This is a genomic window from Bradyrhizobium denitrificans, assembly GCF_013179005.1.
In the GTDB taxonomy this organism is placed as follows: domain Bacteria; phylum Pseudomonadota; class Alphaproteobacteria; order Rhizobiales; family Xanthobacteraceae; genus Bradyrhizobium; species Bradyrhizobium denitrificans.
This window is the reverse complement of the sequence record NZ_JABFDP010000039.1, coordinates 1-57671: the sequence shown is the minus strand read 5'-3', so window position 1 is coordinate 57671 and position 57671 is coordinate 1. Positions and strand designations below refer to the sequence as shown.

Sequence of the window (57671 nt, the reverse complement as noted above, 5' to 3'; positions counted from 1 at the left end):
CCGTCGTGTGGCTAAGATCGTCTGACACCGTGCTCCGGCCGACGGGTCACGCGGTATGGGTCCCGGGTCGGCGCCCGACGCCGCTGGCGCGGCGTCAGGCTGGCCCGGGACGACACTGTTTGTTTGGCGACGCACGGCCTCCCACGCAGGCCGTCATTGCGAGCGAAGCGGCGAAGCGAAGCAATCCAGGGGCGCTGCGACGAGAATCTGGATTGCTTCGTCGCTGCGCTCCTCGCAATGACGGATAGACCTACTCCGCCGCCTCCACCTTCAGCACACCGCGACGGATCTGGTCCTCCTCGATCGACTCGAACAGCGCCTTGAAGTTGCCTTCGCCAAAGCCGTCGTCGCCCTTGCGCTGGATGAACTCGAAGAAGATCGGCCCGATCGCGTTGGCCGAGAAGATCTGCAAGAGCACCTTGGTGTGGCCACCATCGACGACGCCTTCGCCGTCGATCAGGATGCCGTTCGTCTTCAGCCGCGCGATGTCTTCGCCATGGCCGGGCAGTCGCGCATCGATCCGCTCGAAATAGGTGTCGGGCGGCGACGGCATGAACGGCAGGCCTGACGCGCGCAGGCCTTCGACCGTGGCGTAGATGTCGCGGGCGCCGCAGGCGATGTGCTGGATGCCCTCGCCGCGATAGACCTTTAGATATTCCTCGATCTGGCCGGAGTCGCCCGCGTCCTCGTTGATCGGGATGCGGATCTTGCCGTCAGGGCTGGTCAACGCACGCGAGAACAGGCCGGAGGCGCGGCCCTCGATGTCGAAGAAGCGGATCTGCCGGAAGTTGAACAGTCTCTCATAGAAGCCGGTCCACACATTCATGCGGCCGCGATGCACGTTGTGAGTCAGATGGTCGATGTAATAGAGGCCCGAGCCCGCCGGCCGCGGATCGCGGGCCCCGAGCCAGTCGAATTCGAGATCATAGGCCGAGCCCTTGGCGCCGTAGCGGTCGACCAGATACAGCACGCTGCCGCCGATCCCCTTGATCGCGGGAACGTCGAGCGCCTTCTGCGAAGGCTGCAGATCCGCCGGCTCAGCCCCGAGCGCGACCGCCCGCGCATAGGCTTTCTTCGCATCGACCACGCGGAACGCCATCGACGGTGCGCATGGACCGTGCGCGGCGACGAAGTCGTGGCCGTGGCTGCCGGGCTCCTCGTTGAGGAGATAGTTGATGTCGCCCTGGCGGTAGACCGTGATCGCCTTGGTCTTGTGGCGGGCGACCGGAGCGAAACCCATCAGCTTGAACAGCGCGTGCAGCTGAGCCGCATCGGGATGGGCGTATTCGACAAACTCGAAGCCGTCGGTGCCCATCGGATTGTCGGCAGAGATGGTGGCAGGCGGCGCATCGTGCGGAAACGGACCCATCGGCGGAGCTCCTTGACTGACCTGCGTTATGATCCCTCGGATTGGGCGCATGGAGCATGCAAACCATTGTCATTTCCGCCAGGATATGCACGATCCGTGCATAATCTGAGGAAAATACGCATGATCTCCGTCGACAACTTCGATCTCCGCCTCCTCGCCGCGCTGCAGGATGACGGCCGGCTGACCAACCAGGAGCTGGCGGAGATCGCCGGCCTCTCCGCCTCGCAATGCTCGCGACGCCGGATGCGGCTGGAGGAGGACGGGGTCATCGCAGGCTATCGCGCGCAACTCGCCAGCCAGGCGCTCGGCTTCGAGCTGATCGCCTTCATCCAGATCACCTTGGCGACGCATTCGCCCGACAACGCGCAAAAGTTTCGCGCACTGGTGAACCGCGTCGACGAGATCCAGGAGGCCTATGCGCTGACCGGGGATTCCGATTATCTGCTCAAGGTGGTGCTGCGCGACCTCAAGAGCCTGTCCGACATCGTCAACAACGTGCTGATGCCGCATCAGAGCGTGGCGCATGTGCGCTCCTCGATCGTGCTCGACCGCATCAAGGAGAGCGCGAAGCTGCCGCTGGCCGCGCTGCCGCGCAGCTGAGCGCGTGGCGCAAATCGAGGGAATTGCGGCCTCCACATCGCGGCACGGCTTTGCGACACTGCGCGGGCCAGACCATCAGCGAGACGACCATGGCGCTGCAGCTTCGCCCCAACTGTGAGTCCTGCGACAAGGACCTGCCGCCCGCCGCGACGGACGCGCGCATCTGCTCCTACGAGTGCACCTTCTGCGCCGATTGCGTGGAAACAAGGCTGTTCAACGTCTGCCCGAACTGCGGCGGCGGCTTTGCCCCGCGGCCGATCCGTCCAGCCCACGAATGGCGACCGGGCGCCTGCGTGACGAAACAGCTGCCGTCGGACAAGCGGGTGCATCTGAAGTATGCGGCGGAGGACGTTGCCGCTTTCGTGGCTCGCGTGAAGGACGTTGCTCCAGATAGCCGCTAGACCGCCGTCATTGCGAGCGTGAGCGAAGCAATGAGAGCTAACCCGCTGGAACGATCGTGCCCTCGACCTCGCCGAAGCCGACGCGATAGCCCTGTCCCTGGCACCAGCCGCGCATCACGAGCGAATCGCCGTCCTCGAGGAACGTGCGCGTCACACCGCCCGGCAGTTCGACTGGCTCGCTGCCGTTCCAGCTGATCTCCAGCAGGCTGCCGCGCTGGTGCTTCTCGGGACCAGAGATGGTGCCTGATCCCAGGAGATCACCGACGCTCATGGCGCAGCCGGACGACGCATGGTGCATCAGCTGCTGCACGCTCGACCAGTACATGTATTTGAAATTGGTCTGCGAGATGCGCTGTGGTGCGTTGCTGCCGGAGGCGCGCAGGGCAACCTCGAGCGCGAGATCGTAGTTCTGCGCATGCGCCTGCTGCAAATAAGGCAGCGGCATCGGGTCCTGGACCGGCCCCTGTACGCGGAACGGCTCCAGCGCCTCGCGCGTGACCACCCAGGGGCTGATCGAGGTCGCGAACACCTTGGCCTGGAACGGGCCGAGCGGCACATATTCCCATTGCTGGATGTCGCGCGCGCTCCAGTCATTGAGCAGCACGAAGCCGAAGATCATCGCCTCCGCCTGCGCCTCGGTCAGCATCTCGCCGAGCGCAGACGATTGGCCGATGACGACCCCCATCTCCAGCTCGAAATCGAGCCGCTTGCACGGGCCGAAACTCGGCACTTCAGCGCTCGGCGGCTTCAGCTGCCCGCGCGGCCGGCGCACCGGGGTGCCCGACACGACCACGGTCGAGGCGCGGCCATTATAGCCGATCGGCATGTGCAGCCAGTTCGGCTGCAACGCATTGTCCTTGCCGCGGAACATCACGCCGACATTGGTGGCGTGTTCCTTCGAGGAGTAGAAATCGGTGTAGCCGGCGACATCAAATGGCAGATGCAGCCTGACATCCTTCTGCAGCAGCAGTGCACGGCTGCGCAGCGGCTTGTCGTCGCGCAGCCGCGGATTGTCGTGACGCAAGAGAGCACTGATCGCGGCGCGGGTCTTCGTCCACACCGCTGGGCCGAGCGCCATGAAGGCGTTGAGCGAAGGCTGCGCGAAAACCTCATAGGCCGGCGACAGATCGAGCAGGCCTTCATCCTCGAGCACGGCAAGATCGAGCACGACATCGCCAATGGCGACACCGACGCGTGGCTTGGGCGAGTCGGCGGCGGAGAACACGCCATAGGGTAGGTTCTGGATCGGGAAGTCCGACGCCGGATCGACCGGGATGAAGGAGCGGAGCGAGGGATCGTTGGGGTGGGTCAAAATGCTTCTCCAAACCAAGTCGTCATGCCCGGGCTTGACCCGGGCATCCATGTCTCACCGGACGGGACGGAAGTGTCATGGATGGCCGGGTCAAGCCCGGCCATGACGGCGTTGACATCGTTGTCTCTAAGGCCGGTTCGGATCAAAACGCTTTTCCAGTCCGTTCCAGCAGTCCGCGTAATCCGGCTGCAGTGTGCTGGACTCCGCCGCATGCTTGGTGATCCGCTGCGGGAAGCGGGTCTCGAACATGAAGGCCATGGTGCCCGTGAGCTTCACCGGCTTCAACTCGCCATTGCTGGCGTGATCGAACGCCTCGCGATCCGGTCCGTGCGGCAGCATGCAATTGTGCAGCGACATGCCGCCGGGAACGAAGCCCTGCGGCTTGGCGTCGTAGACGCCGTAGATCAGGCCCATGAATTCGGACATGATGTTCATGTGATACCATGGCGGACGGAAGGTGTTGTCGGCCACCATCCAGCGCTCGGGGAAGATCACGAAGTCGATATTGGCCGTGCCGGCGGTTTCCGACGGCGAGGTCAGCACCGTGAAGATCGATGGATCGGGATGATCGAAACCGATGGCGCCGACCGGCGAGAAGGTTCGCAGATCATATTTGTAAGGCGCGTAGTTGCCATGCCAGGCGACGACGTCGATCGGCGAGTGCTTCAGCTCGGTCTTGAACAGCGCACCGCCCCACTTCACGTAGAGCTCGGTCGGCGTGTCCTTGTCCTCATACGAAGCGACCGGCGTCAAGAAGTCGCGGGCGTTGGCGAGGCAGTTAGCGCCGATCGGGCCACGCTCCGGCAGGGTGAAAGCCCCGCCATAATTCTCACACAGATAGCCCCGCGCCGGCCCTGCCGGAATCTCGACCCGGAACTTGACGCCGCGCGGGATCACGACGATCTCGCCGGGCGCGGCATCGATGCGGCCGAACTCGGTGACGAACAACAGGCGTCCCTGCTGCAGCACGAACATCAGTTCGCCGTCAGCATTGTAGAAATGCTCATCGACCATCGACTTGGTGATGACATAGACATGCGCGGCCATGCCGGACTGCGTAGCGGCGTCGCCCGCCGTCGTCATCGTCTGCACGCCCTGCAGGAAGGTGACCTCACCGGACGGCACCGGTGTCGGATCCCAGCGCAGCTGCTGCACCGTGATCTCCTGCTCGTGGCACGGCGCCGTGCGCCACAGCCCGGCGTCGACCTTCGCGAAGCGGCCGGAGTGCTTCACCGAAGGACGGATGCGATACAGCCAGGAGCGTTCGTTGGAGCCGCGCGGCGCGGTGAAGGGCGAGCCGGAAAGCTGCTCGGCATAGAGGCCATAGGCGCAGCGCTGCGGCGAGTTACGGCCGATCGGCAGCGCGCCGGGCAGCGCCTCGGTCTCGAACGAATTGCCAAAGCCGGACATGTAGCCCGGCGTAACCTGCGCCGAGGCGCGGCTGAGCTGGTCAGGCGATGTATTGATGTTCATCATCCTTCTCCTTGCAGGCGGGCCCACATCTCGCGGTCGCGCTCGGCGGTCCAGATCACGGGATCGTCGATGCCGCTGGCCTCGTCATAGGCGCGCGACACGTTGAACGGCAGACAATGCTCATAGATGGCGAAGCTCGCGAATTTCGGATCCATGACCTCGCGCGTCGCCGCCATCGATTCCTTCAGGCTGCGCCCTTTGGCGACCGACATCTCGGCGGCGCCATAGAGCGAGGTGACGAAGTCACGCGTCATCACGATCGCCTCGCGCACGGTGGCTTCGCCCTTCAGCGCGTCGCCGCGCCCCGGCGCGATCGCCTTGGGATTGAAGTCGCGGATCTCGTTCAGCGTCGACGGCCATTCGCGCAGATAGGCGTCGCCGCAATAGCAGGCCGAGTGATATTCGATGAGATCGCCGGAGAACATGACCTCGGCGTCCGGCACCCAGGCGACGATGTCGCCCGACGTATGGCCCGCGCCCAGCTGAATCAGTTGCACCTCGCGCTTGCCGAGATGGATCGTCATCTCGCCTTCGAAGGTCAGTGTCGGCCAGGTCAGGCCGGGAATGCTCTGCGCATCCTGGAACAGCCGCGGGAAGCGGCCATACTCCGAATCCCAGTCCTGCTGTCCGCGCTCGACGATCAGCCGGTGCGTCTCCTGCGAGGCGACGATGCCTTGCGCGTGATAGGCCGAGGCGCCGAGCACGCGCACCGCGTGATAATGCGACAGCACGACATATTTGATCGGCTTGTCCGTGACCGTCTTGACGCGTTCGATGACCTTGTTGGCCATCGCGGGCGTTGCCTGCGCGTCGAACACGATGCAGCCATCGTCGCCGACGATCACGGCCGAGTTCGGATCGCCCTCGGCCGTGAAGGCATAGAGATCCGGGCCGATCTCGGAGAAGGTGACCTTCTTCTCCGCGAGATCCGTGGTGGATGCGAAACCCTTCGCCATCAGTTCATTCCCTATGTCTGTCGTTATTGCTGCTGCTGTTGTTGCTGCTGAACGCTGTCGATCATGCGGCCTTTCGCCAGCGTGATCGCCTCGCGCAACACGGTGATGTCGCCGATGTGATTGGCGAGGATCAGGACCAGCGCCGCATCGAGATCGGCGCTGTCCTTCTCCGAGAGCCCGCGATGCGCCTCGACGACGGCGCGGAAGGCGTCGTCGGGCTTGGCGAAATTCGAGGCGGTCGAGAGTGCCATCATCTGCTCCCTCAGTTCATGCCGGACGCGCGCGCCACGGCGGCCGCGATCGCTGCCCGCGTCGGATGCCGGAAGCGGGCCGCGACGTAGCCGTCGGGACGGAGCAGATAGGCGGTGCCGGGCTTGGCATCGTAGCGTTTCCCAGCGAAGCCTTCGGCGTCCGCGAATCCGTCATCTCCACCAATCCGAACGACGCCCACCTCGTCGGGCGCATCGACGTCCCCGCCATTGGCGAAAGCCAGCAACGTGAAGCGCCGGCCCAAGACATTGAACGCATCGGTGAGATGAAGGTGCCGTCCATCGGTCGTTTTGAGCGGCGCATCCAGCATCGAAGTTCCCGGACAAGGCCCGCCCTGCCATTCCTCGGCATCAGCCGTCGACAGCGGCGTCTCATAGACCGAGGGCACCGAGAGCCGGCCGCCATTGACCATGCGCTTGCCGAACTCGGTCTCCTTAGCCAGGGACAGCACCGCCTTGCGCAGCCGCGCCTCCTGCGCGCTGACCGGCGCCATGAAATCGGTGGCACGGGTCGATTCGCGGATGTTCTCATCGGCCGCGGCGCTGCGCTCGATGTGGTAGGTCTCAAGTAGCTGCGATGGCGAGGTTCCGCGCAGCACGCGATCGAGCTTCCAGGACAGGTTCTCCGCATCCTCGAGACCCGAATTGGCGCCGCGGGCGCCGAACGGCGAGACCTGATGCGCGGAATCGCCAGCGAAGATCACGCTGCTATGGATGAACCGCTGCATGCGCCGGCACTGGAATTTGTAGATCGAGATCCATTCGAATTCGAACTCGTCATGGCCGAGCATGCGCGCGATGCGCGGCCGCACGTTCTCGGGCTTCTTCTCGACCTGAGGATCGCAGTCCGGGGTCAGCTGCAGATCGATGCGCCAGACGTCGTCGGGCTGGCGATGCAGCAGCGCCGAGCGACCGGCATGAAACGGCGGATCGAACCAGAACCAGCGCTCGGTCGGAAACTCCGCGGTCATCTTGACGTCGGCGATCAGGAACTGATCCTCGAACACTTTGCCGGAAAAGCCTGCGCCGACCATCTGGCGCAGCGACGAGCGGGCGCCGTCGCAGGCGATGACGTACTGCGCCGACAGGCGATAGGGGCCGTCGGGAGTCTCGATCGTCAAGACGGCGCGATCATTGCGCTGTTCGAGCGCGGTCACCTTGTTGCGCCAGCGCAGCGAGATCTCCGGCAGCTCGTTGACGCGATCAACGAGATACGCCTCGGCGTAGAATTGCTGCAGATTGATAAAGGCCGGCCGCTTGTGTCCCGGCTCCGGCAGCAAATTGAACTGATAGAGCTCGGACGGCCCGTGGAAGATGCGACCGACGTTCCATACCACGCCCTTGTCGACCATGCGGTCGCCGACACCGAGCCGGTCCCAATAATCCAGCGAACGCTTGGAGAAACAGATCGCGCGCGAGCCTTCGCCGATCCGATCGGCATCGTCCAGCACAACGACCGCGTGACCACGCTGCGCGAGATCAATCGCGAAGGACAGGCCCACCGGGCCCGCGCCCACGACGACGACCGGATGTTCGGCCGGCGCGGCCCGATCCTGATCGCCGTGCCGGTGATAGCCGAACTGAACCTTCGCGTGGCTTGCGCCCTGCCCCGGATTGACCTGCACCATGGCTTGCTCGCCTTGTGGTTTCTTGAGCTGTCGAAGCGACGAATTTCGAAGCGCTGGCATTTCGTCGGGTGAAGCGCGACTGGGATCTTGCCAGATAGTCTCACCTGCAACTATTCTAAAGCCGACGGCCTCGGCCGCGTCAACACAAAAATCGGAGCGCGAGCGTGGCAAATCCCGCCGACACGGCGTCCAGGCGCCAGCCCAAGCCGGTTGAAGCCAGCCGAAATGCCGCAGCGCCACATGCGGAGGAGCGGCTCGATCTGTTCAAGTTCGCGCCATTTCGGCTGAACCGCCTGGCGGCGGAGGTCAGCGCCGCGCTCGCCAGCGAATATCGCGAGCGCTACGGCCTCGACATTCCCGAATGGCGCGTGCTGGCGACGCTCGGGTTTCGCCGCGAAGCCTGCAGCGCGCAATATGTCGCAGAGTGCACGCGCACGCATAAGTCAACGATCAGCCGCGCCGTGACCGCGCTGTTGGAGCGGCGCCTGATCGAACGCGTCGAGAATGCCGAGGATCGGCGCGAATTCCGCCTGCGCCTCACCCGCAAGGGCAAGACGCTGTACGAGGAACTGATTCCCCGGCTGCAGCAGCGCGAGCGCGAGATCATGGCGTGCCTGTCAGCCGACGAGCGCAGGGCATTCGACCGCCTCATCGGCAAGATCGAGGCGAGCCTCGACCTGATCCAGACCAGCGAGGAGGCGGACGCGAAGCAGGCCTATTAGGGGCATGATCCGCCACCGCGAAAACCGGTCGTCCGAAACGATCACGCTCAACAAAGAAAACGCAGCCGCAGGCGGCGCCCAGGTGATCACGAGGATGATCGCCGGCGCTCCGCAGGCACATCGACAGGCGCGGTGCTCTCCCCGCGCCAGCGCAGGATCTCCATCGCCAGCACCGGGTGATTGAAGCCCTTCAGATGCAGATCGTCGATCGGCCGCGCATCGACCGACTGGTCGACCACGCCATAGACCCGGCGCGACACGATCACCTGCCCCGCCTTCGCTTCATCGCACAACCGCGAGGCAAGGTTGGTGACGCTGCCGATCGCCGCATATTCCAACCTGTGCTCGAAACCGACCTGGCCGAGCGTGGCATAGCCGAGCGCGATGCCGACGCCGAAGCCCAGACTGTGGCCGCGGTTCTTCCAGCGCTCGGTCAGCTGGCCGATCTCGTCGCGCATTTCGAGCGCCATCTTCACCGCGCGCGTGGTGTGGTCGTCGAACGGGATCGGCGCATTGAACAGGATCATCACGCCATCGCCGGCATAGCGATCGAGCGTGCCTTCATATTTGAAGATCAGTTTGCCGAGCGCGGCGTGATATTCGCGCAGCACGTTCATCGCCTCTTCGGGCTCGGTCGTCTCGGTGAACGCGGTGAAGCCGCGCAGGTCGCAGAACACCACCGTGACCTCACGGCGGTGGCTTTCCAACAACGCATCATGACCGTCGGAGGATGCGATGATCTGCGCGACCTGCGGCGCCAGGAAGCGCTCGAGCCGGCGGATGCGCTCGATCTCGCCGAGCTGCTTCTCGACGCGCTCTTCCAGCGACTTGTTCCATTCGCGCAGCTGCTCGGTCTGTTCCCTGAGCTTTACCGCCTGCTGCTGCACGGTATCGTGCGCCAGCGCCAGCTCGCGGCCCTTCTGATCGACCTCGGTGAACAGCCGCGCGTTGCGCATCGCCAGCACGGCCTGATGGGCGAAGGTGCGCATCACACCGATCAGATTTGGCGAAAACGCGCCTGCGGATCGCCTGAGCACCACCAGCGCGCCGAGCACGCCCTGCTGATCGACCAGCGGCGTGAACAGAACTGCATGAAAGCCGGCGGCGATCGCGACGTCGCGCAGCGGATGATCCGGGGCGCTTTCGAGTTCCGCGATCGCGATCGGCTCACCGCTGCGGATCGAGTCGGCCAGCAGGCTCGTCGCGCCATCCAGCATCGTGTGCGCGCCATCCTGCGCCCGCTCGACGCCTTTGGCCTCGACCAGCCTGAACCGGCGTTCGGCAGCCTCGTAGGAGTAGATCAGCACGGCGTCGGCCTGGGTGATCTCAAGGGCGCGCGCCGCCACGGTCGGCAGCACGGCGTTGAGATCGAGCGAGGAGGCCACCGCCCGCCCGACCTCTTCCAGCACCTTCAGCTCGTTGATCGAACGCGCGAGATCTCTTGTGCGCTCCTCGACCTTGGCTTCGAGCACGGCGTAAGATTCGGCAAGCTGGCCGGCCATGCTGTTGAACTGATCGGCGAGTTCCTCCAGCTCATCATGCGTCTTCACTTCGATGCGCTGGGCGAAATCTCCGGCCCCGAGCTTCCGCGCGCCCATCCGCAAGGCGGTGATCGGTACAAGCATGCGGCGAGCCAGCAGCGAGCCGGCGAGCGTCGCGACGGCCAGTCCGAGCGCGATCAGCAGCGCGCCGCGCAAAAGCTGGTCGCGAATCGGGGCCAGCGCATGCGCCGTGGATTGCTCGAAGAACACGGCCCAGCCGAGCTTGGGCAGCACGGCGGCAGCCGACAGCACAGCGCGCCCATCACTGTCGGTCCCGGAATTCAGCGACTGGCCATCGGGCGTGAGCACCGCGACGACCTGCGGCAGCCTGGCAAGGTCCTGGCCGACAGCCGGTCCCTTCGCCGAACTCGCCAGCACCTGCCCGCGCGGATCGACCACATAAGCGATGCCGACTTTTCCGACCTGCGCCTCGGTCATGAAGTCTTCGAGAAAGTCGAGGTCGATATCGGCCACGGTGACGCCGGCATTGAAGCCGGAATGCGCGACCGAGATCGACATCATGGGCTGCGCGCCCTTGAAGGTCACAGCCGAGAAATTGCTGCCGTGAGTGACCGTGTCGGTGAAGCGCAGGTCGCGGGACAGATCGTTGCCGGAGGAGAACGCAATCGAGGTGCGCGAGACCCGAAGCTGCTCGCGCCCCTGGCCATCGAGCTGATAAAGCTGCCGCACGGCCGGAGCCTGGCTCAGCAGCTGCACATAGTCGGCGCGCCGCAGCTCCAGCGTATTGGCGCTCGCCCGCGTGACCCAGCTGATCTGTCGTTGCAGGTCCGAGAGCGCCTGGTCGATCCGCCGGGCGCTCGCATCGGCCTTTTCCGCCATCGCGGCGGTCAGGCTCGCCTTGGTGGATTGGTAGCTGATCCAGGTTTCCGTCGCACCATTCACGGCCAGCACGAAGACAACGAGGCCGACCAGCGACACAACATATTTGGCGAACAGACCCTGCCGCAGCGACCAGCCTCTCTCCTCGACCCCGCTCATCCGGACCCCTCGCGCGCAGCGACCGATCAAGCCTGCCGGACGAGCGCGTTCGTTGCCGTGTTGCGCGACAACGGCACTTCACAAACAGGACCGTTCCCACGCTGAGACGGTCCGCCGTGAACACCGTTTAGCACAGAATGACGCGGCAGAACCGGTCGTTTCGGACATCATTCGGTGCGGACCGCGGTGTAAGCCGCCGCGAACATCCTCGGCCATTGGGACGCGCACGTCATCCACCATTCGGATGATACCGCAAGGGTCTGCGGCGTCATATTACCTGTTGAAGATGCGCTTCAAGACATCGTTCATTGGCTGACTGTCCGGCGCGCCGTCCATCGCGGCATCCGGCGGGTTGCCCGACGCCGAGGCAGCGTCCTGGCCAGCCTCCGTCGCCGGGGGTTGCGCGGCCCGGGGAGACTGCAGCAGCGGTGCGGCGCTTTCCGACGGGTTCAGGGTACGGCCTCGGCTGCGGCCCTGCGGCGGCGCGCCTTGCTGCAGACCCTGCTGAATCAGATTGCCGATCGCCGCGCCGAGCTGCCCGCCCAGCACATCGGATTGCCCTGTCGTCGGCGCCTGCCCGTTCGGCGCCGCTGCCGAAGGCCCGCCATTCGCGCCAGCCGTACCGGTCGGGGCAGAGTTGCCGATCAAGCCGCCGAGGCCGTTAATCAGGTTGTTGAGTCCCGCATTGTCCTTGCCGAACAGGCCCTGACCCATCTGCTTGAGCTTGGCGTAGGCAGCGTCGGGATTGTCCAGGATGCCGGCCATGTCGGGGTAGAAGCGCGGCTGGCTCCAAGGGCCGTCGATCACCACGGGAATGCCGAGCCCGATCGGATCCGAGTTGCGGCCCTGCCCCTCGGTGGTCATCACCAGCTTCGGCTCGACGCGCATGGCCAGCGCGCGATTGCCGAGATCGATGGTGCCTGCGCCAGTGACCTTCACCAGCGGTCCGATCAGATTGAGATCGCCGGTCGCGGCCTGACCACGCTCGACCTGAAAGGAGGCCGACAATTGCGTGAGATCGGTCGTGAGTTCCTTCGAATCCTGCCAGCCGGACAGCGGGTTGGAGGTCAAGGAACGGATCATCTGCGCGACATTGATGCCGCGGATGGCGCCATCCTGGAACAGCAGGAACGCCGAGCCGCTCAGATTGCTCATGATGGCCTGCTGGCTGGCGCCGCTCGACCGCAGCGCCAACTTGCCCTGCAGGCGTGCGTCGAGCCTGTCGAAACCGGCGAGGTTCTGCAGCAACGGCAATGCTCGGATGCCGACCACGTCGCAATGCATGGCGTAGGCCGGATTGCCGGTGGAGGCATCGATCACGACCTCACCGCTGGCCTGTCCGTCATAGGCACCGAGATTGGCGACGGTCGCCTTCAGCACGCCGCCGGCCAGCGACGATTCGACCTCCAGCGGGCCGAGGCGAGCACCGGCGACTCCGACGTCGGTCGCCGACAGCTTCACGCGGGCATCGACGTAGTTGAGGCCGCGCAGGTCGATGGCCGCCGTGCTCCATCCCGAAGCGCCGGCGTTGCGTGGCGCGGCAGGACTGCCGAGGTCGAGCCGCCGCACATCCAGATCAAGTTTGACGAGTGGCTTGCTGGCGACATCGACCGAGGCCCAGCCGTTGAAATCACCGCCGCCGAGGGTGCCGCTGAGCCCGTTGATCATCACCAACGGTCCATTGAGGCGCAGGTCGGCGCGGCCGGCCAGAACACCGCGGAAGGCATCGGCCATCTCGAGCTTGAACTCGACCGGCAGGGTCTGCCGATCAATCGGCATCCCCGGGGCCGTCGAATTGACCTCGAAGCTGACGGGACGGTCGCTCGCCCGGGCCGTACCGGTGAGCTTGATCCTGCCGTCCCCGCCCAGCGATGCCGTCGCGCCAATGCCGTCGATGCGATTCTCCACGCGGTCGCGCGGATTGGACAGGATGACAGCCCCGTCTTTGATCGTGACCCGCTCGATCCGGATGGACGGCGCGGCGTCCGACTTTGCCGGAGCGCGGTTGCGCGGCGCATTGTCGCGCAGGCGTTCACGCAGCAGCGGCAAATACAGCGTAGGCTTGTCGACGATGACCTCGGCAATGTCGGGCCGGCCCGACCAGAGGCCAGACAGCGCCATATCTGCCTGCAGCATGGCGACGGTCAGCCGGTTGTTACCGTCTCGGTCCTTCGGATCGAGCAGCGTGATGTCGGTCAGCGTCGCATGCAGCGATGGCCACAGGCTGATGCTCGCGGAGCCGGCGATGCTCAAACGATATCCGGTGTCACGCTCGACGCGGTCCTGGATCGCCGCCGTCACAACACTCGCCGGAAGGCCAAAGGCAAGCGCCAGGACGAGCACGACGGCGACGGCGCCAACCAACCCGCCTGCGATCTTCAATGCTTTCATGTCGATGTCCCATTCGCGACGTGCGAGCGGTCTACACGGGTTAGCGTGCGGCAACGCCGACCCGGTTCAATCCGATATCTATCCCAGATGCCGCGGACTGCTCCAGGAGCGGCGAAAATAGTCGTAAGCACGTGCGTCATTATGTGACTTATGACACACTTCTGCCCGAGCGGTTTATGTAACTGGGGCTTTCAAACCATTGCTGAAGGTATAGTGATGAGCAAGCAGGCCGAATTTGCGGTCATTCTCAAGATGAACCCGATGTTCGCGGACCTCGGCGCCGACGAGTTGCAGCGCTTGTCGAACCTGTGCCATACCCAGCATCTGTCATCGGGCGAGGTGCTGTTCCAGAAGGGCGATCCCGGCAACGCCCTGTTCGGAGTCCGGCGCGGCCAGATCCGCATCGAGACCGGCGCGACGGACGGCAGCCGGCTCACCCTCAATTTCATGGGCCCTGGCGACCTGTTCGGAGAGGTCGCCGTGCTCGACGGACAGGAGCGCACCGCCGACGCCACGGCCGGAGAGACGACCGAGCTGTTCGTGCTCCGCCGCGAGGATTTCCTCAGCTTCCTCGAGCGCGAACCCAAGGTCGCGATCAAGATCATCCAGCTGTTGTGTCAGCGCATCCGCTGGCAGAGCGAGCGGATGGAGGAGTCGGTACTGCAGCCGCTGCCGATCCGACTCGCACGCCGGCTCTGTGCACTCGCGGAGGATTTCGGCTCCGAGGTGCATATCTCGCAGGAGCAGCTCGGCATCTTCGTCGGCGCGGCGCGCGAGAGCGTCAACCGCCAGCTTCAGGCGTGGCGCAAGGACAAGATCCTGGACCTGCAACGCGGCCGGATCCTGCTGCATGACCTGACCAAGCTCAACACCATCGCACGGAACGAGTAGACTCAGCCCAACCTCCACCGACGTCGCTGCGCCCTGATGATGCTTTGTCCGTCGGACTGCACGCCACGCTCGCGAGAACCATGTCCGCTCCGCGTCCACTCTGTGACCGGAACCGAGCGCTGTGCATCGCTCGGTGTCCGCAGCGGCCAAACATGATCGCAATTGGGCCACGGCACCTCACAATTTGCGACATGAACTCTTTTTAACAGTTCTAACAGGGGTCAATTCGGCAGCCATGAGCGCCATCCACCTGCGCGTCGAACGCGCGGGGCGGAGTTCGCGCGCCAGAACCTAGGGTGGAAGTGAGTTCATGAGTCTTGCGTGGCCGGCAATTGGGATCGAGACCAGCGGCTCGATCCCGCGCTGGCGCAGAGCCCTTGCGATCTGGATCGACGCCGTCGAGGACGGTTGGGCCGTGCCGGCACTGATCGCAGGCTTCGTCGCGATCTGGATGATCTATTTCTCGATCGCCTATGTCGGCGGCGACCTGCACCAGGACGTGATCGAGACATGGTCGCTCGGGCGCAGCTTCGCCTGGGGTTCGAGCAAGCACCCGCCTTTGATGGGCTGGGCCGCGCGCGCCTGGACGAGCGCGTTTCCGTTGACGAACTGGTCCTTCAACCTGCTGGCGCTGACCAACGCCGCGGCAGGCCTCTGGGCCGTGGACTTGATCACGCGGCGGTTCGCGCGCAACGACAAGCGTCTGATCGTGTTGCTGCTGCTGATGCTGCTTCCCGTCTATCAGCTGCACGCGCAGCGCTTCAACGCCAACGCGGTCCTGCTGTCGAGCTGGCCGCTGGCGACCTACTGCTTCCTGCGCTCGTTCGAGACCCGCAATGTGCGATGGGCCATCGCCGCTGGCCTCGCCGCGGCACTGGCGATGCTCGGGAAGTACTACTCCATCTTCCTGATCGCCAGCTTCGCGCTCGCGGCGCTGTGTCACCGCGAGCGACGCGCCTATTTCGCCTCGTCGGCGCCGTGGGTCGCCGCGCTGTCCGGCTTGGCCGCGCTGACGCCGCATCTGATCTGGCTCGGCATGACCGGGGCACAACCGTTCTCGCACGCCATCACACATCACGTCGGCAAGACGGGTGCGGCTGCCCTGATCGAGGGCGGAGGCTTCTTTCTGGCGATGGCCGGCATCGGCGGCATTCCCGGACTGATCTGGCTCGCGATGACACGCCCCCGTCCAGCCCGCGTGCTGAACGATGTCCTCAGTCTTGGCGCCGGGCTCCGCTTGCTGGCGATGATGAGCATCGGCACGGTCGCCCTGCCCGCCCTGACCTCGGTCGTGTTCGGCACCGACATGCCGCCATTATGGGGCCTGCAGGGCGTCTTCCTGTTTGTCATCGTGATCGTCTGCGGGGCGAGCTACCAGCCCTCCCGCGCCGCGACGATCAACCTCGCCGCGGCGACGATCGGCATCGCCGCATTCGCCGCGACCGTCGCAGCCCCCCTTCACGCGCTGTACCGCAACTATGTGCCGCTCAGCGAAGGCCGCAACTTCTACCAGCCGGCTGTGGCGGAGCTCGATCGCCTCTGGCAGTCGGTCTCGAGCCGTCCGCTTGCCGCCGTGGGCGGCGATGACGGGCTCGCCTTCGCGGCCGCATTCTACAGCCCGGATCATCCCCGCTATGAGATAAGCCTCGTGCATCCGTACGAGCTGCAAACTCCGGCCGCGGCGCTGACCGCGCAGGGCTGGTCCGCCTTGTGCTACGACACCGACATCTCCTGCATCTCGGGCATGAGCGCCGTCGCGGCGCGGGCGCGGCGGTCGGTGCGCGCCGAGATTTCGCTGCGCACCAAGCTGTTCGGCTGGCCCGGAGCGAGCCAGCGTTTCGTCGCCATCATCGTGCCGCCCGAGACCAGCCCACCAAGCGAGCCCGCGCCGAACGTCGCCGACGATGTGAGCGCGCAACGGCGTCAGCCGATCACGGCGAACTGAGCGCCCCCCGCCTGCGTTCTCACTCGGCAGCCGGCGACACCACCGAGGGCCGCGGCCGCGAGGCGTGTCCGCCCTCCGCGTCGTGGCCCGGCTCGTCCGTTCCGTCAGACACGATCAGCCGGCGGCCGAGCCGTCCGAACAGCGTGCTGAGATCGTCCATCACCAGGAACATCGCAGGCACAAACAGAAGCGACAGGACTGTCGAGAACACCAGCCCGCCGATCACGGCCAGCGCCATGGGCGAACGGAATTCGCCGCCCGCGCCGACCGCGAGCGCGCTCGGCATCATGCCCGCGACCATCGCGATCGTGGTCATGACGATCGGACGGGCCCGCTTCATGCCGGCATCGATGATCGCCTCGTCGCGTCTGGTGCCGGCATGGATCGCCTCGACGGCGAACTCGACCAGCATGATCGCGTTCTTGGTGACGATGCCCATCAGCATCATCATGCCGATATAGACCGGGATCGTGAGCTGCTTGCCGGTCAGCATCAAGGCGCCGATGGCGCCGCCGATCGACAGCGGCAACGAGAACAGGATCGTGATCGGCTGCAGGAAGGTGCCGAACAGCAGCACCAGCACCGCATAGACGATCATCAGCCCCGCCGTGATCGCCGTGATGAAGCCGGACGCCAGCTCGTTCAGGCTCTCGGCATCGTCCGACGGGATCAGCTTGACGCTCGCCGGCATGCTTTTCCGGACCGGCAGGTCGTCGATCTGCTTGGTCGCATCGCCGAGCGCCGCCAGCCCGACGAGATCAGCCGAGACCGTGGCCTGCCGGCCGCGATCGTAACGGCTGATGCTGGTCGGGCCCTGATCGAGCTTGATGTCGGCGACCACCGCCAGCGGCACGCCACCCTTCTCACCATACTGGCCGAGCGGCACGCGCAGCTGTTCGAGGATCTTCACATCGCCCCGCGCGGCATCCTCGAGCTGGACCCGGATCGGGACCAGGCGGCCGCCCGCATCATATTTCGCCAGCGCAGGCCCGACATCGCCGATCGTCGCGACGCGAATCGTCTGCGACAAACTCTCAGTCGACACGCCGAGGCGCGCGGCCAGATCGGCGCGCGGCTGCACCCGCAATTCCGGCCGGTCGAGCGACGTGTCGGACACCACGTTGGAGATGATCGGGATCCGCTTCATCTGCGACGCGAGTTCGCTGGCGACATTGTCGACCAGCTTGGGATCAGACCCCGTCAGCACCAGCTTGATCGGGCGCAGACCGTTCTCATCCGTGAACCAGAAGCGGATGTCGGGAATGGTCTCGAGATCCTTGGTGATCGCGAGTTCGAGCTCCTTCTGGGTGATCTTGCGCTCGGTCTTCGGGGTGTAGTTGACGATCATGCCGGCGCGGCGAACCTCCATCGCCCCCTGCAGCCTGCCGCCGTCGACAAAGACGCTGCGCACCTCGGGCCGCTTGCGCAGCCGCGCCACGATCTCCTCGGTGACCTTCTCGGTGTAGGCGAGTTGCGCGCCGGGCGGCAGCTCGATTGCGAGCAGCGATCGCGCCGCGTCCTGCGCCGGCAGGAACCCTTGCGACAGCAGGGTCGTGCTCCAGATCGAGGCAGCGAAGATGCCGATGCCGAGCAGCACCGTCACGAAGTAGTGTTGCACCGACCAGGTCACGATGCGCTGATAGGCGCGCAGGATGAAGCCCGGCGGCGGATCCTCGTGATCGTGATGCTTCATGAAGTAGGCCGCCAGCATCGGCGTGACGAACCGCGCGGCGAGCAGCGAGAAGAACACCTGCACCGAGACGGTAATGCCGAACTGCTTGAAGAACTGGCCGGCAATCCCCGACATGAAGCTTGCGGGCGCAAAGATCGCAATGATGGTGAGGCTGATCGCGATCACCGCGAGACCGATCTCGTCCGCGGCATCCAGCGCCGCGCGATAGGGCGACTTGCCCATCCGCATATGGCGCACGATGTTCTCGATCTCGACGATCGCGTCGTCGACCAGAATGCCGGTCGACAGCGTGATCGCCAGGAACGAGACCATGTTCAGCGAGAAGCCGAGGATATCCATCGCCCAGAAGGCCGGGAAGATCGACAGCGGCAGCGAGATCGCCGCGATGACCGTCGCCCTGAAGTCCCGCAGGAACAGCAGCACGATGATGACGGCAAGAATCGCGCCCTCGAACAGGGTCGAGATCGCAGCCTCGTAATTGCCCTTGGTGAATTCGACCGAGGTATCGATCAGCCTGAGATCGACGTCGGGATGCGCGGCCTTCACCTCGTCGATGCGCTTCTGCACGGCCGCAGCGACGACCACGTCGCTAGCGCCTTTGGCGCGCTTGATGCCCAGCGCCACCACCGGCTCGCCGTTGAAGCGCGCGAAGGTGCGGCGATCGGCGATCGTGTCGGTGACGGTGCCGAGATCGGCGAGCCGCACCTCGCCGCCGCCGAACAGCGGGATCATCGTGTTCGACAGCTCGTTCAGCGTCTTGGCCCCGGCAAGCGTGCGGATCGCCTGATCGTTCTTGCCGATCTCGGCCCGGCCGCCGGCGACGTCGACATTGGTGCCGCGCAGGCTCTGGCTGACATTCACCGCCGTGAGGCCCATGGCCTGCAGACGGTCGGGATCGAGCGAGACCAGGATTTCGCGTTCGACGCCGCCGATGCGCTCGACCTGGCTGACGCCGCGGACGCCCTGCAGCTCGCGCTTGACCACATCGTCGACGAAGAAGGACAGTTGCTCCGGCGTCTTGCCTGGCGAGATCGCCGCATAAGTCACGATCGGCAAACCGATCTTGTCGACGCGCGAGATCAACGGCTCGGTGACGTTCTGCGGCAGGTCGGAGCGCACCCGCGTCACGGCGTCCTTGACGTCGTTGATGGCGCGATCCGTGTTGGTCTCGAGCGCGAACGTAATCGTCGTGACCGAGAGGCCGTCGGTGATCAGGGACTGGATGTGGCGCGCGCCCTCGACGCCGGACACGCCGTCCTCGATGATCTTGGTGACCTGGGATTCAAGCTCCGACGGCGCCGCGCCGAACTGCGCCACCGCGACCGAGATCACCGGAATGTCGGCGTTCGGCAGCCGCGTCACCGCGAGCTTGCTGAAGCTCATCCAGCCAAGAATCAGGAGAATGAGCGAGAAGAGGATCGACGGCAGCGGGTTCCGGATCGACCATGCCGAGATATTCAGTGCCATCAGCGTACCCGCGTGCGATCGATGTCTTCGGCGAACATGGTCTTGATCTGGTCACCATCATGCAGCGAGCTGCCGGCGTCGGCGACCACGATCTCACCCTCCGCGAGACCTTCCAGGATCTCGGTCGATGTGTCGGACACCAGGCCGACCCGCACCCTGCGGGTCTCGATCGTGTTGCCCTTCACGACCTGGATGGTGAGATGATCGATCGCCGTATTGGGAACGGCGACGCCGCAGCTCCGCCTGGCGTCGATATTGGCGCGGGCGAACATCCCCGGCTTCAGCGTTGCGCTGCTGGTCAGCGTGATGCGGGCGTGGCCCAGCTGGGTCGAGCGATCGACCTGCGGCGCCACCACGCGGAGGCGGCCGATGATGTCGGGCAGATTATCGCGCGTGATGCGCGCGGGCAGGCCCGGGCTGAGCTTCAGGAGGTGAACGCTCGGGACTTCGGCGTCGAGTTCCAGCTCATTGTTCACGGCAATGCGGAACATCGGTCCGGCCTGGGGGGAGGCGGGCGCGCCGGCGATGGTACGGACCTCGGTGACGACGCCAGCCGCCGGCGCACGCAGCGACACCGGCCGGTTTGCGGCAGCAGCCGGCGCCCCCGGCTGCGGCGGGGGCGGCGTCAGGCGGGCCAGCTCCTGATTCTCCGTGACGGTGTCGCCTTCCTTGACGAGGACATCCGTCACCCGCGATCCCTCCTGGTCGGCGCCGACGACGGCTTCGCGGCGGGGAACGACAAACCCGGTGACCCGGACGAGATCGGAGAAGCAGGCCTTCACCGCCTTCGTCACCAGCACCTGCGCCTGCATCGGCGGCTCCTCGGCGGCCGGATGCGAGCGATGCTCGTAGGTGTAATAGCCGGCGAACAAAGCCACGAAGATGATCGCGCCGGCTACGGTTTTGAGGGATTTTGGCAGCTTCATCGAAGGCTCGATCCGGTCGGCGCGAAGTGCGGTTTCACGAGGAGGCGGCGCCGGCTGCAAACACAGCGCGGGAGGTCCCGACGAGACGATGCGCCCCGCAAGACTGCGGGACGCATCCGGTCAACTCGATCTCTGGCCACGCAACCCCCGTCGGCGCTATGCGGACGCCGAGCTACTTGGCGGCCGCCGTCTTGCTCTGCATATTGACCACCTGGACGCGGCGGTTCACCTCGGCGAGCGGCTGGCTCGGATCCTTGAGCTTGCTCTTGCCGTAGCCCACCGTCACCAGATCGGCGCCGGCAATGCCGAACTTCTCGACCAGATAGCGCTTGATCGAATCGGCGCGGCGCTCTGACAGATCCTGATTGTAGGCATCGCCACCCGCGGCATCGGTATGGCCGGCCACGACGAAGGTCGAGCCCTTGAGGTCGGGACTGGTCAGCGCGCGGCCGAGCGCCTGCACCGATGCGAGCGACTTCTGGCTGATATTGGCGGAATTGTAGTCGAAGGTGATCTCGAGATCGATGTTCGGCTTGGACTTGGCGACCGCCGCGATCTCCTCGCGTTCTGCCGTCGACAGCGAGCGCGTCGAACGGCCGCGGATGCTCTGCAGGAACTTGTCCTGTTCCGGCGCTGCGGCAGGCGCCGCTTCGGACGGCGGCGACAGCGACAGTCCGCGGGTCAGCGGCTTCTTGGGTCCGGCCAGCGCCCGGACGATCTGGTCTTCGGTGACATCCTCGGCAGCCTTGGCCGCGGTGACGCTCAGCGTGGCCGCGGCGCTCAGCGCCACGGCCACGAACAGGCCCGTCAGGCTGGCAGCGTAGGTCGACTTCGTCTGCGATACGGTCATTTGCCAATCCCTCCTCGCGCATGATCGGCGCGAACGCATGGTCCGGTCCCGTCGCGACACCACGTTCGCGACCCGGCTGTTCGCGGTTATGTCGGTCCGGCGCGCCGCATGGTTCGAGGCGGCCGACGCATGCGCGCAAAAATCAGCGCACGCCGTAGCTTTCGAACTCGCGGACGATATTGGGATCGATCGCCTTGGCGTTGGCGATGTCGAGCGCGCCCTCCTGCGCCGCGCCGTTGCGCTGCTTGGCTAGGCCTCGCCCATACAATGATGACGTCAGCCGCGGGTTGATCTTCAGCGCCGCGTCGAAATCGGCGATCGCGTTCTTGGTCGCGCCGCTCTTGAGGTTGACGAGCCCGCGGCTGTCGAGCGCATCGACGAAATTCGGCCGCAGCCGGAGCGCCTCGTTGCAGTCGCGCAACGCCGCCTGCAGCTCACCGACCACGGTGCGCGCCCAGCAGCGATTATTGAGGGCCTCGACATCCTTCGGATTGAGCCGGATCGTGTCGTCGAAATCGCGGATGGCCTGCGCATAGGCGCCCTTGCTGGCATAGACTTGGCCGCGCCGGTAGAGCGCGCCGGCGTCTTCCGGATTGGCAGCGATCTTGGCCGTCAGGCTCTTGATGGTCGGGTCCTCGGCGAAGGGATCCTGCACCGGCGGCGCGGCCGTTACGTTGGTGGCCGGCGCGGTGGTCGTCGGCACGGTGGTCGTCGGCGCGGTGGTCGCGATGACGGGCGACGGGGTCGGAACCGGCGGCGGCGGAACAACGGGCGGCGCCGGCGGCGCATCCGCCTTCTGGACCGGCGGGGGCGGAGGTGGAGGTGGCGGCGGGAGCGGCGGCGCCACCACGACCTGGGTCGGCGTGGGGGTCGGCGTCGGAGCCGCGACTGGCGCCGTGCTGCTCTCGACCGGCGGAGTGGGCCGCACGCCGCCTGCGCCCGGCACGAAGGAGAAGTCTTCGGCGAGCGAGGATGAGATCCACGGCACCTGCTCGCTGCGCGAGGCGCGGGTCACGCCGACCCGGGTGCGGTTCAGCGTCTCCTCCGCGGTCAGATCGGGAACGCGGATTTCCTTCAAGAGCTCCTGCACGAACAGGCTGCGGTCGCGGCCCGTATCGGACACGACCGCCGACAGCGCCGCCGAGTACATGACCAGGGTACCACTTGGCGCAATGACCGGCGCCAGTCCGGACGAGGCGGTGCGGAAGCGGCGCTCATAGGGATTGCGGCGGGACGCATCGAGCAGCGCGATCTTGACCCCGGCGCCGCGGCTGTTGATCTCCTGCAGCACCTGCTCAAGGCTGATGCCGTCGCGTCGGACATCGGCCTCCTGCCAGATCTGCGCATCAACCGGAATCATGTAGCTGGTGCGATTCGACTGAATGCCGAAGCCGGAGAAGAACACCAGCGCCACCGAGCCGGGCTTGATGCTGCCATAGAGCCGTTCGAGCCCGCGGCGCATCGCTTCGCCGGTGGCGTTCTCCAGCGTTTCGACCGTAAAGCCGTCGCGCTTCAACTCGTCGGTGAGGTCGCGCGCATCGTTGATCGGCTCTTTCAACGGCGCTTCGGCATCCGGGTATTTCGCATTGCCGATCACCAGCGCGATGCGATCGCCGGCCGCCAGCGCGGGACCAGAGAACGCCACGGCAAACATCAAACCGAGCAGCAACAGCAGGCGAGCAGTCATCACGATGGCGGTCCAGCGGTCCAGCAATCAGGCGCCGTCCAGCTTGCGCCGCGGCGACCTTAACCCACGCGTCAGGCATTATCAAATCGCCGTGACGACTCGTCAACCGCTTGGGCCGGTTGAAGAATCGCCACGGCAGGCGGATCTCGGCGGCGTCTTTCGATCGCCACAGTCGGAACATGCAACGAAGCAAGGCGAACGCCAGTGAGGCGCCTCACACTGTGTCGGGCCGCCGGTCGATCCGGTTCGCGCGCCGCAGCGATTGACGCCGCCTGCCCGCGGTGGCTCGATGCCCGCCAATGGCCATCAACGAGACGGGCATCATGGGGAACGCCGCCGAAATCTACGCGCTGCGCTATGCGACGATGTCGCCGCGCACGCCGAGCATGAACTTCCTGCAGCCGGATCCGCACGAGGCGGTCGCGCAGGACCTCGATTACTTCGTCTGGCTGATTCGCAGCGCAGGGCGCGACATCCTGGTCGACACCGGCTTCAACGCCGCCGAGGCCCAGGCGCGCAACCGCAAGCTGACCCGCAACCCGGTTGATGCGCTCGAACTGTTCGGCGTGAACGCCGCCGATATCCGCGACATCATCGTCACCCATCTGCATTACGACCACGCCGGCAATCTCGACCGTTTCCCGCATGCGCGGTTTCATCTGCAGGAGCGCGAGATGGCCTATGCGACGGGACGCTGCATGTGCAACGGCCTGCTGCGGCACCCGTTCTCGGTCGAGCACGTCACCACGATGGTGCGCCATGTCTATGGCGAGCGCGTCACGTTTCACAGCGGCGACGGCGAGATCGCCCCCGGCGTCACCGTGCACCGGGTCGGCGGTCATTCCGACGGGCTGCAGGTGGTGCGCGTCGACACCGCGCGCGGACCCGTCGTGCTCGCCTCCGACGCAGCACATTACTACGCCAATCTGCAGCGCCGCAGTCCGTTTCCGATTGTCTACAATGTCGGCGACATGGCGCTGGGCTGGGAGATCATCGAACGGCTCGCGGGACATCCGGACCGGTTCATCCCAGGGCACGATCCGCTGGTCACCGAGCTCTATCCGCGCGTCAACGAAGCTGCCGATGCCTACGCGCTCCATGTGGCGCCGTCGCGGTCGTTTGCGCGATAGCGGCGCGCCACAATCAGGTGAAGCATGAGCGTCGCGTCCACCGTCCCGACGCATGGCTGAGTTTGCCGTCGTCATCGCCCCGGCTCGACCGGGTGATGGCACCTGTATCGACCGCAGGAGCCGTCCAAACATGACATCGCGCCCTCGCGGCGCATGTCGCGTCCGAGCTGTGATCATTGCGACACCCTCTTCGAGACAAGGGCGCAGGGAGGACCAGGCCTCGGCTGAAGCCTGCGGTCCGCGTGCAGCAAAACAAGCACGCGGCAGAACCACAGGTACAGCCGAAACGACCCGGCCCTCCCTGCGCGGTGGCTTTACGGATTATACGCAAGCTCCCCGGTGACCGGGCTTGTTTGCCACCGTGGCGACAAAGCGCGCTTGGCGCCTTGCGCGGACCTCAGCGTCGGGAGGCCAGGACCCTGCGACTTCACCGTCCGCGACATGGCGTACGTCGGCGTGCCCCGCACGCTGCACCACATCGCGGCCATCGCATCCCACCCCAACGCATCGTGACGTTCGCGAAGCGCCCCTCGTCAAATGAGGCAGGACGGGCGGAACTCTCCACCCGATTTGCCCGACGTCGCAAGCGATTTCTTTTTTCCAGAACATCTGGACAGGCCAAATCAGCTTAAACTCACGAGACAAATTCGGCGATGAGGTGCTGCGGCGTGAACGCGCGCGATCTTGCCGCGGCACACCTCCGATCTGCTGTCTCGAAACGATTGGATGCCAAAGCGAGCAAAGGAAGAGACGATCGGCAAAGCAAATCGGCGGCCACCGCTGTGAGAGAAGGATCTGTCTGCATGGACGGCGCATCGAAGGTCGTCGGCATCGTCGGGTCACGGCACTTTCCGAGCCGGGCTCTGGTCGAATCCTTCGTGACCTCGCTGCCGTGCGACACCTGCGTGGTCTCCGGCGGCGCGCAGGGTGTCGACACGTGGGCGATCGAGGCGGCGCGGAGTCTGGGCTTGCCGACCTTGATCATTCAGGCCGATTGGAAACGGCATGGCCGGAAGGCTGGCCCTCTCCGTAATGCTGAATTGGTTCGGAGAGTCGACGAGATCGCTGCCTTCTGGGATGGTCGCAGCCGCGGCACGCTCAATACCGTGATGCTCGCGCTGCGGGCCGGGCTGCCGGTGCGAATCTTTGGTGAGAACGGCGAGATCCTGGCGACGGACTTCGTCGTCAAGGAAGCCGAGCGCCGCGGCGTCGTCGCGGCCATGAAAGCGCCAGGTGCCGGCGAGGGCGATCCGTAGCCTTGCGCGTTGCCGGGAGTTGCGCAGCCGCGAGGAAATTCGGGCTCGTTCAATCAACCACGACGCTGAACGTCGCGGCCGGCTGGCGCGACTATACGAGGACGCGGGGTCGGCTGGCCCGGCGGCGGCGCGTCTGCTATCCCGAACGCAGCCGTTCGAATGGATTGGGTTCGCGAGGATCGGTTTCGCATGAGACATGCCGCAATTGCCGCCACGTCCCGCCGGATGCCGATGCTCACGGCGCTCGGCCTCCTGGCATTGGGCGCGGCCGCGAGCCCGGCCATGGCGGCCGAGGACACCGCGCCCAGAGGCGCCGCGGTCAGCGTGCTCAAGGCGGCCAAGGCCTGCTTCGACAACACCGTCGAGGTGTCCGGCATGGTGCTCGCCCGCGACGAGACCGCGGTGCGGCCGGACCGTCCCGGACTGAAAGTCGCCGAGGTCCTGGTCGATGCCGGCGACACCGTCACCGCCGGGCAGAACCTGGCGCGGCTGACGCCGCCCGAGGGCGGCACGATCATGGTCCAGGCGCCGGTCGCCGGGACCATCCTGACATCCACCGCCACCATCGGCGCCTTCGCCTCCGGCCGCGGCGAGGCGCTGTTCTCGATCATTGCCCGCAACGAATATGACCTGGTGGGCTTGGTGCCGAGCGCGCAGATCAACCGGCTTGCGGTCAACCAGACGGCGCGGATCCGGATCGTCGGCGCCGGCGAGGTCGACGGCAAGATCCGCCGCATCGCGCCCACCGTGGAGCCCAACAGCCAGCTCGGCCAGGCGTTCATCGCCATCACCGGCAACGCCCGGCTGTTGGTGAATGCGTTCGGCCGCGCGGTCATCAAGACCGGCCAGAGCTGTGGCGTCGCGCTGCCGCTGACCGCGATCCTGTATGATCCCGACGGGACCGTCGTGCAGGTGGTCCGCAATCAGCGGGTCGAGACCAAGCGGGTCGAGATCGGCCTGATGGCCGGCGGCCAGGTCGAGATCCGCGACGGGCTCAACGAGGGCGAGGTGGTCGTCGCCCGCGCCGGCGCGCTGTTGCGGGAAGGCGACCCGGTGCGGCCGGTGCTCGCGAGCAACTGACGGGCGGCGACGTGGCAAGGCGCGCCGCTGGCCGCTCGGCGAAGGTCGGGAGCCGCTGCGGCGTGCGCGGTGGGCTCCCTCTCGCCGCGGGCGGCGGGGGCGGGGAGAGGCGCAGACCGAGCAAGTCGCACGGGTTTGCTGCCACTCGTGAATAGCGGCAGCCGGTACAAATCAGGAAGATCGTTGGAGAGCGGCCGAGGCTCAGCTGCCGGCGTTGGCGACATCGGCGCTGAGGCGGATGTCCTCGACCAGCGACGATGACACGGTCGGCACCTGCTCGCCGTCGGAGCTGCGCGCGATCGCATTGCGGGTCTTGTTGAACACCGTCTCGGCGCTCGGGCTCTTGCCGAGCTGATTGAGCAGCTCCGAGACGAGCACGCTGTTGGCCTGCTGCGGGTCGTCGAGCACCTTGCCGGGCGTCGCCGACGACATGATCAGCGCGTTGGCGGGCGCGTTGATCGGCGCGAGGCCATGCGAATAAGCGCGGAAGCGGCGCTCAAAGGGATTGCGGCGCGAGGCGTCGATCACGACGAGCTTGGCCCGGGCGCCCTTCTCGCTGACGGCGTCGAGCACCCTCTCGATGCTGGTGCCCTCGCGACGGACGTCCGCTTCCTTCCAGATCTTGGCATCGGTCGGGATCATGTAGCTGTCGCGGCCCGCCTGGATCGCGTAGCCCCCGAAGAACAGCATCACTACCGAATCCGGTTTGATTCTCGCGGTCAGGCGCTCGACCGCGCGGGCCAGATCGTCCTTGCTCGCGTCCTCGACCACGTCGACGTCGAAGCCGCCGCGGCGCAGCGCGCCGGTCAGCGCACGGGCATCATTGATCGGCTGGGCCAGCGGCGCGTTGGCGTCGGGGTAGTGACCATTGCCGATGACGAGCGCGAGCCGCGCGCCGTTGCCGGTCGATGCAACGCCCCGCTCGGCGGCGGCAGATTTTGGGGCTTCGAGCGAGCGCTTGTTCAGGGCAGCATTCGCGCCGATCGCGAGCGACACCGTGCAGAGCAACGCGGCGGCGATCACGGCCGAACGGCGGGAGAAGGAAGGCTGCCTTGCGGTCATCACGTCAATCCTGGTCCGAGCCTGTCCATGCGGCGCCAAAGGATCGCACCTTTGGGTCGCGCGGGCGCCTCTGAGGTTTGAGGGGTTGCGAGACGATGTGTCGTCGAATTGCGCGCAATTTGCGGCACCGCAACGAAGAAAGGCTTAACCCGAACCCGCAAGCAGGGCAACATCCAAACACCGTTGACTTTTCAAGCACTTGTAAATCAAGGAAAATTTAACCATGGCGCCGTTCTCCAAAGGGTCTCCGCGGGACCGCCCGAATGCCACATTGCGGCCAAATCGCCGGTCGGAGCCGTGATCCCGGTCACGTTGTCTTTGCCCGCGCCGCATGCCAGTTTGACGGGTGCATGCGTGTGACGAGCCGTTTGCCGGGCGTTTCGAGCAGCGCATGCCATTGATCCCGCCTCGACAACCCGCGAGTCCCATTTTGAGTTTCCAGTATTTTGCCGGCGCGGCCTGCCGCGCGCTGACGGCCCGCAAGGACGGTCCCTCACTCTACGAGGTCTGCGATCCCATCCTGCGCCAGCCCGGCCGCGGCGACCCGCATCTGGCCAAGTTCTACCGAACCGCGCTCGGCAATCCCGCACTGCGCGCTCTGTTGCGCCGGGCCGGCCTGCCGGAGTTGAAAGAGCCGGCGCGCCTCGCGGCGCTGCGCGAGGCGCTGGTGCTCGCCCGCGACAATCCGACGCCGGACTGGGAGGCGGTCGGCCGTCCGATCGCCGAACTGGTCGACAGCATCGCGCTGCGCCATCCGGCGCCGCCGCGCCGGACGACCGCCGTCACGATGCCGCCATCCAGCGAGATCGACCGCGTGATCCGGGCCTGCGGCGCCGACCTGCTCGGCTCCTACGCGCGCAACGGCTTCATTCCGACCTACGCCGCCTTCAACCTGATCGGCGATCCCGATCTCGGCGGCCGCGAGGTGCTGATGGCGCTCAAGGGCCTCGACGCCCGCGGCTACAAGAACTCGACCTTGCTGTTCAACCTGGCCCGCGTCTTCATCGCCCGTTCGCCGGCCGCGGCGGTGATTCATCCGCCGTGGCGCGGCATCGCCGAGCCGATGTGGGAGCCGGTGCAGATCCGCCACCGCTCGGCCTATTACGACGCCTTCTTTACCGAGGCGCTGCTGAGCTACGTCGAGACCGGCCTGGCCTCGCCCGATCAGACGCTGGCGGCGCGCGGCGCGATCGGCGACATGGTCGCGTTCTGCCTCGCCACGAGCCGCGAGGAGGTGCGCGGCGCGGACGGCAAGAGCTACAACGTCGTCACCGCGCTGGCGCCACCGCCGCATCCGCGCTTCTCGCGCTTCTTCACCCAGATCAAGCAGGATCTCGGCTTCGGCGTTTACGTGCCCGATTGCGACACGACGGCGTGCTCGTTTTCGGCGGCGACGCAGGCCGGCTCGGATGATCCGATCCTCGCGCAGCCGCTGGTCGACTTTTATGCCGGCTATCAGGTCCGCGCCGGCAGCAACGAGCCGCGGGTGACGGTGCCGATCAACGACAATATCGACTATGAAGGCGGCATCGCGACCTGGATCGACAGCCTGGCCGGCGAGCGGCCCTATGGCAACGACCTCGATCCGACCTTGAATCTCGACGTGCTCGAAGTCTCGTTCCGCAACCTGTCGCGCTGGCAGATCCTGGAGACCGAGGGCCGGCTCGACGTCGTCAGGCGGATCGTCGGTTTCCAGCAACGGCTGGTGATCAGCGGCGCCTTTGCCGATCCGCGGTCGCACATCTATTATCTGCCGGAGCTGTATTGCGCCTATTTCGGCCGCTGCTACCACGCCTTCATGGCGCTGCCGCCGGCCGCGCGGCAGGCGATCGATCCCGACGGCGCATTCGAGCTGATCCGGTTGCGCGTGCTCGCTTATGTCGAGGACGAGCTGATCGGCCGCGAGATGAACCCGTTCGACGCGGCGCTGGCGCTGATCGCGCTCGGCCATCTCGGCGGCGCCGCTGCGAGCTTCGCTCCGGCCGTGCATTGCATCGTTGCAGCGTTCGGCGAAGGCGGCCGGCGGCATCCGTACCGCGCCTATGAGTGGAACAAGATGAAGACCCCGACCCGCATCCTGGTGGGCGGCCCGGAGGTCACCTCGGCCTTCGTGCTGATGGGGCTGGCGTTGGCGCGGCGGGTTGTGGCGCGGTGAGGGAGCTCGCCGCCGTCGCGGCGACCGCGCGGGTCCAGCTCCCGGGAGGGCCGGCCTCTTAAAATTCCGCCACCATCGCGCGAAGTTGAGCGGCTCACGCGATCACGGCGCTGGAACCGCCAGGCGATCCGCCGCACAATCGTGTGCATTGTTCCAGCCGAGGATGAACACGCCCCCTTGATGCCGATGAAAACAGTTTCCCTCGCCCTGCTCCTGCTGCTGCCGTCGCTTGCTCACGCCGCGGAGATCACCGGCATTCCCAAGATCCGCGAGGCCGACGGGATCACGATCGGCACGACGCGGATCCGGCTTGGCGGCATTGACGCGCCGTCGGTCGATCAGCTGTGCCTGAACAAGGATGGCGAGCGCTGGACCTGCGGAGTGGCGGCGCGCGACGAACTGATCAAGCATGCCGACGGCAAGAGCTGGGTGTGCCATCCACGCGCGATCGACCGCCGCGGCCGCCAAGTGGCGCGCTGCGATGTCGATGGCGAGGACATCCAGAAATGGCTGGTGCGCAACGGCTGGGCGCTGGCCTATCGCACCGTCTCGCACGACTACGAGCCCGAGGAGGCAGAGGCCCGCACGGCCAAGGCCGGCATGTGGCAGGGCGCCTTCATCGCGCCATGGGACTGGCGGGTGCGCAACAAGAAGACCACGATCCTCGGCGCCACCAAGCCGCCGGAGAGTGCCCGCAACATCCTGCTCGCCTCGGCCTCGGGCCCGGTTGCGCCGTCACCCGACTGCACCATCAAGGGCAATGTCAATAGCGCCGGCGAGTGCATCTATCATACGCCGCAGAGCCGCTGGTACGCCCAGATCAAGATGCATGTGTCGAAGGGCACGCGCTGGTTCTGCTCGGTCGAGGAGGCCGAGGCCGCCGGTTGCCGCGAAACCCGGCGCTGAGGCTACGCTGCGCCGGCCGGCCGGGGCATGCCAGCCCCCCGGCTTCTCCGGCTTTTCAGACGCGGCCGCGCCACGTACAAACGGCTCGGGCCGAGCGCCTGCGACGGCCCGCCATCACCCCGACGCCAATCGCAAGACCACATCGCCAAGGACACCGACTATGACCGTTCGCGCGGGCCGGGAATTTCTGGCCATCCCGGGACCCACCACGATGCCCGACGAGGTGCTGCAGGCGATGCACCGCCCGGCGCTCGACATCTACTCCAAGCAGATGGTGGAGCTGACCGACGGCCTCATGGCCGATCTCGGCCGCCTGTTCGCCACCAAGGGCAAGACCTACATCTATATCGCCAACGGTCATGGCGCCTGGGAAGCCGTGCTGTCCAACGTGCTGTCGCGCGGCGACAAGCTGCTGGTGCTGGAGAGCGGCCGCTTCGCGATCGGCTGGGGCCAAGCGGCGCGCGCCATGGGCGCCGAGATCGAGGTCATCAGAGGCGACTGGCGCCGCGCGGTGCGGCCGGCCGAGGTCGAGGCGCGGCTGCGCGCCGACCGGGAGCACACCATCAAGGCGATCGTCGTGGCGCAGATCGACACCGCCTCCGGCGTCGTCAACGACGTCGAGGCGATCGGCCGCGCGATCAAGGCGAGTGGCCATCCCGCGCTCTACATGGTCGACACAGTGGCGTCGCTCGGCTGCATGCCGTTCGAGATGGATGCGTGGGGCATCGACGTCGCGATGTCCGGCTCGCAGAAGGGCCTGATGACACCGCCCGGACTCGGCTTCGTCGCGGCGAACGCGCGCGCGCTCGAGGCGCATAAGCGCGCCAATATGCGCACGCCCTATTGGGACTGGAGCGAGCGCGAAGGCGCCGAGCACTATCGCAAATATGGCGGCACCGCGCCGGTGCATCTGTTGTTCGCGCTGCGCCAGGCCATCGACATGCTGTTCGCGGAGGGGCTGCCGCACGCGTTCCGCCGGCACCAGTTGCTCGGCGAGGCCGTGCGCCGCGCGGTCGCGAAGTGGAGCGAGGGCCAAGTGATCGGCTTCAACATCGCCGATGCCGCCGAGCGCTCCAATACGGTCACCACCGTGCTGGTCGGCGGCGGCTATGATCCCGCCGTGCTGCAGAGCTACTGCAAGGAGCAGTGCGGCGTGGTGCTCGGCACCGGGATCGGCGATCTCAGCGGCAAGGCGTTCCGCATCGCCCATATGGGCCATGTCAACGCGCCGATGGTGCTGGGCACGCTCGGCGTGATCGAAATGGCGCTGGTGGCGTTGAAGATCCCGCATGGCCGCAGCGGCCTCGATGCCGCGATCCAATGGCTCGGCGAGAGCGTCAGCGCCTAGCCTTTTGCAATCGCTGCGGGTGGATCGTCGCTCAGAAGCCGTAGCAGCGCTTCAGTTCGTTCCACGCGTAATACGGGCTGTCGTCCTTGACCGGAAAGCAGCCCTGCTTGAAGGCGATCTCCTTCTCGTCATAGAGCATGCGGACGAGCAATCGACCGTCGGTGGTCCGAAAGGCATCCCATTGGATGTTGGCGCTGAACGACGCGACGTCCCGTCCGGTCCAGCCATTGTGGTCGTCGAACATCACGCCGAGGGGCTGCTGGGTGGCGCTGTGCGGCAACTTCAACAGCGCGGCGAACGGAATGACCGTCTCGGCGTGCGCGAACCGCAGCCGGGCGGCCTCATGCAGGTCGCCGGCGGCGATCCGGTCCATTGCGGCAACGAAGTCGTCGACAAGCGGCTTGGCCATTGCGAAGGTGATCGTGCGCCCGGCAAAACCAGGCCCCTTCTCGTAGAAGTCGTCGGTGTCGCTGACGCGCGCAAACTGGTCGGCCTCGTCGGGGGAGAGGAACGGAGTGAGGGTGATCGGCCCGGAGCCATCTGCATTCAGCGCCGGAGCCTGCTGAAACACACCGTAAACAGCAAGGGCGACGTCGACGCTGTTCGGTGTCGCCGGGCCGTCCTCGGCGTTCGGTTTCACCGTGACCATACCCGCGTCGAGCGCCGCGACGATTTGCACGCCGACGAGCGGGGTCAGCAGTTCGCGGGCCGCGGCTGCCGTCTTCAGAGCCAAGCGGACGGCTTTCTCGGCAGCCAGCAGGTCGGGGTCTCGTTTCTTGTAGGCCTGGTAGGCCGCGTTTTCCGGCTGCTTGAAGAAATACAGCGTGGTCGGATCGGAAACCGGCGCCTTGATGAGCTTCGCGGCCCAGGGAACGGACTGGCCGAGCGACAGTGCGAAGATCTCGCTGCTGTCGATAGCGCGGTCCTTGCCGGAGTTTATCACCGTGATCGTCCGGCCTTGGCGGGCTGCGTCGGCAAACAGTCCGGGCAGCCGTTGCGCGAGCCGCTCGGCGAGCTGCTTTTGCTCGCTGCGACCTCGGGTGCTCAACTGACCAAGGCCCACAGCGTCGTTAACCTTCTGTAGCGCGGCTGTGCGCCGCGCGAGTGTGGCACCCTTTTCGGTGAGTGTGCCGGCAGCCTTCGCCGCGTCGAGCACCTGGAGGACGACGGCGAAGTCGTCGTCGCTGGTCGCCGCGCGTGCGCCGTGCCGGGCAAGCAATTGAGTGAAGACCGGTATGGCCCCGGCGGGAGGTGGGGTGAGATCGTGCAGCCCGCCCCTCGGACCGTAAGGGGTCTTCGTCGCGAGGGCGTTCTTGTGGAAGTCACCGAAATCGTCCGGGTCCCAGGGGGCGACCCGCGGGATCGCACCGACCGGCGCGGGGGTCGTCGTGAGTGTTCCGGCGCCGCCGGGCGCAGCGGACGCGGTTGCTGTCGAGTTGCTCGCTGCCCGCGAGGCCGCCGTCCCTGCGCACGGAAGCACGGCGATCGCCGCGATGGCAACAGTCAGGCGGGCGAGCAACGCGCCCGCGCGGAATGGTATCATGATCATGCGTCAGCAGTCCCACCTTGGCGTCGCCAAAAAAAGGCGCTCGGCCGCAGCCTCCACCACGATTGCGTGAGCAACGCGGGCGCGCCCAGGGCTGGTCCGCATCCGCGGATTTTCACGGGATGTCGCCCCACCCGGCGCAGCGCCGATCGCTAACGCCTTTTTTCGCCGCGAGATGACCGTATGGCAATTCGCCATCTGCCGCCCATATCTCGGGAACCCATTTCAGCATCATCGAGGACCTGAGTGACACAGCCGATCAACGCCACGATCGCCGCGCCGGTGGCGCCGCGCCGCAGCCATTCCTTCACGCGCCACGGCATCACCGTCCACGACGACTATGCCTGGCTGAAGGATGCGCGCTGGCAGGAGGTGCTGCACGATCCCTCGCTGCTCGACGCCGACATCAGGGCATATCTCGAAGCTGAGAACGCCTATGCCGAAGGCGTGCTCGGCCACACCGCGCCGTTGCAGAAGAAGCTCGTGGCGGAGATGCGCGGCCGCATCAAGGAGGACGATTCCTCGGTGCCGTCGCCGGACGGGCCCTACGCCTATTTCCGGAAATATCGCGAAGGCGGGCAGCACGAGCTGTTCTGCCGCATGCCGCGCCATGGCGGAGCGGAGACGATCGGGCTCGACGGCGACGCGCTCGCCAAGGGTCATGACTATTTCAAGTTCGGCGGCAGCCGGCATTCGCATGATCACCGGCTGGTCGCCTGGAGCGCCGACACCAAGGGCTCGGAATATTTCACCATCCGCGTCCGTGACTGGGATAGCGGACACGACCTCGACGATCTCGTCGAGGAGAGCGATGGCGGCGTGGTGTGGTCGCGCGACTGCAAGAGCTTCTTCTACGTCAAGCTCGACGACAATCACCGCCCGATGCAGGTGTGGCGGCACAGGCTCGGTACCCAGCAGTCGGACGACGTGCTGGTGTATGAGGAGAAGGACACCGGCTGGTTCACGCATGTCCATGAATCGACCTCCGGCCGGTTCTGCGTCATCGCCGGCGGCGATCACGAGACCTCGGAGCAGCGGCTGATCGATCTCGATGCTCCCGAAGCGCCGCCGCGTCTGGTGGCCGCGCGGGAAGACGGGGTGCAATATGCGATCGCCGATCGCGGCGACGAGCTGTTCATCCTCACCAATGCCGACGGCGCCATCGACTTCAAGATCGTGACCGCGCCGCTGGCGACGCCGGAGCGCGCCAATTGGCGCGACCTCATTCCGCATCGCGCCGGCATCTATGTGCTCGACCACGATCTCTACGCCGGGCACCTGGTGCGGCTGGAACGCGCCAATGCGCTGCCGTCGATCGTGATCCGTGACCTCGCCTCGGGCGAGGAGCATGCGATCGCGTTCGACGAAGGCGCCTATTCACTCGACGCGATGGGATCCTACGAGTTCGACACGACGAATCTGCGGTTTTCCTATTCGTCGATGACGACGCCGTCGGAGGTCTATGACTACGACATGGTGACGCGCGCACGAACCCTGCGCAAGCGGCAGGAGATTCCGTCCGGGCACAATCCGGCCGACTACGTCACCACGCGCATCATGGCCAGAGCGGACGACGGCGCCGAGGTGCCGGTGTCGCTGTTGCACCGGCGCGACTTCAAGGCCGATGGGTCGGCGCCGCTGCTGCTCTACGGCTACGGCTCCTACGGCATGGCGATGCCGGCCTCGTTCTCCGCCAACCGGCTGTCGCTGGTCGACCGCGGCTTCGTCTATGCCATCGCGCATATCCGCGGCGGCACCGACAAGGGCTGGGGCTGGTATCTCGACGGCAAGCGCGAGAAGAAGACCAACAGCTTCGACGATTTCGCGGCCTGCGCCCGCGCTTTGATCGCGGCGAACTACACCAGCGCCAGGCGCATCGTCGGCCATGGCGGCAGCGCCGGCGGCATGCTGATGGGCGCCGTCGCCAACCGTTCGGGCGAGCTGTTCGCCGGCATCGTCGCCGAGGTGCCGTTCGTCGACGTGCTCAACACCATGCTCGACGACACCCTGCCGCTGACGCCGCCGGAATGGCCCGAATGGGGCAACCCGATCGCGAGCGAGAAGGACTTTCGCACCATCCTGTCCTACTCGCCCTATGACAATGTCGCGGCCAAGCCTTACCCCGCGATCCTCGCGATGGCCGGACTCACGGACCCGCGCGTCACCTATTGGGAGCCGGCGAAATGGATCGCGCGGCTGCGCGCGACCATGACCGGTGGCGGTCCCGTCCTCCTGCGCACCAACATGGGCGCCGGCCATGGCGGCGCCTCCGGCCGCTTCAACCGGCTCGACGAGGTCGCGATCGTCTACGCCTTCGCGCTATGGGCGGTCGGGCTGACGGAGAAGGCTGCGGCCTGACGCGTCGGTCGCGGTTCAAGCAGCGTTGCGGCCGCGGTTCACGCTTGCGTCGCGCAGGCGGGCAAAGAAGGCCTGCACTTCGGCGGCGAGCGCATCGGCGGCGCTCGACACGCTGCCGGAAGCGCCGAGCACGTGATCGGCGGAACGGTTGGTCTCGCGGATGGCATCGCCGACGGTGGTGATGTTGCTCGCGAGCTTCTGGGTACCTGCGGCCGCCATCTGGACGTTCTGCGAGATCTCGCGCGTGGCAGCGCCCTGTTGCTCGACTGCGGTCGCGATCGCCGAGGTCACCTCGTCGATCTCACGCATCGCCAAGCCAACCTCCTTGACGGACGCCACCGCATTGCCCGTGGACGTCTGGATGCCCTGAATATGCTGCGCGATCTCCTGCGTCGCCCGCGCGGTCTGCTCGGCCAGCGACTTCACCTCCTGCGCGACCACGGCAAAGCCGCGGCCGGCATCGCCGGCACGGGCCGCCTCGATGGTCGCATTGAGCGCGAGCAGGTTGGTCTGCGCAGCGATGGCCTGGATCAGATCGACCACCGAGGAGATGCTCTGCGCGGCCTGCGCCAGCCCTTCGATCTCGCTCTCCGAACGCGCCGTCACCGAGCCGGCTGCGCGCACCGTGGTGTTGGCGCGCTCGATCTGGCGGCCGATCTCCTGGATCGAGCTGGCGAGCTCCTCGGCGGCGGATGCGACGGTCTGCACGTTGGAGGCGGTCTGCTCTGACGCCTCGGCAGCGGCCGAGGCCTGCTCCGTGGCCTGGCCGGCCACGCCGGTCAGCGTCCTGGCGGTGTGCGTCATCTTGCCGGCATTGTCGCCGACGGTGCCGAGCAGTTGCTCCGAGGCGGCACGGAACTGCGCCACCGCCGCTTCCATGTTGCGGCTGGTCGCCTCGCGCAGCTCGGCGGCCTCGGCCACCTCCTTCGCGGTCTTCTGCTGCGCGATGACGTTGTCGCGGAAGCGGGCCACCGATTTGGCGACATCGCCGATCTCGTCGCCGCGCCTCGCGTCGAGAAATTCGACGCTGGTGTCGCCGCCGGACAGCCGATCAGCATCGCGGACCAGCGAGGTCAGCGGCGCGCTGATGCTGCGGGCGATCAGGATGGCGATCGCAATGCCGAGCAGGCCGGCAAGTACGGCCAGGGTCTGCTGCATCGCTGTCGCCGAGCTGATCCGCTCATGGGTCTCCTTCACCGTCGTGGAGAACGAAGCGCGGATGTCCTTCTCCGCACGGTCGATGACCTCGATCGCCGCAGCCGTGAGCGGCGCCACGTCCTTGTAGTAGACCTCATCGCCGCGCAGCATGCTGGCGGAGGTCTTGTCGAAGGCCTCCGCATAGCGGACGAGGCCCTGCTTGACCTCGTCCAGCAGCTTGGCCTGTGCCGGCGTGAGCTCACGCTTCTCGATCTCAGCGACCTGCGCCATCGCCTTGCCGAGATTGCTCTTGAAAGTGTCGCGGCCCTTGGGATCGCGGGTCGCCAGGAAGCGCCAATTGGCGACACGCACCAGCAGCACCCGGCTCTCCAGCGCCCGCGCCGCGTCCGCGAAGTCGCTGGCCTGCATCGCGTCCAGGAATTTCTGCACGTCGGCGCTCATCTTGTCGCCTTCGGAAAACAGCGCCGTGCGGCCGGTGGAATAGACCTTGACCGCCCCGCCGAGGGCCGTGCGGGCCTCCTGAATGGCCACGATGCTCTTCTGCAGCTGCCGCGCGCTGTCGCGTTGCATGTCGGAGCCGGCCTCCTTGGCGCTCTGCTCCAGCATCGTCGCGGTCGCACCGAGACGCCGCTCAGCCTCTGCGAAGGACGCCTCGTCATTGTCGAACTGATAGCGCAGCAGAGCCCGGCGAATGGCCTGGAGCTCGCTCGAGATCTTGACGACGCCGATCGCGTTCTCGGCCTGGGTGCTCAGCCGCTCGACGCGTTCGGAGGTCGCGCTGGATTGCCAAAGACCGAAGCCGGCCATCAGCAGTCCCAGAGCCACCAGCACACCGAAACCGCCATACAAACGCGTCTTGATCTTCATACCGCTCATGCCCGTGGACTGATTTTCTTGGGACCTGCGCGGAGGTACGGCTCGCACGCGGTTCTCGTTCTCCGCGCGCGACCATCACGACCACCAGATCGTCGGCCCGGACGATTCATCAATAGGTGAGCGCGTTTAAGGGAGCGTGAACTTGGAACCTGCGGCGCGGCGATTTGAGCGGAAAGCGTGCTCAGATTATCAGCACAATCACGCTTAGGTAGACCCGATCGGTATCGACGTAGTTGAGCGTGCTGCGCCGACGACGGGGCCGGCGCCTGATGCAGAGACCGAACGCGTCAGCGCCCGTTCCTGGCCCGCCAGGCCGCGAAGTCCTGCGGGGTCTGCGGATCGGTCGGCGGATAGAGGCCGAGGATGGACCGGCCTTGCGCGACCTGGTCAGCGACGAAGTCCTCGAACGCCGTCATCTCGAAGGTCTCGTCGGCGATCTCATCGGCGATGCCAGCTGGGATGACGATGACGCCATCGGAGTCGCCGAGAATCACATCGCCGGGAAACACCGGGGCATCGCCGCAGGCGATCGGGCCGTTGATCTCGATCGCATGATGCAAAGTGAGATTGGTCGGCGCGCTCGGGCGCTGGTGAAAGGCGGGAATGCCGAGCTTGGCGATCTCGGCGGAATCCCGGAAGCCACCGTCGGTGACGACACCGGCGACGCCGCGCTGCTGCAGGCGGCTGACCAGGATCGCCCCAGCCGACGCCGCCCGCGCGTCCTTGCGGCTGTCCATCACCAGGACAGCGCCGGGCGGACATTCCTCCACCGCCTTGCGCTGCGGATGGCCGCGATCCTTGAACACCTCGATCGTATTGAGGTCCTCGCGCGCCGGGATGTAGCGCAGCGTGAACGCCTCGCCGACCATCGTCGGCTGCTGCGGGCTGAGCGGATGAACGTTCTGGATGCACTGGATGCGCAGGCCGCGCTTGAACAGCGCGGTGGCGACGGTGGCCGTCGACACGGTCTTGAGCTTGTTGCGGGTGGCGGTGCTGAGTTTGGTCATGTCCTGCTCGCTGCGCTCCCCTCCCCGCTGCGAGGAGGGGCAACCGGACGCGGACGCGGCCGGCTTCGTTAGGAGACGCCGAAGCAGAGCGCTTCGGCTATGGGTGGGGTCCACATCGGCGGTGTCGTTTGGGGGTACCCCCCTCCCCAGCCCTCCCCCACAAGGGGGAGGGAGCGCACCGCGGTTGGGGCGAGAACACGGCCTCGCCACAGCACGAACTAATAGATCGCGGGCTCCCCGATGGTGGCGCCGAAACTGGTCTCGAGGAAATCGAAATCGCAGCCATCATTGGCCTGCTTGATGTGGCGGGCGAACATCCACCCATAGCCGCGCTCGAAGCGCGGCGCGGGCGGCTGCCATTCGGCGCGGCGACGCGCCAGTTCGTCTTCTGGCACGTCGAGATCAATCGTGCGCGCGGCGACGTCGAGCGTGATGAGGTCGCCATTGCGCACCAGCGCCAGCGGACCGCCGACATAGGCTTCCGGCGCGACGTGCAGGATGCAGGCGCCATAGGAGGTGCCGCTCATGCGCGCGTCCGACAGCCGCACCATGTCGCGCACGCCCTGTTTCACGAGCTTGGTCGGAATCGGGAGCATGCCCCATTCCGGCATGCCCGGTCCGCCTTGCGGGCCGGCATTGCGCAGGATCAGCACGTGATCGGCTGTCACGTCGAGATCGGGATCGTCGATCGCCTTCTTCATCGACGGATAGTCGTCGAACACCAGCGCCGGGCCGGTATGCTTGAGGAACCGCGGATCGCAGGCGGAGGGCTTGATGACGCAGCCGTCCGGGGCGAGATTGCCCTTGAGGACGGCGAGCGCGCCTTCGCGATAGATCGGGTTGGACTGCGGCCGGATCACATCGTCATTGTAGACGCCGGCGTCGGCGATATTGTCGCCGAGGGTGCGGCCATTGACGGTGAGGCAGCCGAGATGGAGATGCTCTTTCATCCGGCTCATCAGCCCCGGCAGCCCGCCGGCATAGTAGAAATCCTCCATCAGATAGGTGTCGCCGCTCGGTCGGACATTGGCGAGCACCGGCACCTTGCGGCTGGCGGCCTCGAAATCGTCGAGGCCGATATCGGCGCCGGCGCGGCGCGCCTGCGCAATCACATGGATGATCGCATTGGTCGAGCAGCCCATCGCCATGGCCACTGCGATGGCATTCTCGAACGCCTGACGGCTCTGGATCTTCGCGGGCGTCAGATCCTCCCACACCATCTCGACGATGCGGCGGCCGCATTCCGAGCTCATGCGGATGTGCTCGGCATCGGCAGCGGGAATCGAGGACGCGCCCGGCAGGGTCATGCCGATCGCTTCGGCGATCGCGGTCATGGTCGACGCCGTGCCCATGGTCATGCAGGTGCCATGGCTGCGGGCGATGCCGGCCTCCATCGCGCTCCAATCGGCGTCCGACAGTGTTCCGGCGCGGCGCTCGTCCCAGTATTTCCAGGCGTCGGAGCCGGAGCCGAGCGTCTTGCCCTTCCAATTGCCGCGCAGCATCGGCCCTGCGGGGAGATAGATCGCCGGCAGGTTCATGCTGGTGGCGCCGAGCAGGAGCGCCGGCGTGGTCTTGTCGCAGCCGCCCATCAGGACGACACCATCGACGGGATGGCTGCGCAGGAGCTCCTCGACATCCATCGCCAGCATGTTGCGATAGAGCATCGTGGTCGGCTTCAGGAGCGACTCCGACAGCGACAGCGCCGGGAACTCGATCGGGAAGCCGCCCGCCATCAGCACGCCGCGCTTGACGTCGTCGACCCGCTGCTTGAAGTGCATGTGGCAGGGCTGCGCATCGGACCAGGTGTTGACGATGGCGATGACCGGGCGGCCCTTCCACTCCTCCTGGGCATAGCCCATCTGCATCACGCGCGAGCGGTGACCAAAGGAGCGGAGGTCGTCGGGCGCGAACCAGCGCGCACTGCGCAGCTGATCGGGTTGCTTTTGCTTGTTCATGATTGGGTGCCCCAGGTCAGCACGGTCTTGCGCTCGATGGTCCGGAAGATCAGGTTCTCGACCACGAGACCGATCAGGATCACGGTGAGAAGTCCGGCGAACACGGCGGGAATTTCGAGCAGGTTGCGGTTCTCGAAGATGAACCAGCCGAGGCCGCCCTGCCCCGATGAGACACCGAACACCAATTCAGCCGCGATCAAGGTGCGCCAGGCGAAGGCCCAGCCAATCTTGAGGCCGGTGAGGATGGCGCCGAACCCTGCCGGAATCAGGATGCGGATCACGTAGGAGAAACCGGTCAGGCCGTAATTGCGGCCGACCATGCGCAGCGTGTTCGAGACGCTCTTGAAGCCCGAATGGGTGTTGAGCGCGACCGGCCACAGCACCGAATGGATCAGCACAAAGACGAGGCTGCCGCTGCCGAGCCCGAACCAGATCAAGGCCAGCGGCAGCAGCGCGATCGCCGGCAGCGGATTGAACATGGCGGTGACGGTTTCGAGGAAGTCGGTGCCGATGCGGGTCGAGATCGCCAGCACCGTCAGGATCGCCGCCAGGGCGATGCCGGCGGCATAGCCCATGAAAAGCACCTTCAGCGAGGTCCAGGCGCGCATCGGGATGGTGCCGTCGCGGACCTTCTCCCACAGTGCGGCGATGGTGTCGGAGAAGGTCGGGAACAGCAGGGGATTGTCGAGATAGCTGCCATAGGCCTGCCAGATCGCGGCGAGCACGACGATGATCAGGCTCTTGCGCACGAAGCCGTCGTTCCACAGCAGCTCGAACACGCTCAGCTTGCGCGCGACATCGGCAGCCGACGCCGCACTCGGCGTCGACGTATCGCGCAGGATGATCTTGGCGTCAGCCATTGGAGCGGCCCTCAATGTGCCGTTGCAGGTTCAGAAAACAGGAGATCATGGATCTGCTTCTCCAGGCGTGCCGCGCTGCCGTCCTCGGCCGAGACCTTGTCGACATCGATGACCTCGGCCTTGACGCGGCCCGGATGCGGCGACAGCAGCAGGATGCGGTTGCCGATCTTGATCGCTTCCGCAATCGAATGGGTCACGAACAGCACCGTGAATTTGGTCTCGCTCCACAGTTGAAGCAGCTCATCCTGGCAGGTCCGCCGCGTCAGCGCATCGAGCGCGGCGAACGGCTCGTCCATCAGCAGGATGTCCGGCTCCATCGCCATGCCCCGGGCAATCGCCACGCGCTGCTTCATGCCGCCCGACAGCGTGTGCGGATAGGCATCGACCACGCGCGTGAGCCCGACCTTCTCAATGTACGCGCGGGCGCGGCTCTCGGCCTCCTTGCGCGGCATGCGCCGGGCCGTCAACAGCGGGAACATGACGTTGGCGAGCACGGTCTTCCACGGCAGCAGTTGGTCGAACTCCTGGAAGATCATCATGCGATCGGCGCCGGGACCGGTAATCTCGCGGCCGTTGATTTTCATCCGGCCCTCGCTTGGCTTGATGTAGCCGCCGACGGCCTTCAGCAGCGTCGACTTGCCGCAGCCCGACGGACCGAGCAGCACGAAGCGGTCGGAGCGGTCGACGGAGAAGCCGACGCCCTCGGTCGCCGTGATCACGGCACTGGAGGTCTTATAGCGCAGCGTGACGCCATCGACATCGAGGAGCGCGGACATCAGTTGCCCTTCAGGTCGTGTGCCACCGGCAGATAATAGTCGGTCCAGGCCTTGGGCTGAGTCTTGATGGTGCCGATCTTGGCGAGATGGGTCGCGAACTTCATCGTACCCTGCGGCTCGAGGTTCCACTCCATCATGCCGGGTTCCTTGAGCCAGGCCAGCAGGTCCTCCGTCGACGTCTTGTCGCCGGTGATCTCCTTGTAGATCTCGACCGCTGCTTTCGTGTCGCTGCGGATCAGATCCTGCGCCTCCTTGGTGGCGTCGCGCACCGCCTGGATGATCTTCGGATTGGCGTCGGCGAACTTCGTGGTGGTGAAGAACTGCGCCTGGCTGAGCGGCCCGCCCATCACATCGGGCGAGTTCAGCACGACATGCGCCCCCGGCACGTTCTTCATTTCGAGGAACGTATAGGGCGGGATCGAAAAGTGATTGTGCACCTCGTGCTGCGGATTGGACAGCGCCGTATAGGCGTCGGGATGACCGAGCTGCACCGTATTGGCGTCGAGCTTATTCCACTGGTCGGCGCCGAACGCCTCGGCGGCGGCGATCTGCAGCACGATGGCCTGGGTCGAGACCTTCACAGTCGGCACCGCGATCTTGTCGGTCGGGCCGAAATCCTTGATCGACTTGATATGGGGATCACGGCTGATCAACGTCATCGGCTGCGCCGAGGTGGCGACGATGCCCTTCACGCCGCCACGGGTGCGGTCCCACAGCAGCAGCAGATTGCCGGTGCCGGTGTTGAGGATATCGACGCTGCCGGAGAGCAGCGCATCGGTCTGCGCACCACCGCCGGAGAAGGTCAGCCATTTGGTCGTCACGCCGGCAAGACCGAGCGCGGCGGCATGCTTCTCGATCAGCTTCTGCTTCTCGATGATGTGGCTCGGCATGTAGAAGATGCCGGGCTGGCGTGACAGCGAGACTTCGGTCTTCTGCTGCGCCGCAGCCGCAACACTCCACGTCGTCGCAGCCAAGGCGGCCAGCAGACCTGCGGCTCGTGTGGCCGAGCGCCCGAAACTCATCAACATATGGGACATCCCTCCTCGCACGCCGGCTCCTTCTTGACGGCCGGTCGAGAGATGCACTAATGCATTAGTGCATCTCTGACAAGCTCTCTTTGCTCGGCAGCGACATCAACGTCCACGATTGAGCTCCATGGCTTCCCTGCCCGCGCCGCATTCTGCCTCCGGCTTCCAGGACCGGCTCGATCCGAGCCGGCGCGCGGCGCCGCAAGTGTTCGAACGGCTGCGCGACCAGATCATCGCGCTGGTGCTGCCGCCGGGCGCTCCGCTGTCACGGGTCACGCTGCAGGCCGAATTCGGCCTCAGCTCGACACCGATCCGCGACGCCCTGATGCGGCTCGCCGAAGAGGGCCTGGTGGAGGTGTTTCCGCAGCATGCGACACTGGTCAGCCGGATCGACGTCGGGCGGGCGCAGCAGGCGCAGTTCCTGCGCCAGGCGCTGGAGCTTGAGATCGTGCGGCTCCTCGCGTTACAGCCGGCCATCGCACCGGTCGATGAGCTCAACGGGCTGATTGCCCAGCAGCGGCGGTTTGCGAAGGATGGCGATTTCGCGTCCTTCACTGTCGTCGACAACGCCTTCCACGAGCGGCTCTACACCGCCGCCGACAAGCAGGAGCTATGGCTGCTGGTGCGCAGCCGCAGCGGCCATATCGACCGGCTGCGGCGGCTGCATCTGCCGTCGCCCGGCAAGGCGCAGACGATCCTGCGGCACCACAAGCAGATCGTCGACGCGATCGCGGCCGGCCAGCCGGACGCCGCGCAAGCGCATCTGCGCGAGCACCTGACGGGCACGTTGAGCGATCTCGCGACCATCCGCGGACGCTGGCCGGACTATCTCAGCGGATAGCTTCGTCCTCGAACGCGCCCGCTATCACGCCGCCTGCCCACGCCTGCGGCCGGCGCCCGAATTGGCGCGGCGCTCGGGGCCCTGATAGTTCGGATCGTCATCGACACGGCGGTCGAGCGGACCGCTGCGCAGCCGGATGAAAAAGTCCTGGACCTCGGCTGCAAGGTCCTCGGCCACCCGCGACACGTTGTTCGAGGCATCGCGGACGCTCGCGGCGGACTGGCTGGTCTCCTCGATCGCGCCGCTGACGGTCGAAATGTTCGAGGCGAGCATCTTGCTGCCCGAGGCCGCCATCTGAACGTTCTCCGTGATCTCCCGTGTCGCCGCGCCCTGCTGCTCGACCGCGCTGGCGATGGCGGTCGTGACGTCGGCCATCTGGCGCATCGCCGTGGAGACCTCCTTGACCGAGGCGACGGCGTTGCTGGTCGAGTTCTGGATGCCCTGCACGTGCTGGCCGATCTCCTGGGTCGCCTTGGCGGTCTGCTCCGCGAGGGACTTCACCTCCTGCGCGACGACGGCAAAGCCGCGGCCGGCCTCACCGGCACGGGCCGCCTCGATGGTCGCATTCAGCGCCAGAAGATTGGTCTGAGCCGCGATCGCCTGGATCAGATCGACGACGGTCGAGATGCTCTGGGCCGCCTGGGCGAGACTTTCGATCTCGGCTTCCGACCGCGCCGTGGTCGCATTGGCATTGCGCACCGTGGTGTTGGAGAGCTCGATCTGGCGGCCGATCTCGACAATGGAGCTCGCAAGCTGTTCAGCCGCCGCCGCGACGGTCTGCACGTTGACTGCGGTCTTCTCCGAGGCGCCGGCTGCGGAAGCGGCCTGCTCGGTGGCGTGACCTGCGATCCCCGTCAGCGATTCCGCGGTGCTCCTCATCACGCCGACATTGTCGTCCACCTCGGACAGCAGCTCCGTCGATTTGGCGCGGAAGGCCTCCACGGCCTCTTCCATGTTGCGGTTCATCGCTTCGCGCGCCTCGGCTTCACGAACATAGTTTGACGACGCCTGCTGCTGCGCAATCGCAGTGTCGCGGAAGATCGCCACCGCCTTTGACACATCGCCAACCTCGTCGGCCAGCTCCGCGGTCCTGAACTCCACCGTCGTATCGCCCTCCGACAGGAGAACGGCGTCGGCGACCAGTTCCTGGATCGGCCGCGTAATCGAGCGCGCGACCAGGATCGCGATGCCCAGTCCCAGCAGCAGCCCAACCCCGAGCAGCGTCCACTCGATGAACAGCAGCTGGTCGATCAGCGCCGCGACGTCCGTCGACTCCTTGACCAGCAGATCCTGCTGGTTGGTCTTGAGCCCGCCACCGAACGTACCGTCGGGCCGCTTCTTGCCGTCCAGCAGGTCGAGCAGCTTGTTGGCCCGCGGCGTCGCCTCGGTCGCGAGCAGGTACACCGCCGCATTCCATTGCGGCGACTGGCGGATGGCGAAGATCCTGTCCGGCAGCGGCGCGAGCGCCTCGCTCGCCTTGCTCACCTTGTCGAAGGCGGCCTTCTGCGTCGACGTCAACAGATCCGCCTGGGACCTGATGGCCGCCACCGCGTTCTTGTAGTTGGTATAGGGAGCGGCGAATTTGTCGCGATCCGATACGTCGCCCGATGCCACGTACAGCCTCAGCTGCGAGCCGGCTGCGGCGAGATTGCCGCGGAGATCGGCCATCGTCTTCAACAGGCGCTTCCGTTCCGGGGTCGCCTCCAGTGAATTCTCCTCATCGATCATCCGGGTGACCTCGGCGAACATCGTCGCGATCAGCGGCGACGCCTCCGCGCCAAGCAGCTTCGTCGCCGGATAGGCGTCGGCGGTAAAGGCAACGCTTTCGGCCTTGTCCTGGGCGGTCCTGAACTCCGCGACCAGCGGCTTGACTTCGGCCCACAACGCCCGGTTCTCAGGAAGCGCGAACTTGTCAGCAAGGCGGTCGAACTGCTGGACCGATGTGTCGAACTCGGCCCACAGCGCCGCCCGGCGCTGCTTCATCTCGGGATCTCCCGTCAGCAGATATCCGCGCAGGGCTGAAAGCGTCGCATGGAGATCGGCGACCAATTGGGTGCTGGTGATGGCGACGGGCGATCTCAGCGTGACGACCTTGCTGAATTTCGCCGACAGGTCGGAGACGGCATAGGCCGAATAACCCACGGAACAAGCGAGCAACACGCAAAGCAGACCGAAGCCGGCGAGCAGCCGGCTCTGAATCCTCAATTTCGAAATGTAGCCAAACATTGAACTCCCCCAACAATTCAACTCAGCCCGTCCTGCACCACCGGGCAGTCCGACTCACGCTGCGCTTTTTCGCCGTCCGGACAAGGAGGCGATGTAGTTCTGCCGACGCTCCGGTCCCCTGTAGGCCGCATCATCCTCCTTGCGACGATCCAATGGACCGGTACGAAGCTTGACGAAGAAGCTGCGGACCTCCTCCGCCAGACGCTCGGCCGCCTCAGAGACCTGACCGGAGGAATCGGACACCTGATCGGCGGAGCGATTGGTCTTGCGGATCGCTTCGCTGACCGTGGCGATGTTCGACGCCAAAGTGTGCGAGCCGGACGCAGCCATCTGCACGTTCTGCGAGATCTCGCGCGTCGCGGCACCCTGCTGCTCGACCGCACTGGCGATCGCGCCCGTGACTTCGTCGATCTCGCGCATCGCAACACCGACCTGCTTCACGGACGCGACGGCATTCCCGGTCGAGGTCTGGATGCCCTGAACGTGTTGCGCGATCTCCTGCGTCGCCTTGGCGGTCTGCTCCGCCAGCGATTTCACCTCCTGCGCGACCACCGCGAAGCCGCGGCCGGCTTCTCCGGCGCGCGCGGCCTCGATCGTCGCATTGAGCGCCAGCAGGTTGGTTTGCGCTGCGATCGCCTGGATCAGGTCGACCACCGAGGAGATGCTCTGGGCCGCCTGCGCCAGGCCCTCGATCTCGCTTTCCGAACGTGCCGTCGTGGTGTTGGCCGAACGCACCGTGGAATTCGAGCGGTCGATCTGACGTGCGATCTCCTGAATCGAGCCTGCCAGCTCCTCGGCGGCCGCGGCCACGGTCTGGACATTCGCGGCCGTCCGCTCCGACGCGTCAGCCGCTGCGTCGGCCTGCTGCGTCGCATGGGTTGCAATCTCGGTGAGCGCGCCGGCGGTCTGCTTCATCCTGCCGGCATTCTCGCCGACCCTTCCGAGCAGCCCTTCGGCCGCTTGCCTGAACTCCTCGACGGCCTGCTCCATATTGCGGTTGACAGCGTCACGCTGCTCTGCGGCAGCACTGACCTCCTTGGCAGCCTGTTGCTGCGCCAGAACGTTGTCGCGAAACTTGGCCACGGCGCCCGCCAATTGGCCGATCTCGTCGCCACGCCGCGCGCCCAGAAATTCGACCGATGTATCGCCCGCTGACAGCCGCCCGGCCTCATCCGCGAGCACGCGGACCGGACCGACAATGCTGCGGGTGATCAACACCGCGCAGAGGGCGCCGACCAAGGCCGCGATGAGCGCCGTCGTCAGTTGCACCTGTGACGAGGTCGCGATCAACCCGCTGGTCTCCTCGATCGTCGCGCTATAGGCCGAACGGATGCCGCTCTCGACCTTTTCGATGCGGTCGATCGCGCTCTTGGTGAGCGGCCCGATCTCGCCGACCAGGATCTCATGGCCCCGCAGCAGGCCGCTGGAGGCCGTCTCGAAGCTGCCGGCATATTTGTTCAGATCGGCTTTGACCGTCGCAACCAGCGGAGCCAACGCGGGTGCGAGGTCCCGCTTCTCCAACTCGGCAAACTGCGCGCGCGACCGCGTCAGCTCGGCCTGGAATGCCTCGCGCGGCTTGACATCGGATGTGGCAAGATGCCGCCAGACCGCGATGCGCGCCGCAACAATGCTCGTCTCCAACGCTGCAATCGCCGCAGCTTCACGCGACGCCTGGGCGGCCTCCACCAGCTTGCGCAGATCGGCTGCCAATCGGTCGCCGTCCTCGAACAATGCATCGCGACCGGCGAAATAGGCCTGCAGAACGCGGCCCAGCGCCAGACGCTTTTCATTCAAGGACGCGATTTCCGGCTGCAGCACGCGATAGGCTGCAAGGCGCTCCTGCGACACCGTCCGACGAATCGTCGCCTCAAGAGTGGTGGCGGCGCTTGCCAGCCGCGTTTCCGCCTCGCCATAGGAGGCCTGGTCACGATCCATCTGATAGCGGAGCAGCGCCCGCGATGCGGCATGGAGTTCGCCGGCAATCCTGACCACGCCGATCGCGTTCTGTGACTGATCGGCCATGCGCACGACCTTCGCCAAGATGAAGTCGAGCTCCCGATACGCAAAGGCAGCCGTCGCCAGCCCAACGGCAACCAGCACACCGAAGCCGAGCGACAAGCGAGCTCCGATCTTGATCTTGCCGAACATCATCTCACCTCGTCCAAGATAGCAGGTCGTTGAAAATGTACCCAAAGGTTGCGCAATCAATCCGGCCACGCCGATACAAGCATGACGGGAACCATGGTAACTCTTCTATTGATCCGATTAAGCGAATGTGAAGCGTTCCGCCCGTACAACTACGGCGCGAGTGCCTCAAAGGGAGGCAAGGCTGGAGGTTTGAGCAAGGGGGCTGCGCTGGAGCGTCGCGCCGGCCGAAAACGCCCCAATTTTCCGGTGATCATTGCTCCGGCCTGGTCGGAACGGGTGACAGGCGCGGGGAAGCGCTTGCGGCGCGACGCGAATTGGGCAAAACCTTTACAACTGACCGTTGGTCTTGCCGCCAGCATTCGGGAGACACGGACCGTGGCGAAGATACTGGTCGTAGACGACGATCCGGTCATGCAGATGACGATCCAGCGGCTGCTGCAGCAGGCCGGCCACGCCGTGACGGTGGCGGACGACGGTCAGAAGGCCATCGCCAGATTTCAGGGCGAGAGCTTCGACCTCGTTGTCATGGACATCTTCATGCCGGGCATGGACGGCTTGGAAGCCATGCGCCTGATCCTCAAGCACGCTCCGAGCACGCCGATCCTGATGACCTCGGGGCGTCCGAACACCCCGAACTCGATCTCGGAGCCTGACTATCTTACCATGGCCACCAAGCTGGGGGCGGTATCGGCGCTGCCGAAGCCGTTCAAGCCGGCAGCTCTCTTGGCGATGGTCTCCGATTGCCTGGAGCGCGGAGGGACGAACGCGGCTCCATCCCGGCCAGGCCCCGATGCTGTTCCGAACGCCTGACAGCAGAATGGGCCAGCAGCCTGGCCGGGCCGGGTCGCCTGACGGCCGCGAGGCGCTCGGCCTGGGCCGGCGCCTGACGCTCACGACGCGGCTCGCCATTGCGATGATCCTGCTGGTCGCGATGGCCGTGTTCGCTGTCGGCTGGCTTGGCTACCGCAGCCTCGAAAGCGCGCTGCTGCCGCGTGCCCTGGACCGCATCGAAGCGCATTCGCGCCTGATGGCCACCGAGCTCGAGAACTATGTCGGCGGCGCCCGCAACGATCTCAACGGCTATCGCGCCTCGCCCAATCTCGCCACGCTCATTCGCACGCTGAAAACGGGAGGCCCCGATCCGCGCGAGGGTCTGTCGGCGCAGTCGTGGCGCGAGCGGGTCGCCATGCGCTATTTTGCCGAGCTGCAGGCCAAGACGACCTACGCGATGGTCCGCCTGGTCGGGATCGAAAACAATTATCGCGAGCTGATCCGGGTCGACCGGCTAGGACCCGGCGGCACGGTTCGCATCGTTCCCGAGAATGAGCTGATCACGCGCGGCGAGCGCAAATATATCACGGAGACGCTGCAGCTCGCGCCCGGCGGAATCCGCGTGTCGCCGATCATTCTCGACGGCAACACGACGGACCCGAAGACCGGCGTCCCGATGCTCTGCGTGGGCACGCCCGTGTTCTCGCCGGACGGCAAGCCATTTGCCATTTTGATGCTCGATCTGGACATGCGGCCGATCTTCGCACATCTGCGTTCGGCGGCGCGCCCGGGCGCTCAGCTCTACGTCGTGAACGCTCGCGGCGACTATCTCTTCCATCCCGAGTCGGACCGCGAGTTCGCCTCGAAGCGCGGCGGATCGACGCGGTGGCAGGACGATTTTCCGAGCCTGGCCAGCGCGACCGGCTCGACCCAGGGCTTCGCACGGATTCTTCACGACGACGCGAAGCGTCCGGGCGGCGTGGCCTTCGCTCCGGCGATGCTCGCCGGGCAGGAATGGGTCGCAGTGATCGAGACGATCCCGAACACCGCCTTCATGGCGCCGGCGCTCGCCATTCGGAAGACGGCGATCGAGGTCGGATTGATCGCGATGCTGTGCGCGGCCGCCCTCGCTTTCGTCGTGGCGCGGTCGCTGACACGTCCCATCAATCAACTGACCCAAGCCGTCGAAAGCGTGGGGCGCGGCGAGTCGGTGAAAATTCCGCTGGAGGCCGTCGGCGAGACCGGGGTCCTGGCGCGGGCGTTCGCGCGGGTCCTGGAGGAGGTCCGCGCCAAGACCGCGGAGCTCGAACGCGAGGTCCAGGAACATTACCTGACGGAGGCGGCACGCGATCATTTCGCGGCGCGCGAGCGGCTGTACAGCGCCGCGGTCGAATCCTCCAATGATGCCATCGTGACCCTCGCGCTCGACGGCACCATCACGGCCTGGAATCCGGCCGCCGAGACCATGCTCGGCTACGCCGCCGAAGAGGCCGTCGGCCGCCAGGCAGATTTCGTCGTGCCCGCCGGCCGAATGGCCGAAGCCCAGGACATCCTGCTGCGCGTCGCACGAGGCGAGCGGATCCAGCATTTCGAGACGGTGCGTATTCGCAAGGATGGCGAGCACATTCTTGTCTCGCTCAGCGTCTCCCCGATCAAGTCACCCACCGGACAGATCATCGGCGCATCCAAGATCGCGCGCGACATCACCGAGAGTCGCAAGACCGAGCAGGCCCTGCGTCAGCAGACGGAGGAACGCCGGCGGATCTTCGAGACATCGCAGGATCTGATCCTGATCACCGACCGCAGCGGCATCTTGGTGCAGGTCTCGCCGAGCGTCGAGGCCATTCTCGGCTATACGCCTGCCGAGATGATTGGCCGCAACGGCGCTGACTTCATCCATCCGGACGATCTGCAGAAGGCCCGCGACGAACTACGCGCGTCCCGCCATGGGCTGAGCCCGCGCAACTCCGACGGTCGCTACGTCCATAAAGACGGCCGGGTCGTCACCCTATCCTGGACCTCGAACTGGTCGGAACCGGTGCAGCGGCATTTCTTCATCGGGCGCGACATGACCGAAAGCCGGCTGGCGCAGGAGACCCTGCGCGAGAGCGAGCAGCTCGCCCGCAACATCATTGAAACGGCACTCGACGCGTTCGTTCAGGTCGACGCAAAGGGCGCCATCCTCAACTGGAACTCCCAGGCCGAGAAGATCTTCGGTTGGCCGCGCGCCGAAATCCTCGGCAAGGACGTGTTCGATCTGATCACGATCGACGACGAAGGCGAGGAACTGCGTTCCGCGCTCGGTCGCATCGTGCTGACCGGAGAGGCCAGCGCGCTTGGGATCGGCCGTCGGCGCGAGGTCATCGTGAGGCGCCGCGACGGCCGCGAATTCAAGGCGGAAGTGAGCGTCACCGCGCTCAAGACCCGCAACGGCTTTGTCTTCAACGGTTTCTTCCGGGACCTGACCGACAAGATCGCCGCCGAGGAGCGCATTCGGCAGTCAGAGAAGATGGAGGCGATCGGCCAACTCACCGGCGGCATCGCCCACGACTTCAACAATATCCTCACCGTGATCACCGGCACCATCGAGATTCTCGCTGCCGCTGTCGCCAAGGAGCCGCAGCTCGCGGCCATCACCAGGATGATCGACGAGGCCGCCGCCCGCGGCGCCGACCTCACCCAGCATTTGCTCGCCTTCGCGCGCCGGCAGCCGCTGCAGCCGCGCGAGGTCGACGTCAACATGCTGGTCATCGACACGGCGAAGCTGCTGCGACCGACGCTCGGCGAGCAGATCGAGATCGAGTCGGTCTTCCAGGACGAGACCTGCGCGGCCCATGTCGACCCCAACCAGCTTGCCACTGCGATCATCAACCTCGCGCTGAATGCCCGCGACGCGATGCCGAGCGGCGGCAAGCTGATCTTGGAGACCGGCTGGGCCGACCTCGACGAGAACTATGCGAGTCTCTACGATGACGTCAGGCCCGGGCGCTATGCCATGATCGCGGTCAGCGACAGCGGCAGCGGCATTCCGGCAGCCATCATCGACAAGGTCTTCAATCCGTTCTTCACGTCGAAGGGCCCAGGCAAGGGAACGGGGCTCGGACTGTCGATGGTATACGGCTTCGTGAAGCAGTCCTCCGGCCATGTCCGGATCTACAGCGAAGAGGGACACGGCACCACGATTCGCATGTATCTTCCCCCGGGTCGGGAGGGCGTGGCGATACCGGCCGCGAGCGCCGCCCCGGCGATCGAGGGCGGGCACGAGACGATCCTGGTGGTCGAGGACGACCGGCTGGTGCGAGGTTACGTGCTTGCCCAGCTGCATGCGCTGGGCTACGCGACCCTTGAGGCCGCGAATGCCGCCGAAGCCCTCGCGATCGCCAATGGCGGCGAGCGCTTCGATCTGTTGTTCACTGACATCATCATGCCGGGCACGATGAATGGACGGCAGTTGGCCTCAGAAATCCAGCGGCTTCGCCCCGGACAGCGCGTGCTCTTCACGTCCGGATACACGGAGAACGCCATCGTCCATCATGGACGGCTCGACGAGGGACTGCTGCTGCTGCCGAAACCGTACCGCAAATCCGAGCTGGCCAAAATGATTCGGACTGCGCTCACATCGGACTAGGCCGGTCAGCCGCCCACCCAGAGAACGGAAGCGAATGAGCCCGCCGGGGCCCCGGTTCCGAGCCAGCAGCAGGCACCCCACCGGCCAGACGCCTGTTCCGGCGTGCATTCCCAGGATAGGAACGCAGCCCTCATTTGTTAATTGGTACGCGACGCCGTCATCACGATGCGGATCAGATCGGCGGCATTCCGCGCTCCAAGCTTCTTCATGATGTTGGCGCGGTGGTCCTCAATGGTACGCGGGCTGATGCCAAGCGTGCGACCCGCCTCCTTGTTCGAAGCACCTGCCGTGAACTGTTCCAGCACCTCGCGCTCGCGCCGCGTGAGCGGTTCGCGTCCGGGGAAATGCAGCGACCCGATCTTGGGCGAAGCATTCTCCTTCTGTCGGCGTGCGAAGGCGCCGATCGCTTCGTTCAGGCGGGCCACGATCTCGCTGCCGCGGAACGGCTTCTCGATGAAGTCGAGGGCGCCGTATTTGATGGCGTTCACAGCCATCGGAATATCTCCTTGCCCGGAAATCATGAAAATGGGCGCGGGATAATCCTCGCCGTGAAGTTCCCGGAGAATGTCGAGGCCCGACTTTCCGGGGATATGCACGTCGAGCAGGATGCAGGCGGGCGTCCGGCTTCGCGCAACGGCCAGCAGCGCCGCGCCATCCGCGAAGCAGATCACTTCGTAGCCACCGGCCGACAAAACCATCGAGAGTGTGTCGCGTACGGCCGGATCGTCGTCGACGACAAAAATCTCACCGCGGGAATTTGCTTGTTCAGCCATGGGCGATTGCTCTTGCAAAGGAGAAGAAACAATGAAAACGCGTCTTATGATACCACACTCAGCAGGCGTTTTGAGCACCCGTATTTGTACGGTTTGTGATCCTAACCCACAAGTAGTAGCGGCGGATCACTCTCCGAGATCACGAGAACACGAACTCGCCGCGATCTCAAGACGCTCTTTGAGCGCCTCGTGCTGCCGTGCAAAACACATTGGCGCCGCGCAAATCATGATCAAGGTCAAATTTCCAAGTCGCGTTCCCAAGTCCCGTTCCCAAGTCCCGTCCCCAGGTCGCGGCCGCGCTCCAGGTCAAAACGCATGATCGCTGCACCCGGACCACATCGATGAGGGGCTGAGACGGTCCGTACTCTGCACAGCATCCGACACAACAGGCCGACGTCTCGTCGGACTGCCATTGTTTTCATCAAATGCGGACGAAACTGGGAAGATGCATCTCATCGAGGCGGCTCGAAACAGCGGCACGCACCTCTGTCATGAGTTCAGGATCGATGTTTCGCGGCAACACTCTCGGCGGCCACGCCGCCCCAGGTGTGTACAACTGGCAAACCCAACGCTGTCTTGCCGAGATTGGCCAGGAAGATTCGAAGTGCGGCCAAATCGACCGGCTTGGGCAGGCTCTGCAGGTCAATGCCAAGCGAGCGCGCATAGAGCCGGGCCGCGATTCGCCGCGCCGCATCCATCCCGCTGATGACGATGACCGAACCCGCGAACCGGCTATCCGCAATGGCCTTGAGGACCTCGGTCCCGTCTCCGTCTTCCAGCATCAGATCGAGGGTCACGCAATCGAAGCGCTTGTGGCCGATCTCGCGGATCGCCTCAGCGCAGCTTGCGACCACCGTGACCGCGTGGCCAGCCTGCTTCGCTGCCAGTGAAATCAAGGTTCGTTGGGACGCATCGTCGTCGACGACCAAGAGCTGCAGCGCACGCCGGTCGCCCTCCTCCGCGGCGTCCGGGCGGCGACTAGCAAGTTCCGAACTCATGACCGACATGGGCCGTTCCTGGAAAGATTGACTGACCGTTTCGTCATACACATCGGACCCTGCGCTGGCGTAAATCAGTTCCGGAAAAACGGACACAGACCTTAGCAATTGCGCAGGAAACCAGCCCGGTGGACCAGTTCCACGAGAAAACGACGCCAACCTGGCTGAAGCCCGCGCAGGCTGCCGGGCCACACGCGTAGGCTTAGCTCACTGTGGCTTCCTGGCCTGACGAAGCACCGCTGCGCTTCTTCTTGTTCTTGCCCTTGATGAATTGGATGTCCATCTCGGCGCCGTTGACCCGGACCAGTTCGCAACGGCGATAAGCGAGCCCCGTCGAGGAGAGCAGCAGAAAGAACTCCTTCAGATTGAGGCCCTGGATCGATCCTTCGACGGTCAAGACCGCGTCATTGTCCGAAATGGCGTTGAGCTGGCAATCGCGTCGCCATGTCCCGTCGATGCCCATGATGCAGACATCGTAGCCTCGGCTGAAGGTGACGCGCTCCGTACCCTTGTTCTCATCAGACATCTTTGTGTCCTGTCAGTCTGCATTAAAGGCGGCTTAGTTTCCTGCGGCCGCGACCCGAGGCATTCCCGGCGCCGGTGGCTTGGCGGAGGAAGCGGCACCGCTTGGACGATACAGGCCGCGCCGATCAGCCAGCGGCTTGAAGACGTCGGTGAGGCCGACCACGGTTTCCGCCGCACCCAGCACCAGGAACCCGTCCGGCTCCATCTGCTTGGCGAGCCGGTTGAAGATATTGATCTTCGTGTCCTGGTCGAAATAGATCAGCACGTTGCGGCAGAAGACGACGTCGAAGGTCCCCAGCTGCGAAAAATCGTGCAGCAGGTTGAGCTGACGATGCTGCACCATGCCGCGAACGTCGGAATTGATCTGCCAGAGCTCACCGGCCTGCTTGAAGTACTTGACCAGAAGCTGGATCGGCAGACCGCGCTGTACCTCGAACTGGCTGTAGAGTCCGGCCTTCGATTTCTCGAGCACTTCCTGCGAGAGATCGGTCGCGAGAATCTCGACGCGCCATCCATTGAGCGCGGCGCTCATCTCCTTGAGCGACATCGCCAGGGAATAGGGCTCCTGCCCCGTCGAGCATGCGGCGCACCAGATCCGGATCGACTTGCGACCGGCGCGCGCCTTCAGCAGCTCCGGCATGATCACGTCGCGGAAATGATCGAACGGGACCTTGTCACGGAAGAAGAACGTCTCGTTGGTCGTCATGGCCTCGACGACCTGGCTGATCAAGGCGCTCGACCCGTCCTTCAGCTTCTGGACGAGATCGCTGATGCTGGCGAGGCCGGCCTTGCGCGCAAGAGGAAGCAGGCGGCTCTCGATCAGATATTGCTTATCGGCTGACAGGTCGAGACCGGACTTGTCTCGGAGCAGCTTGCGCAGGAACTCATAATCTGGCTGGTTCACGGACGGCCTCTTCTGGGCAGAGGAAGGGATCAGGCGGACTCGGCTGACATTGCCTGGATGAGACCAACTTCCTGGAACTTAGCGGCGACGATTTCCTTGTCGAACGGCTTCATGATGTACTCGTTGGCGCCGGCATTCAGCGCGCGCGAGATATGATCGATGTCATTCTCCGTGGTGCAGAACACCACCTTCGGGCCCTCGCCTCCGGGCAGCCGGCGCAAACGACCGAGGAAATCATAGCCGTCCATGACCGGCATGTTCCAGTCGAGCAGAATCGCCTCGGGCAGGCTCTTGGTGCAGAGCTCCAGCGCCTGCTCACCATCTTCCGCCTCGACGACCGAGAAGCCCAGCTCCTCAAGGATACGGCGCGCGATCTTGCGGACCACGCTGGAGTCATCCACGACCAGACAGCTTTTCATTTTGATCTCCCCTATGGGATGGTTGAGAGGCTAGGCGGCGATAGCTGCCTTGGGCAGAAGCTCGAGGACGCGATCGACATCGAGGACGACCATCAGCTGGCCATCGAGGCGGTGGACACCACCGGCGAATTTGGCCATGCGCGGATCGAGGTTGACGGGATTTTCCTCCCGGCTCGCCTCTGGCAGCCGCAGCACCTCGCCGATCTGGTCGATCAGCAGGCCATAGGACTCGCCGCGCAGGTCGACGCCGACCGCCATCGGCGGCTTGCCGTCGTCGGCCCTGGCAAGGCCGAGCCGCGCCCGCATGTCGATCACGGTGACGATGCGGCCGCGCAGATTCAGCACGCCGGCGATCTCGGCCGACGACAGCGGCACCCGCGTGACACGCTCCGGCATGAACACGTCCTGCACCCGCGAGATCGGCAGGCCGAACAGCTGACCGCCGATGACGGCAGTCACGAATTCGGAGGCCGCGCCGTCAGTGGCTTCGATCTTACTGCTCATCGCACGCTACTCCTGCCGGTTGCTGTTACGCGGCGCGCCGGTTGGCTTCGGCCCGCNCACGCTACTCCTGCCGGTTGCTGTTACGCGGCGCGCCGGTTGGCTTCGGCCCGCGCCCGTTCCTCGATCTGTTCCTTCAGCGCCGCGATCAGACCAGGCCGGTCGAACTTGGCGATGTAGTCGTAGAGCCCGGCCTGGCGGCCGCGCTCGATCGCCGCCGGCGACACCAGCGACGATACCGCGATGACCGGCAGCTGGTTCAGGTTCTGGTCCGAGCGGATCGCCTCGGCGAATTCGAAGCCGTTCATCTCCGGCA

44 protein-coding genes are annotated in these 57671 nt (G+C 65.6%); 15 read left to right on the top strand and 29 right to left on the bottom strand.

What is annotated here, in order from left to right:
* Positions 1–250: 250 nt before the first annotated feature.
* Positions 251–1369, bottom strand: coding sequence for a 4-hydroxyphenylpyruvate dioxygenase (gene hppD, locus HL671_RS33315; protein ID WP_172242486.1), 1119 nt, complete (start codon positions 1367–1369; stop codon positions 251–253).
* 120 nt (positions 1370–1489) lie between these two features.
* Here hppD and HL671_RS33310 point away from each other — a divergent pair, with 120 nt between their 5' ends.
* Both HL671_RS33310 and HL671_RS33305 read left to right on the top strand, forming a co-directional pair.
* Entirely contained in the window at positions 1490–1969 is a 480-nt protein-coding gene (locus tag HL671_RS33310; RefSeq protein ID WP_172242483.1) for an Lrp/AsnC family transcriptional regulator, read from the top strand.
* 89 nt (positions 1970–2058) lie between these two features.
* Positions 2059–2370, top strand: coding sequence for a DUF1272 domain-containing protein (locus HL671_RS33305; RefSeq protein WP_012040898.1), 312 nt, complete (start codon positions 2059–2061; stop codon positions 2368–2370).
* Between the two features lie 37 nt (positions 2371–2407).
* On the opposite strand, the gene fahA is transcribed toward HL671_RS33305, so the two are convergent.
* The 5 genes from fahA to HL671_RS33280 all read right to left on the bottom strand — a co-directional run bounded on the left by fahA (position 2408) and on the right by HL671_RS33280 (position 8008).
* Entirely contained in the window at positions 2408–3682 is a 1275-nt protein-coding gene (gene fahA / locus HL671_RS33300) for a fumarylacetoacetase (protein WP_012040897.1), read from the bottom strand.
* 126 nt (positions 3683–3808) lie between these two features.
* Positions 3809–5155, bottom strand: coding sequence for a homogentisate 1,2-dioxygenase (gene hmgA, locus HL671_RS33295; RefSeq protein WP_172242480.1), 1347 nt, complete (start codon positions 5153–5155; stop codon positions 3809–3811).
* Entirely contained in the window at positions 5155–6111 is a 957-nt protein-coding gene (locus tag HL671_RS33290; protein ID WP_172242477.1) for an MBL fold metallo-hydrolase, read from the bottom strand. The genes hmgA and HL671_RS33290 overlap by 1 nt, the downstream gene beginning before the upstream one ends.
* A gap of 23 nt (positions 6112–6134) precedes the next feature.
* Positions 6135–6362 carry a DUF2783 domain-containing protein gene (locus tag HL671_RS33285; protein WP_041751192.1) on the bottom strand — a complete coding sequence of 76 codons (228 nt, stop codon included), beginning with the start codon at positions 6360–6362 and terminating at the stop codon, positions 6135–6137.
* An 11-nt stretch (positions 6363–6373) separates the two neighbouring features.
* Positions 6374–8008 (bottom strand): FAD-dependent oxidoreductase, encoded by a 1635-nt coding sequence (locus HL671_RS33280; protein ID WP_172242474.1) that lies wholly within the window; start codon positions 8006–8008, stop codon positions 6374–6376.
* Between the two features lie 164 nt (positions 8009–8172).
* Between HL671_RS33280 and HL671_RS33275 the strand changes: the two genes are divergently transcribed.
* Positions 8173–8730: a MarR family winged helix-turn-helix transcriptional regulator gene (locus HL671_RS33275; protein ID WP_012040892.1), complete on the top strand. Its 558-nt coding sequence runs from the start codon at positions 8173–8175 to the stop codon at positions 8728–8730.
* Between the two features lie 86 nt (positions 8731–8816).
* On the opposite strand, the gene HL671_RS33270 is transcribed toward HL671_RS33275, so the two are convergent.
* Positions 8817–11270 carry an adenylate/guanylate cyclase domain-containing protein gene (locus HL671_RS33270; protein ID WP_172242471.1) on the bottom strand — a complete coding sequence of 818 codons (2454 nt, stop codon included), beginning with the start codon at positions 11268–11270 and terminating at the stop codon, positions 8817–8819.
* Positions 11271–11543: 273 nt separating this feature from the next.
* Positions 11544–13661, bottom strand: a complete 2118-nt coding sequence (locus tag HL671_RS33265) for an AsmA family protein (protein WP_172242498.1) — start codon at positions 13659–13661, stop codon at positions 11544–11546.
* Positions 13662–13877: 216 nt separating this feature from the next.
* Between HL671_RS33265 and HL671_RS33260 the strand changes: the two genes are divergently transcribed.
* Positions 13878–14552, top strand: coding sequence for a Crp/Fnr family transcriptional regulator (locus tag HL671_RS33260; protein WP_041750277.1), 675 nt, complete (start codon positions 13878–13880; stop codon positions 14550–14552).
* 310 nt (positions 14553–14862) lie between these two features.
* The gene (locus HL671_RS33255; protein WP_172242468.1) at positions 14863–16497 is read left to right on the top strand and encodes a glycosyltransferase family 39 protein; all 1635 of its coding nucleotides are present in this window, start codon (positions 14863–14865) and stop codon (positions 16495–16497) included.
* Positions 16498–16516: 19 nt separating this feature from the next.
* Here HL671_RS33255 and HL671_RS33250 read toward each other — a convergent pair whose 3' ends face one another.
* The 4 genes from HL671_RS33250 to HL671_RS33235 form a co-directional block, all read right to left on the bottom strand.
* Positions 16517–19657, bottom strand: coding sequence for an efflux RND transporter permease subunit (locus tag HL671_RS33250; protein WP_172242465.1), 3141 nt, complete (start codon positions 19655–19657; stop codon positions 16517–16519).
* Complete coding sequence (locus tag HL671_RS33245) at positions 19657–20583, bottom strand: efflux RND transporter periplasmic adaptor subunit (RefSeq protein ID WP_012040886.1); 927 nt, start codon at positions 20581–20583, stop codon at positions 19657–19659. Before HL671_RS33245 ends, HL671_RS33250 begins: the two co-directional genes overlap by 1 nt.
* A 172-nt stretch (positions 20584–20755) precedes the next feature.
* Entirely contained in the window at positions 20756–21433 is a 678-nt protein-coding gene (locus HL671_RS33240) for an OmpA family protein (protein WP_172242462.1), read from the bottom strand.
* Between the two features lie 142 nt (positions 21434–21575).
* Positions 21576–23120 (bottom strand): caspase family protein, encoded by a 1545-nt coding sequence (locus HL671_RS33235; RefSeq protein WP_172242458.1) that lies wholly within the window; start codon positions 23118–23120, stop codon positions 21576–21578.
* 323 nt (positions 23121–23443) lie between these two features.
* Between HL671_RS33235 and HL671_RS33230 the strand changes: the two genes are divergently transcribed.
* The 3 genes from HL671_RS33230 to HL671_RS33220 all read left to right on the top strand — a co-directional run bounded on the left by HL671_RS33230 (position 23444) and on the right by HL671_RS33220 (position 26586).
* A complete protein-coding gene (locus HL671_RS33230; protein WP_172242495.1) occupies positions 23444–24250 on the top strand; it encodes an N-acyl homoserine lactonase family protein in 807 nt (268 codons plus the stop codon).
* 668 nt (positions 24251–24918) lie between these two features.
* Positions 24919–25506, top strand: a complete 588-nt coding sequence (locus HL671_RS33225) for a DNA-processing protein DprA (RefSeq protein WP_168167857.1) — start codon at positions 24919–24921, stop codon at positions 25504–25506.
* A gap of 189 nt (positions 25507–25695) precedes the next feature.
* A complete protein-coding gene (locus HL671_RS33220; RefSeq protein ID WP_012040881.1) occupies positions 25696–26586 on the top strand; it encodes an efflux RND transporter periplasmic adaptor subunit in 891 nt (296 codons plus the stop codon).
* A 201-nt stretch (positions 26587–26787) separates the two neighbouring features.
* Here the strand turns inward: HL671_RS33220 and HL671_RS33215 are convergent, their stop codons facing one another.
* On the bottom strand, positions 26788–27648 hold the full coding sequence (locus HL671_RS33215) for a caspase family protein (RefSeq protein WP_172242455.1): 861 nt from the start codon (positions 27646–27648) through the stop codon (positions 26788–26790).
* A gap of 430 nt (positions 27649–28078) precedes the next feature.
* On the opposite strand from HL671_RS33215, the gene HL671_RS33210 reads away from it, so the two are divergent.
* The 3 genes from HL671_RS33210 (at position 28079) to HL671_RS33200 (ending at position 32057) form a co-directional block, all read left to right on the top strand.
* A complete protein-coding gene (locus tag HL671_RS33210) occupies positions 28079–29803 on the top strand; it encodes a hypothetical protein (RefSeq protein ID WP_172242452.1) in 1725 nt (574 codons plus the stop codon).
* 180 nt (positions 29804–29983) lie between these two features.
* Positions 29984–30709: a thermonuclease family protein gene (locus HL671_RS33205; protein WP_012040878.1), complete on the top strand. Its 726-nt coding sequence runs from the start codon at positions 29984–29986 to the stop codon at positions 30707–30709.
* A 160-nt stretch (positions 30710–30869) separates the two neighbouring features.
* Positions 30870–32057, top strand: coding sequence for a pyridoxal-phosphate-dependent aminotransferase family protein (locus HL671_RS33200; protein ID WP_172242449.1), 1188 nt, complete (start codon positions 30870–30872; stop codon positions 32055–32057).
* A 31-nt stretch (positions 32058–32088) separates the two neighbouring features.
* Here the strand turns inward: HL671_RS33200 and HL671_RS33195 are convergent, their stop codons facing one another.
* Positions 32089–33606: a histidine-type phosphatase gene (locus HL671_RS33195; protein ID WP_172242446.1), complete on the bottom strand. Its 1518-nt coding sequence runs from the start codon at positions 33604–33606 to the stop codon at positions 32089–32091.
* 243 nt (positions 33607–33849) lie between these two features.
* On the opposite strand from HL671_RS33195, the gene HL671_RS33190 reads away from it, so the two are divergent.
* Positions 33850–35961, top strand: coding sequence for a S9 family peptidase (locus HL671_RS33190; protein ID WP_172242443.1), 2112 nt, complete (start codon positions 33850–33852; stop codon positions 35959–35961).
* 15 nt (positions 35962–35976) lie between these two features.
* Here HL671_RS33190 and HL671_RS33185 read toward each other — a convergent pair whose 3' ends face one another.
* The 6 genes from HL671_RS33185 to HL671_RS33160 all read right to left on the bottom strand — a co-directional run bounded on the left by HL671_RS33185 (position 35977) and on the right by HL671_RS33160 (position 43621).
* Entirely contained in the window at positions 35977–37995 is a 2019-nt protein-coding gene (locus HL671_RS33185; protein WP_246706027.1) for a methyl-accepting chemotaxis protein, read from the bottom strand.
* Between the two features lie 287 nt (positions 37996–38282).
* Positions 38283–39002 (bottom strand): ribonuclease activity regulator RraA, encoded by a 720-nt coding sequence (locus HL671_RS33180; protein ID WP_012040873.1) that lies wholly within the window; start codon positions 39000–39002, stop codon positions 38283–38285.
* A 218-nt stretch (positions 39003–39220) separates the two neighbouring features.
* Positions 39221–40957 carry an L-arabinonate dehydratase gene (gene araD / locus HL671_RS33175; RefSeq protein ID WP_172242440.1) on the bottom strand — a complete coding sequence of 579 codons (1737 nt, stop codon included), beginning with the start codon at positions 40955–40957 and terminating at the stop codon, positions 39221–39223.
* On the bottom strand, positions 40954–41817 hold the full coding sequence (locus HL671_RS33170) for an ABC transporter permease (protein ID WP_012040871.1): 864 nt from the start codon (positions 41815–41817) through the stop codon (positions 40954–40956). The genes araD and HL671_RS33170 overlap by 4 nt, the downstream gene beginning before the upstream one ends.
* An 11-nt stretch (positions 41818–41828) precedes the next feature.
* The gene (locus HL671_RS33165) at positions 41829–42593 is read right to left on the bottom strand and encodes an ABC transporter ATP-binding protein (protein WP_172242437.1); all 765 of its coding nucleotides are present in this window, start codon (positions 42591–42593) and stop codon (positions 41829–41831) included.
* Complete coding sequence (locus tag HL671_RS33160; RefSeq protein WP_012040869.1) at positions 42593–43621, bottom strand: ABC transporter substrate-binding protein; 1029 nt, start codon at positions 43619–43621, stop codon at positions 42593–42595. The genes HL671_RS33165 and HL671_RS33160 overlap by 1 nt, the downstream gene beginning before the upstream one ends.
* Positions 43622–43748: 127 nt before the next feature.
* Between HL671_RS33160 and HL671_RS33155 the strand changes: the two genes are divergently transcribed.
* Positions 43749–44462: a GntR family transcriptional regulator gene (locus HL671_RS33155; protein WP_012040868.1), complete on the top strand. Its 714-nt coding sequence runs from the start codon at positions 43749–43751 to the stop codon at positions 44460–44462.
* Between the two features lie 24 nt (positions 44463–44486).
* On the opposite strand, the gene HL671_RS33150 is transcribed toward HL671_RS33155, so the two are convergent.
* Complete coding sequence (locus tag HL671_RS33150) at positions 44487–46688, bottom strand: HAMP domain-containing methyl-accepting chemotaxis protein (RefSeq protein WP_172242434.1); 2202 nt, start codon at positions 46686–46688, stop codon at positions 44487–44489.
* A 54-nt stretch (positions 46689–46742) separates the two neighbouring features.
* Positions 46743–48839 (bottom strand): methyl-accepting chemotaxis protein, encoded by a 2097-nt coding sequence (locus HL671_RS33145; protein WP_246706025.1) that lies wholly within the window; start codon positions 48837–48839, stop codon positions 46743–46745.
* Between the two features lie 372 nt (positions 48840–49211).
* Here HL671_RS33145 and HL671_RS33140 point away from each other — a divergent pair, with 372 nt between their 5' ends.
* Entirely contained in the window at positions 49212–49646 is a 435-nt protein-coding gene (locus tag HL671_RS33140; protein ID WP_012040865.1) for a response regulator, read from the top strand.
* Positions 49627–53235, top strand: a complete 3609-nt coding sequence (locus HL671_RS33135) for a PAS domain S-box protein (protein WP_172242428.1) — start codon at positions 49627–49629, stop codon at positions 53233–53235. The genes HL671_RS33140 and HL671_RS33135 overlap by 20 nt, the downstream gene beginning before the upstream one ends.
* A gap of 137 nt (positions 53236–53372) precedes the next feature.
* Here the strand turns inward: HL671_RS33135 and HL671_RS33130 are convergent, their stop codons facing one another.
* The 7 genes from HL671_RS33130 to HL671_RS33100 form a co-directional block, all read right to left on the bottom strand.
* Complete coding sequence (locus tag HL671_RS33130; protein ID WP_012040863.1) at positions 53373–54008, bottom strand: response regulator transcription factor; 636 nt, start codon at positions 54006–54008, stop codon at positions 53373–53375.
* 497 nt (positions 54009–54505) lie between these two features.
* On the bottom strand, positions 54506–55015 hold the full coding sequence (locus HL671_RS33125) for a response regulator (protein WP_012040862.1): 510 nt from the start codon (positions 55013–55015) through the stop codon (positions 54506–54508).
* Between the two features lie 193 nt (positions 55016–55208).
* A complete protein-coding gene (locus HL671_RS33120; RefSeq protein WP_012040861.1) occupies positions 55209–55532 on the bottom strand; it encodes a hypothetical protein in 324 nt (107 codons plus the stop codon).
* A gap of 33 nt (positions 55533–55565) precedes the next feature.
* Complete coding sequence (locus tag HL671_RS33115) at positions 55566–56435, bottom strand: CheR family methyltransferase (protein WP_012040860.1); 870 nt, start codon at positions 56433–56435, stop codon at positions 55566–55568.
* A 29-nt stretch (positions 56436–56464) separates the two neighbouring features.
* On the bottom strand, positions 56465–56854 hold the full coding sequence (locus tag HL671_RS33110; protein WP_012040859.1) for a response regulator: 390 nt from the start codon (positions 56852–56854) through the stop codon (positions 56465–56467).
* 30 nt (positions 56855–56884) lie between these two features.
* On the bottom strand, positions 56885–57358 hold the full coding sequence (locus HL671_RS33105; protein ID WP_012040858.1) for a chemotaxis protein CheW: 474 nt from the start codon (positions 57356–57358) through the stop codon (positions 56885–56887).
* 80 nt (positions 57359–57438) lie between these two features.
* The coding region (locus tag HL671_RS33100) for a response regulator (RefSeq protein WP_172242425.1) at positions 57439–57671 on the bottom strand (233 nt) is incomplete at its 5' end.

What these genes read in the sequence shown, in the direction of transcription:
- HL671_RS33250 (WP_172242465.1), bottom strand. Translation starts at nt 19,657, where the DNA reads ATGGCACTGAATATCTCGGCATGGTCGATCCGGAACCCGCTGCCGTCG.
- HL671_RS33165 (WP_172242437.1), bottom strand. Translation starts at nt 42,593, where the DNA reads ATGTCCGCGCTCCTCGATGTCGATGGCGTCACGCTGCGCTATAAGACC.
- HL671_RS33150 (WP_172242434.1), bottom strand. Translation starts at nt 46,688, where the DNA reads ATGTTTGGCTACATTTCGAAATTGAGGATTCAGAGCCGGCTGCTCGCC.
- HL671_RS33220 (WP_012040881.1), top strand. Translation starts at nt 25,696, where the DNA reads ATGAGACATGCCGCAATTGCCGCCACGTCCCGCCGGATGCCGATGCTC.
- HL671_RS33240 (WP_172242462.1), bottom strand. Translation starts at nt 21,433, where the DNA reads ATGACCGTATCGCAGACGAAGTCGACCTACGCTGCCAGCCTGACGGGC.
- HL671_RS33310 (WP_172242483.1), top strand. Translation starts at nt 1,490, where the DNA reads ATGATCTCCGTCGACAACTTCGATCTCCGCCTCCTCGCCGCGCTGCAG.
- HL671_RS33230 (WP_172242495.1), top strand. Translation starts at nt 23,444, where the DNA reads ATGGGGAACGCCGCCGAAATCTACGCGCTGCGCTATGCGACGATGTCG.
- HL671_RS33105 (WP_012040858.1), bottom strand. Translation starts at nt 57,358, where the DNA reads ATGAGCAGTAAGATCGAAGCCACTGACGGCGCGGCCTCCGAATTCGTG.
- HL671_RS33185 (WP_246706027.1), bottom strand. Translation starts at nt 37,995, where the DNA reads ATGAGCGGTATGAAGATCAAGACGCGTTTGTATGGCGGTTTCGGTGTG.
- araD (WP_172242440.1), bottom strand. Translation starts at nt 40,957, where the DNA reads ATGAACAAGCAAAAGCAACCCGATCAGCTGCGCAGTGCGCGCTGGTTC.
- HL671_RS33255 (WP_172242468.1), top strand. Translation starts at nt 14,863, where the DNA reads ATGAGTCTTGCGTGGCCGGCAATTGGGATCGAGACCAGCGGCTCGATC.
- HL671_RS33285 (WP_041751192.1), bottom strand. Translation starts at nt 6,362, where the DNA reads ATGGCACTCTCGACCGCCTCGAATTTCGCCAAGCCCGACGACGCCTTC.
- HL671_RS33235 (WP_172242458.1), bottom strand. Translation starts at nt 23,120, where the DNA reads ATGACTGCTCGCCTGCTGTTGCTGCTCGGTTTGATGTTTGCCGTGGCG.
- HL671_RS33245 (WP_012040886.1), bottom strand. Translation starts at nt 20,583, where the DNA reads ATGAAGCTGCCAAAATCCCTCAAAACCGTAGCCGGCGCGATCATCTTC.
- HL671_RS33265 (WP_172242498.1), bottom strand. Translation starts at nt 13,661, where the DNA reads ATGAAAGCATTGAAGATCGCAGGCGGGTTGGTTGGCGCCGTCGCCGTC.
- HL671_RS33125 (WP_012040862.1), bottom strand. Translation starts at nt 55,015, where the DNA reads ATGTCGGTCATGAGTTCGGAACTTGCTAGTCGCCGCCCGGACGCCGCG.
- HL671_RS33180 (WP_012040873.1), bottom strand. Translation starts at nt 39,002, where the DNA reads ATGACCAAACTCAGCACCGCCACCCGCAACAAGCTCAAGACCGTGTCG.
- HL671_RS33170 (WP_012040871.1), bottom strand. Translation starts at nt 41,817, where the DNA reads ATGGCTGACGCCAAGATCATCCTGCGCGATACGTCGACGCCGAGTGCG.
- hmgA (WP_172242480.1), bottom strand. Translation starts at nt 5,155, where the DNA reads ATGAACATCAATACATCGCCTGACCAGCTCAGCCGCGCCTCGGCGCAG.
- HL671_RS33280 (WP_172242474.1), bottom strand. Translation starts at nt 8,008, where the DNA reads ATGGTGCAGGTCAATCCGGGGCAGGGCGCAAGCCACGCGAAGGTTCAG.
- HL671_RS33305 (WP_012040898.1), top strand. Translation starts at nt 2,059, where the DNA reads ATGGCGCTGCAGCTTCGCCCCAACTGTGAGTCCTGCGACAAGGACCTG.
- HL671_RS33155 (WP_012040868.1), top strand. Translation starts at nt 43,749, where the DNA reads ATGGCTTCCCTGCCCGCGCCGCATTCTGCCTCCGGCTTCCAGGACCGG.
- HL671_RS33130 (WP_012040863.1), bottom strand. Translation starts at nt 54,008, where the DNA reads ATGGCTGAACAAGCAAATTCCCGCGGTGAGATTTTTGTCGTCGACGAC.
- HL671_RS33260 (WP_041750277.1), top strand. Translation starts at nt 13,878, where the DNA reads ATGAGCAAGCAGGCCGAATTTGCGGTCATTCTCAAGATGAACCCGATG.
- HL671_RS33120 (WP_012040861.1), bottom strand. Translation starts at nt 55,532, where the DNA reads ATGTCTGATGAGAACAAGGGTACGGAGCGCGTCACCTTCAGCCGAGGC.
- hppD (WP_172242486.1), bottom strand. Translation starts at nt 1,369, where the DNA reads ATGGGTCCGTTTCCGCACGATGCGCCGCCTGCCACCATCTCTGCCGAC.
- HL671_RS33135 (WP_172242428.1), top strand. Translation starts at nt 49,627, where the DNA reads ATGCTGTTCCGAACGCCTGACAGCAGAATGGGCCAGCAGCCTGGCCGG.
- HL671_RS33205 (WP_012040878.1), top strand. Translation starts at nt 29,984, where the DNA reads ATGCCGATGAAAACAGTTTCCCTCGCCCTGCTCCTGCTGCTGCCGTCG.
- HL671_RS33195 (WP_172242446.1), bottom strand. Translation starts at nt 33,606, where the DNA reads ATGATCATGATACCATTCCGCGCGGGCGCGTTGCTCGCCCGCCTGACT.
- HL671_RS33200 (WP_172242449.1), top strand. Translation starts at nt 30,870, where the DNA reads ATGACCGTTCGCGCGGGCCGGGAATTTCTGGCCATCCCGGGACCCACC.
- HL671_RS33110 (WP_012040859.1), bottom strand. Translation starts at nt 56,854, where the DNA reads ATGAAAAGCTGTCTGGTCGTGGATGACTCCAGCGTGGTCCGCAAGATC.
- HL671_RS33270 (WP_172242471.1), bottom strand. Translation starts at nt 11,270, where the DNA reads ATGAGCGGGGTCGAGGAGAGAGGCTGGTCGCTGCGGCAGGGTCTGTTC.
- HL671_RS33215 (WP_172242455.1), bottom strand. Translation starts at nt 27,648, where the DNA reads ATGACCGCAAGGCAGCCTTCCTTCTCCCGCCGTTCGGCCGTGATCGCC.
- HL671_RS33145 (WP_246706025.1), bottom strand. Translation starts at nt 48,839, where the DNA reads ATGATGTTCGGCAAGATCAAGATCGGAGCTCGCTTGTCGCTCGGCTTC.
- HL671_RS33290 (WP_172242477.1), bottom strand. Translation starts at nt 6,111, where the DNA reads ATGGCGAAGGGTTTCGCATCCACCACGGATCTCGCGGAGAAGAAGGTC.
- HL671_RS33160 (WP_012040869.1), bottom strand. Translation starts at nt 43,621, where the DNA reads ATGTTGATGAGTTTCGGGCGCTCGGCCACACGAGCCGCAGGTCTGCTG.